Annotated in this window: 46 protein-coding genes (2 of these 46 running past the window's edge); 25 read left to right on the forward strand and 21 right to left on the reverse strand. The window is 75.9% G+C overall.

The annotated features are described in order from the left end of the window. The 4 genes from ACFVVL_RS26200 to ACFVVL_RS26215 form a co-directional block, all read left to right on the forward strand. A protein-coding gene (locus tag ACFVVL_RS26200) for an acyltransferase domain-containing protein (RefSeq protein WP_387679248.1) crosses the window boundary here: on the forward strand, nucleotides 1–661 show its 3' portion. The gene continues 365 nt to the left of window position 1, outside the view; only the last 661 of its 1,026 coding nucleotides appear in the window; the start codon falls outside the window, past its left edge; it ends in the stop codon at nucleotides 659–661. A gap of 209 nt (nucleotides 662–870) precedes the next feature. Next, nucleotides 871–1,761, forward strand: a complete 891-nt coding sequence (locus ACFVVL_RS26205; RefSeq protein WP_387679251.1) for an oxaloacetate decarboxylase — start codon at nucleotides 871–873, stop codon at nucleotides 1,759–1,761. Continuing rightward, on the forward strand, nucleotides 1,758–2,129 hold the full coding sequence (locus ACFVVL_RS26210; RefSeq protein ID WP_387679254.1) for a hypothetical protein: 372 nt from the start codon (nucleotides 1,758–1,760) through the stop codon (nucleotides 2,127–2,129). The genes ACFVVL_RS26205 and ACFVVL_RS26210 overlap by 4 nt, the downstream gene beginning before the upstream one ends. Next, a complete protein-coding gene (locus ACFVVL_RS26215) occupies nucleotides 2,126–3,175 on the forward strand; it encodes a bile acid:sodium symporter family protein (protein ID WP_387679256.1) in 1,050 nt (349 codons plus the stop codon). The genes ACFVVL_RS26210 and ACFVVL_RS26215 overlap by 4 nt, the downstream gene beginning before the upstream one ends. 210 nt (nucleotides 3,176–3,385) lie before the next feature. Here ACFVVL_RS26215 and ACFVVL_RS26220 read toward each other — a convergent pair whose 3' ends face one another. Then, the gene (locus tag ACFVVL_RS26220; RefSeq protein WP_387679259.1) at nucleotides 3,386–5,353 is read right to left on the reverse strand and encodes a glycerophosphodiester phosphodiesterase family protein; all 1,968 of its coding nucleotides are present in this window, start codon (nucleotides 5,351–5,353) and stop codon (nucleotides 3,386–3,388) included. A gap of 446 nt (nucleotides 5,354–5,799) precedes the next feature. On the opposite strand from ACFVVL_RS26220, the gene ACFVVL_RS26225 reads away from it, so the two are divergent. From ACFVVL_RS26225 to ACFVVL_RS26235, 3 genes are all read left to right on the forward strand, one after another. Continuing rightward, nucleotides 5,800–9,852, forward strand: a complete 4,053-nt coding sequence (locus tag ACFVVL_RS26225) for a helix-turn-helix domain-containing protein (protein ID WP_387679262.1) — start codon at nucleotides 5,800–5,802, stop codon at nucleotides 9,850–9,852. A gap of 344 nt (nucleotides 9,853–10,196) precedes the next feature. Then, nucleotides 10,197–10,610: a hypothetical protein gene (locus ACFVVL_RS26230; RefSeq protein WP_387679265.1), complete on the forward strand. Its 414-nt coding sequence runs from the start codon at nucleotides 10,197–10,199 to the stop codon at nucleotides 10,608–10,610. A 161-nt stretch (nucleotides 10,611–10,771) separates the two neighbouring features. Further along, entirely contained in the window at nucleotides 10,772–11,671 is a 900-nt protein-coding gene (locus ACFVVL_RS26235) for an NlpC/P60 family protein (protein ID WP_380292616.1), read from the forward strand. A 96-nt stretch (nucleotides 11,672–11,767) separates the two neighbouring features. Here the strand turns inward: ACFVVL_RS26235 and ACFVVL_RS26240 are convergent, their stop codons facing one another. The 5 genes from ACFVVL_RS26240 to ACFVVL_RS26260 all read right to left on the reverse strand — a co-directional run bounded on the left by ACFVVL_RS26240 (nucleotide 11,768) and on the right by ACFVVL_RS26260 (nucleotide 16,468). Beyond that, entirely contained in the window at nucleotides 11,768–12,469 is a 702-nt protein-coding gene (locus ACFVVL_RS26240; protein WP_380292618.1) for a type 1 glutamine amidotransferase domain-containing protein, read from the reverse strand. Between the two features lie 644 nt (nucleotides 12,470–13,113). Beyond that, nucleotides 13,114–14,058 (reverse strand): SAM-dependent methyltransferase, encoded by a 945-nt coding sequence (locus ACFVVL_RS26245; RefSeq protein ID WP_387679268.1) that lies wholly within the window; start codon nucleotides 14,056–14,058, stop codon nucleotides 13,114–13,116. Beyond that, nucleotides 14,055–14,681 (reverse strand): cysteine hydrolase family protein, encoded by a 627-nt coding sequence (locus ACFVVL_RS26250; RefSeq protein WP_387679271.1) that lies wholly within the window; start codon nucleotides 14,679–14,681, stop codon nucleotides 14,055–14,057. The genes ACFVVL_RS26245 and ACFVVL_RS26250 overlap by 4 nt, the downstream gene beginning before the upstream one ends. After that, the gene (locus ACFVVL_RS26255; RefSeq protein ID WP_387679274.1) at nucleotides 14,678–15,874 is read right to left on the reverse strand and encodes an isocitrate/isopropylmalate family dehydrogenase; all 1,197 of its coding nucleotides are present in this window, start codon (nucleotides 15,872–15,874) and stop codon (nucleotides 14,678–14,680) included. The genes ACFVVL_RS26250 and ACFVVL_RS26255 overlap by 4 nt, the downstream gene beginning before the upstream one ends. A gap of 60 nt (nucleotides 15,875–15,934) precedes the next feature. Further along, entirely contained in the window at nucleotides 15,935–16,468 is a 534-nt protein-coding gene (locus ACFVVL_RS26260) for an EF-hand domain-containing protein (protein WP_380298095.1), read from the reverse strand. Between the two features lie 589 nt (nucleotides 16,469–17,057). On the opposite strand from ACFVVL_RS26260, the gene ACFVVL_RS26265 reads away from it, so the two are divergent. Continuing rightward, the gene (locus ACFVVL_RS26265) at nucleotides 17,058–17,858 is read left to right on the forward strand and encodes a DUF4389 domain-containing protein (RefSeq protein WP_387679277.1); all 801 of its coding nucleotides are present in this window, start codon (nucleotides 17,058–17,060) and stop codon (nucleotides 17,856–17,858) included. A gap of 136 nt (nucleotides 17,859–17,994) precedes the next feature. On the opposite strand, the gene ACFVVL_RS26270 is transcribed toward ACFVVL_RS26265, so the two are convergent. Both ACFVVL_RS26270 and ACFVVL_RS26275 read right to left on the reverse strand, forming a co-directional pair. Continuing rightward, nucleotides 17,995–19,812, reverse strand: a complete 1,818-nt coding sequence (locus ACFVVL_RS26270) for a S8 family serine peptidase (protein ID WP_387679280.1) — start codon at nucleotides 19,810–19,812, stop codon at nucleotides 17,995–17,997. 196 nt (nucleotides 19,813–20,008) lie between these two features. After that, nucleotides 20,009–20,383, reverse strand: a complete 375-nt coding sequence (locus ACFVVL_RS26275; protein WP_387679283.1) for a DoxX family protein — start codon at nucleotides 20,381–20,383, stop codon at nucleotides 20,009–20,011. 92 nt (nucleotides 20,384–20,475) lie between these two features. Between ACFVVL_RS26275 and ACFVVL_RS26280 the strand changes: the two genes are divergently transcribed. Then, a complete protein-coding gene (locus ACFVVL_RS26280; RefSeq protein ID WP_380298638.1) occupies nucleotides 20,476–20,964 on the forward strand; it encodes a MarR family winged helix-turn-helix transcriptional regulator in 489 nt (162 codons plus the stop codon). Between the two features lie 121 nt (nucleotides 20,965–21,085). On the opposite strand, the gene ACFVVL_RS26285 is transcribed toward ACFVVL_RS26280, so the two are convergent. Beyond that, a complete protein-coding gene (locus ACFVVL_RS26285) occupies nucleotides 21,086–21,841 on the reverse strand; it encodes a thioesterase II family protein (RefSeq protein WP_380422867.1) in 756 nt (251 codons plus the stop codon). A 78-nt stretch (nucleotides 21,842–21,919) separates the two neighbouring features. Beyond that, a complete protein-coding gene (locus ACFVVL_RS26290; protein ID WP_387679288.1) occupies nucleotides 21,920–22,597 on the reverse strand; it encodes an AAA family ATPase in 678 nt (225 codons plus the stop codon). Nucleotides 22,598–22,964: 367 nt separating this feature from the next. Here ACFVVL_RS26290 and ACFVVL_RS26295 point away from each other — a divergent pair, with 367 nt between their 5' ends. From ACFVVL_RS26295 to ACFVVL_RS26310, 4 genes are all read left to right on the forward strand, one after another. Then, entirely contained in the window at nucleotides 22,965–23,150 is a 186-nt protein-coding gene (locus ACFVVL_RS26295; protein ID WP_387679291.1) for a hypothetical protein, read from the forward strand. Between the two features lie 199 nt (nucleotides 23,151–23,349). Continuing rightward, nucleotides 23,350–24,165: an aldolase gene (locus ACFVVL_RS26300; protein ID WP_387679293.1), complete on the forward strand. Its 816-nt coding sequence runs from the start codon at nucleotides 23,350–23,352 to the stop codon at nucleotides 24,163–24,165. A 1-nt stretch (nucleotide 24,166) separates the two neighbouring features. Beyond that, nucleotides 24,167–25,057 carry a dihydrodipicolinate synthase family protein gene (locus ACFVVL_RS26305; RefSeq protein ID WP_387679296.1) on the forward strand — a complete coding sequence of 297 codons (891 nt, stop codon included), beginning with the start codon at nucleotides 24,167–24,169 and terminating at the stop codon, nucleotides 25,055–25,057. A 129-nt stretch (nucleotides 25,058–25,186) separates the two neighbouring features. After that, nucleotides 25,187–26,098 (forward strand): squalene/phytoene synthase family protein, encoded by a 912-nt coding sequence (locus ACFVVL_RS26310; RefSeq protein ID WP_387679299.1) that lies wholly within the window; start codon nucleotides 25,187–25,189, stop codon nucleotides 26,096–26,098. A 45-nt stretch (nucleotides 26,099–26,143) separates the two neighbouring features. Here the strand turns inward: ACFVVL_RS26310 and ACFVVL_RS26315 are convergent, their stop codons facing one another. The 4 genes from ACFVVL_RS26315 to ACFVVL_RS26330 form a co-directional block, all read right to left on the reverse strand. Then, nucleotides 26,144–26,719 (reverse strand): helix-turn-helix domain-containing protein, encoded by a 576-nt coding sequence (locus tag ACFVVL_RS26315; RefSeq protein WP_387679302.1) that lies wholly within the window; start codon nucleotides 26,717–26,719, stop codon nucleotides 26,144–26,146. A 73-nt stretch (nucleotides 26,720–26,792) separates the two neighbouring features. Beyond that, nucleotides 26,793–27,785, reverse strand: a complete 993-nt coding sequence (locus tag ACFVVL_RS26320; RefSeq protein ID WP_380292520.1) for an ABC transporter ATP-binding protein — start codon at nucleotides 27,783–27,785, stop codon at nucleotides 26,793–26,795. Between the two features lie 85 nt (nucleotides 27,786–27,870). After that, nucleotides 27,871–30,720 carry a hypothetical protein gene (locus ACFVVL_RS26325; protein WP_387679306.1) on the reverse strand — a complete coding sequence of 950 codons (2,850 nt, stop codon included), beginning with the start codon at nucleotides 30,718–30,720 and terminating at the stop codon, nucleotides 27,871–27,873. After that, nucleotides 30,717–34,025 carry an FtsX-like permease family protein gene (locus tag ACFVVL_RS26330; protein WP_387679309.1) on the reverse strand — a complete coding sequence of 1,103 codons (3,309 nt, stop codon included), beginning with the start codon at nucleotides 34,023–34,025 and terminating at the stop codon, nucleotides 30,717–30,719. The genes ACFVVL_RS26325 and ACFVVL_RS26330 overlap by 4 nt, the downstream gene beginning before the upstream one ends. Nucleotides 34,026–34,354: 329 nt before the next feature. On the opposite strand from ACFVVL_RS26330, the gene ACFVVL_RS26335 reads away from it, so the two are divergent. Continuing rightward, nucleotides 34,355–35,074 (forward strand): ABC transporter ATP-binding protein, encoded by a 720-nt coding sequence (locus tag ACFVVL_RS26335; protein WP_380292526.1) that lies wholly within the window; start codon nucleotides 34,355–34,357, stop codon nucleotides 35,072–35,074. A gap of 39 nt (nucleotides 35,075–35,113) precedes the next feature. On the opposite strand, the gene ACFVVL_RS26340 is transcribed toward ACFVVL_RS26335, so the two are convergent. Together ACFVVL_RS26340 and ACFVVL_RS26345 are read right to left on the reverse strand one after the other, a co-directional pair. Next, on the reverse strand, nucleotides 35,114–35,596 hold the full coding sequence (locus ACFVVL_RS26340; protein ID WP_387679313.1) for a VOC family protein: 483 nt from the start codon (nucleotides 35,594–35,596) through the stop codon (nucleotides 35,114–35,116). Continuing rightward, nucleotides 35,593–36,831 carry an MFS transporter gene (locus ACFVVL_RS26345; protein WP_380292530.1) on the reverse strand — a complete coding sequence of 413 codons (1,239 nt, stop codon included), beginning with the start codon at nucleotides 36,829–36,831 and terminating at the stop codon, nucleotides 35,593–35,595. The genes ACFVVL_RS26340 and ACFVVL_RS26345 overlap by 4 nt, the downstream gene beginning before the upstream one ends. Before the next feature lie 170 nt (nucleotides 36,832–37,001). On the opposite strand from ACFVVL_RS26345, the gene ACFVVL_RS26350 reads away from it, so the two are divergent. From ACFVVL_RS26350 to ACFVVL_RS26370, 5 genes are read left to right on the forward strand one after another with little or no spacing between them, the layout of a single operon-like run. Continuing rightward, a complete protein-coding gene (locus ACFVVL_RS26350; RefSeq protein WP_387679317.1) occupies nucleotides 37,002–38,978 on the forward strand; it encodes an NAD-dependent epimerase/dehydratase family protein in 1,977 nt (658 codons plus the stop codon). After that, entirely contained in the window at nucleotides 38,975–39,760 is a 786-nt protein-coding gene (locus tag ACFVVL_RS26355) for a protein phosphatase 2C domain-containing protein (protein ID WP_387679319.1), read from the forward strand. The genes ACFVVL_RS26350 and ACFVVL_RS26355 overlap by 4 nt, the downstream gene beginning before the upstream one ends. Beyond that, the gene (locus ACFVVL_RS26360) at nucleotides 39,757–40,917 is read left to right on the forward strand and encodes a Gfo/Idh/MocA family protein (protein WP_387679322.1); all 1,161 of its coding nucleotides are present in this window, start codon (nucleotides 39,757–39,759) and stop codon (nucleotides 40,915–40,917) included. The genes ACFVVL_RS26355 and ACFVVL_RS26360 overlap by 4 nt, the downstream gene beginning before the upstream one ends. Next, nucleotides 40,914–42,317 (forward strand): UDP-glucose dehydrogenase family protein, encoded by a 1,404-nt coding sequence (locus tag ACFVVL_RS26365; protein ID WP_380292538.1) that lies wholly within the window; start codon nucleotides 40,914–40,916, stop codon nucleotides 42,315–42,317. The genes ACFVVL_RS26360 and ACFVVL_RS26365 overlap by 4 nt, the downstream gene beginning before the upstream one ends. Continuing rightward, nucleotides 42,317–43,246 carry an NAD-dependent epimerase/dehydratase family protein gene (locus ACFVVL_RS26370; RefSeq protein WP_387679326.1) on the forward strand — a complete coding sequence of 310 codons (930 nt, stop codon included), beginning with the start codon at nucleotides 42,317–42,319 and terminating at the stop codon, nucleotides 43,244–43,246. Before ACFVVL_RS26365 ends, ACFVVL_RS26370 begins: the two co-directional genes overlap by 1 nt. On the opposite strand, the gene ACFVVL_RS26375 is transcribed toward ACFVVL_RS26370, so the two are convergent. The 4 genes from ACFVVL_RS26375 to ACFVVL_RS26390 all read right to left on the reverse strand — a co-directional run bounded on the left by ACFVVL_RS26375 (nucleotide 43,171) and on the right by ACFVVL_RS26390 (nucleotide 47,349). Next, entirely contained in the window at nucleotides 43,171–43,881 is a 711-nt protein-coding gene (locus ACFVVL_RS26375) for a response regulator transcription factor (RefSeq protein ID WP_380292542.1), read from the reverse strand. The two genes, ACFVVL_RS26370 and ACFVVL_RS26375, sit on opposite strands and share 76 nt — an antisense overlap. Continuing rightward, entirely contained in the window at nucleotides 43,878–44,567 is a 690-nt protein-coding gene (locus tag ACFVVL_RS26380) for a copper homeostasis protein CutC (protein ID WP_380292544.1), read from the reverse strand. Before ACFVVL_RS26380 ends, ACFVVL_RS26375 begins: the two co-directional genes overlap by 4 nt. A 106-nt stretch (nucleotides 44,568–44,673) precedes the next feature. After that, nucleotides 44,674–45,630 carry a DUF5996 family protein gene (locus tag ACFVVL_RS26385; protein ID WP_387679331.1) on the reverse strand — a complete coding sequence of 319 codons (957 nt, stop codon included), beginning with the start codon at nucleotides 45,628–45,630 and terminating at the stop codon, nucleotides 44,674–44,676. Between the two features lie 63 nt (nucleotides 45,631–45,693). Next, entirely contained in the window at nucleotides 45,694–47,349 is a 1,656-nt protein-coding gene (locus ACFVVL_RS26390; RefSeq protein WP_387679334.1) for an FAD-binding oxidoreductase, read from the reverse strand. A gap of 288 nt (nucleotides 47,350–47,637) precedes the next feature. Here ACFVVL_RS26390 and ACFVVL_RS26395 point away from each other — a divergent pair, with 288 nt between their 5' ends. From ACFVVL_RS26395 to ACFVVL_RS26420, 6 genes are all read left to right on the forward strand, one after another. After that, complete coding sequence (locus ACFVVL_RS26395) at nucleotides 47,638–47,841, forward strand: hypothetical protein (RefSeq protein ID WP_380292550.1); 204 nt, start codon at nucleotides 47,638–47,640, stop codon at nucleotides 47,839–47,841. A gap of 143 nt (nucleotides 47,842–47,984) precedes the next feature. Beyond that, complete coding sequence (locus ACFVVL_RS26400; RefSeq protein ID WP_380292552.1) at nucleotides 47,985–48,506, forward strand: MarR family winged helix-turn-helix transcriptional regulator; 522 nt, start codon at nucleotides 47,985–47,987, stop codon at nucleotides 48,504–48,506. Between the two features lie 122 nt (nucleotides 48,507–48,628). Continuing rightward, nucleotides 48,629–49,111, forward strand: a complete 483-nt coding sequence (locus tag ACFVVL_RS26405) for a hypothetical protein (RefSeq protein ID WP_380292554.1) — start codon at nucleotides 48,629–48,631, stop codon at nucleotides 49,109–49,111. 86 nt (nucleotides 49,112–49,197) lie between these two features. After that, entirely contained in the window at nucleotides 49,198–50,076 is an 879-nt protein-coding gene (locus tag ACFVVL_RS26410; RefSeq protein WP_387679338.1) for an NmrA family NAD(P)-binding protein, read from the forward strand. 370 nt (nucleotides 50,077–50,446) lie between these two features. After that, complete coding sequence (locus ACFVVL_RS26415; protein ID WP_387679340.1) at nucleotides 50,447–54,403, forward strand: Pls/PosA family non-ribosomal peptide synthetase; 3,957 nt, start codon at nucleotides 50,447–50,449, stop codon at nucleotides 54,401–54,403. Nucleotides 54,404–54,510: 107 nt separating this feature from the next. Beyond that, nucleotides 54,511–55,854: a M1 family metallopeptidase gene (locus ACFVVL_RS26420; RefSeq protein ID WP_387679343.1), complete on the forward strand. Its 1,344-nt coding sequence runs from the start codon at nucleotides 54,511–54,513 to the stop codon at nucleotides 55,852–55,854. Between the two features lie 69 nt (nucleotides 55,855–55,923). On the opposite strand, the gene ACFVVL_RS26425 is transcribed toward ACFVVL_RS26420, so the two are convergent. Then, nucleotides 55,924–56,340: the 3' end of a YhgE/Pip domain-containing protein gene (locus ACFVVL_RS26425; RefSeq protein ID WP_387679345.1), read on the reverse strand. 897 nt of this gene lie beyond the right edge of the window; only the last 417 of its 1,314 coding nucleotides appear in the window; its start codon lies beyond the right edge, outside the window; it ends in the stop codon at nucleotides 55,924–55,926.

Genomic DNA, 56,340 nt, shown 5'->3' on the forward strand with positions numbered 1-56,340 from the left:
CTTCGTCGCGCTGGCCCCGTACAGCCGGGCCCACCACCGCGCGCTGGGCGTCCCGCCGGAGGTGACCCGGTCGACGCTGGCCGACCTCGGCCGGCAGCTCGCGGTGAGCAGGTGGCGCGGGCGCACCGGGCTGGGCAATCCGCGCTGGCTGACGCTGCACTTCCGGGGCGAGCTGTTCCAGTTGGGCCGGCTGCAGTTCCAGCGTCGGCCGCCGGCCGGGGCGGACGGCGCGGCGACGGGGGCGGCGGAGGCGGAGGCCGGCGGGCGGAGCCTCCAGTTGCACATCCCGGACCACTGCGGCCCGCTCTCCCCCGGGGCGTGCGACCGTGCGCTGGACCGGGCCCGGGCGTTCTTCCCCCGGCACTTCCCCGGCGAGGCGTACCGCAGCGTCTGCGTCTTCTCCTGGCTGCTCGACCCACAGCTCGCCGACCACCTGCCGGCGGAGTCCAACATCATGCGCTTCCAACGGCGGTTCGCCCCGCTGGTGCGGCCGGACCGGCCGCGGGAGCCCGAGGACACCAATCCGCTGCGGTACGTCTTCGGCGACGTCGAGCGGCCCTTGGAGTCGCTTCCCCGGGACACCGCCCTCCAGCGCGCCCTGGTCGACCACCTGCGGGCGGGCGGCCACTGGTACGTGTGCGGCGGCCGGCTCGCGCTCTGACGGCTCCCCGACCCCGATGGAATTCCTCGGATTGATCTGAATCATCGGATTCATCTGACCGCATTCACTCCACCGAGGGAACTTCCTTTAAAGATTTGCCCACGGAACTTTAAAGAGCGCATAGTGATGGCGTCTCAGTTGGCCCTAGGAATGGCCAACTTATGGCAAAGGACCGTGCGCGTCCCGCACGGGCCCTGGCAGAGGAGGAGATGGCGTTGCGTCACGGGAACCTTCACGACGGCTACGGGCAGCGGCTGCGCGAGCGGATCGCCGCCCCGGGGGCGACCCCGCTCATCGGTGTCTACGACATGTACTCCGCCTCCATCGCGGCCGCGCACTACGACGGCATGTTCGTCTCCGGCTTCGGCTTCGCGGCTTCCTACTACGGCCTGCCCGACATCGGCTTCATCGCCTGGCCGGACATGGTCGCCTTCGTCGAGCGGCTGCGCGGCGCCTTCCCCCGGCACCACCTGCTGGTCGACATCGACGACGGCTACGTCGACCCCGAGGTGGCCTGCCACGTGGTGCGGCGGCTGGAGCGGATCGGCGCCTCGGGCATCATCCTCGAAGACCAGAAGCGGCCCCGCCGCTGCGGCCATGCCGACGGCAAGCAGGTCCTCCCCCTCGACGAGTACCTGGAGAAGCTGGACCAGGTCCTCGCCGCCCGCACCGACCTCGTCGTGGTCGCCCGGACGGACGCCACCGAGGAGGCCGACATCCTGCGCCGGGCCGAGGCCCTCGCCGCGACCGACGCGGACGTGGTGCTGGTCGACGGCGTGCGCAGCGAGGAGTGGATCCGCCGGATCCGCCGCGTGGTGGGCGACAAGCCCCTGTTGTTCAACCAGATCGCCGGCGGCAAGTCGCCCCGGCTGTCGCTCTCCGAGCTGGGCGCGCTCGGCGTGGACGTCGCCATCTACAGCACGCCCTGCCTCTTCGCGGCGCACCAAGCGATGGACGAGGCGCTCGCCGGGCTCAAGGTGGCGGACGGCCGGCTGCCGGCCTCCGCCGGGGAGCGGCAGGGCATCGGTGTGCGGGAGTCCACCGAGCTGCTGGAGCGCAACATCCCGCGCCCGCAGTCCCGCGAGGAGGTGGGCGTGTGACGCACCGGGCGTTCGGCGTGGCGCCGTGGGCCGTCCGGCAGCGGCTGGGCCCGGGCGGCCGCCGGATCGCGGCGGCCGGGCTGGCCGGAGCCTGGGCCGTGCTCGGCTGCGCCGGCGCGACGGAGGCGTCCGCGGCGGCGTCCGCGGTGGCGTCTCCGGTGGCTGCGGCCGGCGCCGCCGGACGCAGCCTGGTCACGGTGATCGACAACTCCCAGGCGGATTCGATCATCGAGGTCGACCGGACGGCCGACCTGCAGATCGGGCGCGGCGCGGCCGGAAGCGACCACGACGGCTCCACCGCCCTGGTGACCGGTCTGCTGGGCGCCGCACCGGCGGTCCCCGAGGTGGAGGAAGGCGGCGGGGAATGACCACGGCCCGGGCGCGGGGCCGTCCGCCGGGTGGCGGCGGGCAGGGGCGGCCGTGGTGGCGCGCGCTCGACCCCTATGTGGCGGCGCTGGCCGGGACGGTGGCGCTGGCCTCGCTGCTGCCCGTCACCGGACGGGCGGCGCGCGGCGCGGAGCCGGCCTGCGACCTCGCGGTGGGGTTGCTGTTCTTCCTGTACGGGGCCCGGCTCTCCACCCGAGAGACGCTCGCCGGGCTGCGTCACCTGCGGCTGCACGGACTCGTCCTGGCCTCCACCTTCGTCCTGTTCCCGGTGCTCGGGGTGGCCGTGACGGCGCTGCTGCCCGATGCGCTCACCGGGCAGCTGCGGACGGGCGTGCTGTTCCTCTGTCTGGTGCCGTCCACGGTGCAGTCGTCGGTGGCGCTCACCGGTGCCGCACGGGGGAACGTGCCGGCCGCGATCTGCGCCGGCACCTACTCCGGTCTGGTGGGCCTGGTGCTGACGCCGCTGCTGGCGGCCTGGTTGCTGGGGGCCCGCGCGGCGCTGTCGGCCGACGGTCTGCTGCGGATCCTCGCCCAGCTGCTCGCGCCGTTCGTGGTCGGCCAGCTGCTGCGGCCGTGGATCGGCGGCTTCCTGGGCCGGCACCGGCGGGTGCTCGCGCCGGTCGACCGGGGCTCGATCCTGCTGGTCGTCTACACCGCGTTCAGCGGGGCGGTGGCGCAGGGCATCTGGTCCACCGTGACGCCGTCCGCCCTGCTGGGGCTGGGGGCGGTCCTGCTGGGGCTGCTCGCGGCCACCGTGCTCGCGGTCCGGCTCGGAGCGCGGCTGCTGGGCCTCGACCGGGGCTCGGGGATCGCGGCGGTGCTCTGCGGTTCGCAGAAGAGCCTGGCCGGCGGGCTGCCGATGGCCACCGTCCTCTTCGGACCGCAGGCCGGGCTGCTGGTGCTGCCACTGATGATGTACCACCAGCTCCAGCTGGTCGCGGGGGCCCTGCTCGCCGGCCGCTGGGCCGGGGCGGCGGCCCCCGAGGGGGTGGCCCCACCGGCGCGTGCCTCGCCCGGAGCCGCCTGACGTGGATCCGGGAGAGGCACGCGGGCAGGGCGGGCAAGGCGGCCAGGGTGACCGGGGCTTCCGGGGCGGCTGCGGGAGCGGCCCCGGAACGGCGGGGACCTCGTACCGCGGTGGGCGGCACGAGGTCCCCGGGAGCGGCGCCGGGTGCGGGGTCGGTTCCGCAGGGGTCGGTTCCGCAGGGGTCGGTTCCGCAGGGGTCGGTTCCGCGGGTCAGCTGCGCGGGGCGGCGTCCAGGACGCGGGCGTCCTCGGCGATCAGCCGGGCGCGCTCGGCGGGGATGCTGCGGCCGGCCTGGTTGTCGGCCCAGCGGGCGAGCGGCTGGTACTGGCCCTGGCCGAGCATCACCGTCAGGGTGGCGACGGCGTTGCGGTCGGCGCCCGAGGTGAGCACCAGCGAGGCCAGGCCGGTCGGGGTGGCCGCGACGGTGAACTCGGCGGTCGTCTCGGCACGGCCGCCGGGGCCGGTGGCCTCGGCGCGCAGGGTGTGCTTGCCGAGCGCCAGCGTGGTGGTGTCGAGGGGCGAGCCGGCCGGCAGCTCCTTGCCGTCCAGGGTCAGCCGGACGCTGTCGGCGCCGACGGCCTGCACGGCGGTCACCGGCTGCTGGGCGCGGTCCAGGGTCGCGCCGGAGGCCGGCGAGGTGATCGCCACGGTCGGCGCGGCCGGCGGGGTGGTGACGGTACCGCCCTGGAGCCACGCGGAGTTCCAGCCGGCCAGCTCGGCCGGGCGGTTGGTGATGATGCCGTCGACGCCGGCGGCCTCCAGGGCCTTCCAGCGGGTGGCCGAGTCGACGGTCCAGACGTTGACCGCGACCCCGGCCGCGTGCAGGTCCTTCACCACGCCGAGGCGGCTCGCGAGGGCGCCGTCGGAGGGGTTGTAGGCGGACAGGCCGAGCTCCTTGGAGAGGGCGACCGGGTCGGCGTCGAGGTCGCCGCGCAGCAGACCCAGCGGCAGCTCCGGGGCCAGCTCACGGGTGTGGCGCAGGGCGTCGACCTCGAAGCTCTGCACGAAGACCCGGCCGGTCATGCCGTGGTCGCGGATCTCCTTGACGATCCGGGCGACCTCGTCGCGGCTGTGCTTGCCCTTGATCTCCAGCAGCAGGTTGCCGCCGCGGGTGCGCAGGTCCTCCAGCTGGGCGGCCAGGCTCGGCACCCGGGCGCCCGCATAGGTCGGGCCGAACCAGGAGCCCGCGTCGAGCGCGTCCAGCTGGGCGGCCGTCAGGTCGCGAATGCGGCCCTTGCCGTTGGTGGTGCGGTCGACGGTGTCGTCGTGCAGCACGTAGGGGATGCCGTCCTTGCTGGGCTGGACGTCGTTCTCGATCCACTCGGCGCCGCCGCGACGGGCGATCTCGTCGGAGTCCAGGGTGTTCTCCGGGGCGGCGGAGGAGGCGCCGCGGTGGGCGAACACGGTGAGCGGCGAGCCGGCGGGGCGCAGCCAGCCGCCGGGGGCGAGCGCGGTCACCTTGAGGTCGTCGAAGGAGACCTTCGAGCCGTTCACCACCAGGGCCTGGCCGCCGTCGGCGCTGCGGGCGACCTGGGTGGTGCGCATCACCTCCTTGCCGTCGAAGATCCAGCGGGCGGTGGTGCCGTGCACCTCCACGGCGATCCGCACGTCACGGCCGGTGCCGGCGGCGGTCGGCGCGGAGCCGGTGTTGGTGACGTTCCAGCTGTTGGCGGGGGTGCGCTGGGCGAACTCCAGGCCGTTGGCGGCGGTGGTGCCGGAGCGCACGGTGGCGATGGACCACGGGGTGGCGCCGCTCGCGGGGATGTCCAGGCCGAAGGCGGTCCAGCGGGCGGCGTCCTGGACGCTCTCGAAGCGGGCCGTGGCCTCGATGCGGAAGTCGTCGAGGTGACGGCCGAAGGTGATCCGGCTCTGCTGACCGGAGTTGGCGGAGGTGCCGACCAGGCGGCCGTTCTCGACCTTCCAGTCGCCCTCCACGGCGCTCCAGCCGGCGGGCAGGGCGCCACCGGTGAAGTGCTCGTCGACGACGACCTCGCCGGCGGCCGGAGCGGCGGGCGCCGCGGCAGCGGCGGCGGGCGCGGCCTCGGCGGGGGCGGCCGGCTCGGCAGAGGCGGCGCTCGGAGCGGTCAGCGCGACGGTGGTGAGGCTCAGTGCGGAGGCGACGGCGGCGGCCAGCAGACCGGTGCGACGGGCCCGGTGGGGGCGGTGACTCTGTGTCATGGGCGGCACGCTAGGGACGGCGACCGAACCGGAAGCCACCACTCCGAAAACCGTTCGTGACCATTGCGCGTGCGGTTCGTGGCGATGGCGGATTCCTTGCGGTGAATGGCCGGTTCGCTTCCGCACGGTGCGCCGGACGGGACCACCGGGAGGCGGGCGCCCGGACCACCCGGCGGACCGGCGGCGTTGCGCTCCGTGCAACACGGCGGACGCCGGCCCGCGCCGACTCGCCCCGATGCGCGCCGAACGCCCGCGCCGGGGGCCGGCCCGCGGCCACCCGCCCCCGGCGGCGGCACGCGCTCCGCCGGACGGCGGATGGCCCCCCGGACGCGACGGGCCGTCAATGGGGAGTCGTACGAGCCGCAGCAATTCCTGCCTTCCGGCCGACTGCCGGGCGTCCGGGGGCGAGGATGAGCGGAGCGCGTCAACCTGAACGGGGGGACAGGATGGGGCAGCACACCGGCCAGGAGCCGCCGGGGACACAGGAGTTCGGGACGGAGCTGCGGCGTCTGCGGCAGGAGCGCGGGCTCTCGCTCACGGCGCTGTCACGGCTGGTCCACTACAGCAAGGGATACCTCAGCAAGATCGAGAACGGCGGCAAGCCCGCCACCGCCGACCTCGCGCAGCGCTGCGACGACGTGCTGCGGGCGGACGGGGCGCTGCTGCGGCTGCTCGAACCGGCGGACAGCGACGACCCCGGCACCGCCGAGGACGACGGCGGCCCCTGCCCGTACCCGGGCTCCGAGGCCTTCGGACCGCACCAGGCCCGCTGGTTCGCGGGCCGCGACGGCACGGCCGCCGCCCTGCTGGAACGGCTCGCCGAACGGGCCGGGCACGGTCCGCTGGCGCTGGTCGGAGCGTCCGGGACGGGAAAGTCCTCGCTGCTGATGGCCGGGCTGGTCCCCGCCCTGCGCGCCGGAGCCCTGCGCCCCGACGACGGACCGCCGTGGCGGGTGGTGGTGTGCACCCCGACGGCGCACCCGATCGCGGCCCTGCGCACCGCACTGCGCACCGCCCCGCCCCCCACCGGCCCGCACGGGGCGGCGGGGGGACCGCCCGCGGAAGGCGGACTGGCCCTGATCGTGGACCAGTTCGAGGAGACCTTCACCCGCTGCACCGACGCACGGGAGCGGCGCGCGTTCGTCCGAGTGCTCCACGCCCTCGCCACCGCGCGGCCGGCCGCCCTGGTGGTGCTCGGCCTGCGGGCGGACTTCGGTGAACGCTGCCTCACCCAGCCCGGACTCGCCCCGGTGACCGGTCACGGGCTGTTCCCCCTCGGTGCGATGACCGCCGCCGAGGTGCGCGAGTGCATCACCCGCCCGGCCGCCGAGGCCGGACTGCGAGTCGAACCGGGCCTGGTCGAGCTCCTGCTGCGCGACCTCGGCACCGACGAGGGCACCGGCGGCGGAACCGACCGCGACATCGACCTCGACGCCGGCCTCGACACCGGCCTCGACACCGGCCTCGACACCGCCGAGGCTCCCATCGGCGCCCCCGGCACCCTCCCGCCGCTCCCCCTGCTCTCGCAGGCCCTGCTGGCCACCTGGCGGAAGCGCACCGGCCGCACCCTGACGGTCGACGGCTACCTGCGCACCGGCGGCATCCGGGGCGCGATCACGGCCAACGCCGAGCGGGTCTACACCGGGCTCGCCCCCGGGGACCGCGAACGGGCCCGGCTCCTGCTGCTGCGCCTGGTGCAGGTCGGCCCGGAGGGCGCCGGCTCCCGGCGGCCGGTCCCCCACGAGGAACTCCCGGACCCGCGCCGGGAGACCCCGGTGGCCTCCGGCGGGCCCGGTGCCGACAGGGTCCTCGACGCCTTCGTCCGGGCCCGGGTGCTGACCGTGGACCGCGACGGCGTCGCCATCGCCCACGACGCCCTGCTGCGGGCCTGGCCGCGGCTGCGCGGCTGGGTGCACGACGACCGCGCCGGTCTGCTGATCCACCGCCGGCTCGCCGAGGCCGCCGCCGACTGGGAGCGGGAACGGCGCGACCCGGCCGCCCTCTACCGCGGGAGCCGGCTCGCCACCGCCCGGCAGTGGGCCCGGGACCCGGTGCGCCGGGCCGGTCTGACGGGCTCGCAGGACGCCTTCCTGCGGGCCGGCCTGGAGCACGAGGAGCGGCGCCGGCGCGAGGCCCGCAGGCGAGCCCGCCGCGAACGCGGTCTGCTCGCCGCCGTGGCCGGACTGCTCGTGGTCGCGCTCACCGCCGCGGTGCTCGCCCGGCAGCAGCGGACCGCCGCGCTGGAGCAGGGCCGGGCGGCGGCCTCCCGTGCGATGGCCGTCGAGTCCGCCCGGCTCGCCGCGGGCCGCCCCGAGGCCTCGATGCTCCTCGCCGACCGGGCGTTCGCCCTCGCCCCGACCGCCGAGGCCCGCGGCGCCCTGCTCAGCACCCAGGCACAGCCCTTCGCCGGGCGGCTGACCGGCCACACCGGCCCGGTGAACAGCTGCGCCATCGACCCCGACGCCCGGCTGCTGGCGACGGCGAGCACGGACGGCACGGTCCGGCTGTGGAGCCTGCCGGACCGCCGGCCGGTCGCCACCCTGACCGGCCACAACAGCCCGGTGCGCGCGGTGGCCTTCAGCCCGGACGGGCGGCTGCTCGCCTCGGCGGGCTCGGACGGCACGGTCCGGCTCTGGGACGTCGCGCAGCGCCGCTCGCCGGTCGTGCTGCGCGGCCATGTCGGACCGGTCCGCGCGGTCGCCTTCGGGGCGGACGGCCGCACGGTGGTCTCCGGCGGCGCCGACGGGACGGTCCGGGTCTGGTCGGCCGTCGGGTGGGACGCGCCGCCCGCCACCGACCGGGGCGGGGCCGACGACCCGCGGACGGACCGCGCGACGGACCGCACGACGGACCGGACGGCGGACTCGAAGGCGGACTCGAAGGCGGACCGGACGACCGGCCGCCCGGCGGACCGGACGGCGTTCCGCGCGGGCAGCCGCCCGTCCCGGGCCGACCCCACCGCGGCCCCGAGCTCCTCCGGCCCCGGCCTCGCGCCGGAGGAGCCGCCGGCCGAGCGCCGGCTCCTGGTGACCCTCGACGGCCACGACGGCGAGGTGCTGGCCGTCGCCACCGGGCCGGACGGACGGACCGCCGCCTCCGCCGGCGCGGACCACACCGTACGGCTGTGGGACACCGCCACCGGCACCGCCACGGCGACCCTCACCGGCCACCGCGGCCAGGTCCTCGGCCTCGCCCTCAGCCCGGACGGACGGACCCTCGCCTCGGCGGGCGCCGACCGCACGGTGCGGCTCTGGGACCTCGCGACCCGCAGCGGGACCGGCACGCTCACCGGCCACGACGACGACGTCAACGCGCTCGCCTTCGCGGAGGACGGCGCCACCCTGGCCACGGCCGGCGGGGACGGCACGGTGCGGCTCTGGGACGTCGCCGGGCGCCGGGTGACGGCCACCCTCGGCGGCCACACCGACTACGTCCAGGGCGTCGCCGCCGGGCGGGACGGCACCCTGCTGGCGACCGCCGGGTTCGACCGCTCCGCCGTGCTCTGGGACCTGGGCGCCGCGACGCTGACCCCCCATCCGTACGCGGAGATCTGGCGCGCGGTCTTCAGCCCGGACGGCCGCACCGTCGCCACCGCGGGCGCCGACGGCGCCGTCCGGCTGTGGGACGTCGCGACCCGCGGCGAGACGGCCGCCCTCACCGGCCACGGGAGCCAGGTCCTCGGCGTGGCGTTCAGCCCGGACGGCCGACTGCTCGCCACCGCCGGCGCCGACGCCACGGTCCGCCTCTGGGACCTCGCCACCCTGAGCGAGCGGGCCAGGTTCACCGGGCACCAGGGCTCGGTGTTCGCCGTGGCGTTCAGCCCGGACGGTCAGCTGCTCGCCTCCGCGGGCGAGGACCGCACGGCCCGGCTCTGGAACGTCGACCGGCTCGGGCCGGAAGGCGTCCTGATCGGCCACCAGGACTTCGTCAACAGCGTCGCCTTCGCCCCCGACGGCCGCACCCTGGCCACCGGCAGCGACGACCTGACCGTGCGGCTGTGGGACGTCGCCGACCGGCGGCCGACCGCCACCCTGGCCGGGCACACCGGGGCGGTGCGCACGGTCGCCTTCTCCCCCGACGGCCGCACGCTCGCCAGCGGCGGCAACGACGCCACCGTCCGCACCTGGGACACCGCGGGCCGGCGCGCGCCGGCCGTGCTCACCGGGCACACCGGGGCGGTGCGCACGGTCGCCTTCTCCCCCGACGGCCGCGCCCTGGCCGGTGCCGGCAACGACGGCACGATCCGCCTCTGGGACGCCGCCCGGGGCACGCCCACCGCCACGCTCACCGGCCACGGCAACGCCGTCTGGTCCGTCGCGTTCAGCCCCGACGGGCGGACGCTGGCCGGCGGCGGCAGCGACGGCACGGTGCGGCTGTGGCGCCCGGACCCCGCGGAGCGCTCGGCGGCGATCTGCGCGCTGCTCGGCCCGGTGGACCGCGACCGCTGGGCGCAGCTGCTGCCGGGGCAACCGTTCCGGAAGGGGTGCAGCGCGGGCTGACCACCGGAGGTCGCGGCAGCTCGACCGCGGTTTCCCGGGGGGTTTCCCGTTTCCCCCCGCAACGGGCGACGGCGGTCCGCTGGACGCCGTCCGGACGTCCTTGCGACGCTCGGAACCGTCGCCCCGGGGCCCGGCTCCGGCGACCCGCCCGACCGATCGGGGCCCGGCCGCACCCCGGTCACTCCCCGGTGGACCACCCGCCCGGGACGCCCTCCCCGCGTTCCCGGCCCCTGCCCGGTGGCTCCCCCGTCCACGGCCACGCCCGGCCCCGCCGGAGCGCCGCGCCGCACCACACCCACACCCACACCCACACCCACACCGCAGCGAGAGGAAACCGAACCACCATGAACCTCCGCAGGAAGCTCGCCACGCTCGGCATCACCCTGGCGGCCGCCACCGGCGCCGCCGTCCTCCCGGCCGTCCCGGCCCACGCGGCCGCCGACTGTTGGGACGCCGGCTGGACGTACACCGGGACCGTCGGCGGCACCGTCAGCGGCAGCTGGCGGGTCCACTCCTGCAACAACGTCCCCAACACCAGCGTGCGTTCGCAGCCCTCCAGCGCCTACCCGGTCACCGGCACCATGAGCAGCAACCCCAGCTGGTTCGTCTGCAAGACCGACGAGGGCGGCTACAACGGCGGCGGCCCGCACCCCTACCGCTGGCTGTGGACGCAGTCCGACACCGGCGCCTGGGGCTGGATGGCCGACTCCGCGATCTACAGCGAGACCAACCCGGTCCCGGACTGCATCACCGGCTGAACCGGCGGAACCGGCCGACCACCGGCCGACCACCGGAGCACCGGAGCACCGGACCACCGGAGCACCACCGAACTGCCGACCGAGTCATCGTCAGGGCCGCCGGCCGGAAGCGCCGGCCGGCGGTCCCGGCCCGTCGTGAACGGTACGAGAAGAGGACTTCCGTGCGAGCGAAGCACCACAGCACCGCCCTGGCCGGCGTGTTACTCGCCCTGCTGGCCGGGTTCCTGACCACCGCCGCGCTGCCCACCCCGGCCACCGCCAGCACTGCCGCCACGACCGCCGCCGCCTGCGCGGCCCAGGGCACCCCGTTCTCGGCCGCCGCCGGACGGGCCATCACCGCCTCCTGCACCCAGGTCGCCGCCGGCACCTGGTACACCTGGGGCGGCGGCCACGGCCCCACCCCCGGCGCCACCTACGGCTCCGTGGACCCGAGCGACCCCGAGCGGTCCAAGAACGACCCGTACCGGATCGGCTTCGACTGCTCGGGCTTCGTCCGGTGGGCGTGGTCCCAGGCCGTCGGGTACGACGCCGTCGGGCAGAAGGACGCCGCCGAGATCTTCGACCTGCCCGGCCAGCGGCTCGGCACCGACACCGGCGCGCTGCGCCCCGGCGACCTCGTCTTCTGGGGCCGCTCCTGGGTCCACCACGTGGCCCTCTACCTCGGCGCCGGCAAGATCGTCGAGGCCCGGGAGTCCGACACCCACCTCATGGTGTCCGACTTCTCCAGCCACACCGCGTCCGACTACGCCGGGGCGCTGCGCTTCTCCCCCTCCGACCAGGGCCAGCCGCCCACCACCGAGCACCAGACCTGGAGTTCGGGGGTGAACATCCGGCCGACCCCGGCCACCTCCGGCACCCCGGTGGCCGTCCTGCCGGGCCCGACCACGGTCCGGATCCAGTGCCAGGCGCACGGCGAGAGCGTGACCGCCGAGGGCTACACCAATGACGCCTGGTCCTACCTGCCGGACTACCACGGCTGGATCAGCAACATCTACGTCCAGGGGCCGGCCTGGCTCCCCGGCGTCCCCGAGTGCGCCCTCCGTCCCGCACCCACCGGCTGACCGGGGGGCGTCGACAGCCGCCGGGGCCCGCACACCGGGCCTCGGCGGCGCTGCCGCGCCCGGGGGCACCTCCTCGGGGGCCGGCCCCGGCTCGCCTCAGGCCGACAGCCGCTTGAGCAGTTCGGCGGCGAGCGGCGCGGCGGAGGCCGGGTTCTGGCCGGTGACCAGGTTGCGGTCGACGACCACGTTCGGGGCCCAGGCCTCGCCGGCCTGCACCTCGACACCGGCCTCCACGAGGCGGTCCTCCAGCAGCCAGGCGGCCTTGTCGGCGAGGCCCGCCTGGGTCTCCTCCTCGTTGGTGAACGCCGCGACCCGGTAGCCCGCGAAGGCGTTGGCGCCGTCCGCCCCGACCGCGGCCAGCAGCGCGGCCGGCCCGTGGCAGACGACGCCGAGCGGCTTGCCGGACTCCAGCGCGCGGACCAGCAGGCGGCCGGAGTCGGCGTCGACGGCCAGGTCCTCCATCGGGCCGTGGCCGCCGGGGTAGAAGACCGCGTCGTAGTCGTCCAGCCGGACGTCCGCCAGCACGACGGGGCTCTTCAGCTCCTCGGCGTCGGCCAGCACCTCGGCGACCCGCCGCGCGCCCTCCTCCCCGCCGTTGAAGTCCGGGGCGAGGCTACCGGCGTCGACGGTCGGCACCACGCCGCCCGGGGTGGCGACGGTCACGGTGTGACCGGCGGCCTTGAACGCCTCGTACGGCGCGGCGGCCTCCTCGGCCCAGAAGCCGGTCGGATGCCGGGTGCCGTCGGCGAGCGTCCAGTGGTCGGCGCCGGTCATCACGAAAAGGATCTTCTTCGACATGGTGGGTCTCCGGGGTGTCGGCTCGCCGGATCGACGTGCTCATGCCCCGACCGTAGGCCCGCCCGGCGGTCCGCACCAATCGGCGAGCCGGTGCCCGGCACCGGCCTGCGGACGGCTGCGCACCGGCTCTCCGGCCGCCGGACGGGCGGGCGCGCCGGCCGACCCCGCGCCCGCTCCCGCGCACCCGGCCGGGTCGGCCCGGTTCCCCGGCACCGTGCTGTTCGGCGTGCCCGCCCCGTTCGACCAGGTCGCCGCCGAGGGCGTCCGGTCGCGGGTGCCACCGGGCCGACCGGTCCGCTGCCGGCGGCGCCGCACCCGGGGCGGAACGGCCTCGTGGCCGCCGCAGGGCTGCGGCGGAGCGTCCGGCACCGCACGGGCAGCCGGGCAGGACCGTCCGGCCGGCCCCGGCCGTCACCACGGCCCGGAGGTCCGGGCCGCGTTCCGGACCCGGAGGCGGCGGCCGGCCACCCGGGGGCAGTGGCGGCGGGCGACGAGCCGGCCCTCGCCGGAGGCCGCGGCCGGCGCCCGCTCCAGGGGGCTGCTCCACCGGCCGCAGGGCCCGCCGGCGGCCCCGGCCTGCCCGGTGCGGCGCCCGGCGGCCGGCGTCCGCGCGTCCGCGGCGAGGCCCCGGTGACGCGCGGGGGTCACTGCGGCGTCCCGGCCCGACGGCGGGGGCCGGGGAGCGGGCCGCGCGAGGCGAAGGTCCAGCGGTTGGCGGCGAGCGCGTCGTCGGGCTCGGGCCGGGGGCCGCGTCCGTAGTGCCGGGTGAAGTCGAACGGGGTGTGGGTGACGGTGGCCCAGCCCAGGGCGGCCAGGTCGGCGGCGGTGTCGGGCCGGGGCTCGTCGTCGAACAGGGCGAGCAGGTCGATGCCGAGCCGGTCGCGGGCCGCGAGGTACACGGGGTTGCGGCGCACGGCGGCGGGCTCCAGACCCAGCTTCACCTCGTAGGCCAGACTGCTCCCGGCCGCGCTCAGCCGGTCCACGGTGGCGATCAGGCACCGCTCCGCCGCGGCGGGCAGGTAGAGCAGCAGTCCCTCGGCGAGCCAGGCGGTCGGCGCGCCCGGGCGGAACCCGGCGGCGGTCAGCGCCGCGGCCCAGTCCAGCCGCAGGTCGCAGGCCACCGGCACCCGCCGTGCCACGGGCCGGGCGCCGACCCCGTCCAGGACCTTCTGCTTGAACGCCAGCATCCGGGCCCGGTCGAGCTCGAAGACGGTCGTGCCGGGCGGCCAGTCCAGCCGGTGGGCCCGGGTGTCCAGCCCGGCGCCGAGCAGCACCACCTGACGGGCGCCGAGCTGGGCGGCGTGCAGCAGGTGGTCGTCCAGGGTCCTGGTGCGCAGCGCGAAGTAGCCGCCGAGCCGGCCCCACAGCGGGTCGTCCGCGACGTCCGCGTCCCCGGGAACGTCCCCGGGGCGGACCGGCCAGTGGGCGCAGGCGCGGGCGGCGCGGAGGAAGTGCTCGGCGAACGGGTCCCTGGCCAGGGCGTCGGGGCGGCGGCTCTCGATCGCCCGGGCGGCGGCGACCAGCAGGGCGGTCCGTCCGACCCCCTCGTCGACACCGGTGGTGACGGGAGCGGCCGCGGCGGGGGTCATGGAGACTCCAGGTGGTCGGGATCGGGAAGCCGTGTCCAGACGGCGGGTCGGTCGTGGGTGGTGACGCGGGCACCGTAGACGCGGCCCATGAAGCGCAGGACCTCCTCGTCCGGGTAGTGCAGGGCGGCGGTGCAGTCGCGCAGCACCGTCACGTGGAAGCCCTTCTGGAAGGCGGTGCGCGCGGTGCTGTCCACGCAGACGTCGGTGAAGACGCCCGCGAAGACCAGGTGCCCGATCCCGTGCTCGGCGAGGTGCGGGCCGAAGCCCTCGCCGAGGAAGGCGTCGAAGCAGGCGTACTTGGTGAACACCGCCTCCCCGGGCTCGGGCGCCACGCCGTGGAACTCGGCGCCCCAGCTGCCGTCGAGGCACTTGGGGCGTTTGCCGAGGACGGCGTCCCGGTGGCGCCAGGCGGCGCCCTGGTGCTCGGGGTCGCCGAGGAAGCGGACGAAGACCACTTCGGTCCCGTGCGCCCGGGCCGTCTCGACCGCCCGGGCGGAGGTGGCGGCGACGGTGGTGAGCCGCTCCGGGTCCCCGGGGTAGCGGGCGGCGGCGACGGGGCCGGCGCAGAAGTCGTTCTGCAGGTCGACCACGACCAGCGCCGTGCGGTCCGTCCCGGCGTTCACGGCCGGTCCGCGAGGGTGCCGACCGGGACCGTGCCGACGGGCAGCGCATCGGCGGGAAGCGCGTCGGCGGGAAGCGCGTCGCCCGCAGCCCGCGGGCCCACGACCGGCAGGGGGCCGGCGACCGGCGGCGGGCCGGCGGGCGGCCGCGCCGTCAGGCCGTCGAGCACGGCGTCGACCACGTCGGTGGTGGAGTGCCGCCCCCCGAGGTCGGGCGTCCGCACGCCGCTGCGGCCCGCCGCGGCCAGGGCCGCTTCGACGGCGGCCACCGCCCCCGGAACGCCCGCGTGCCGCTCGGCGATCGCCGCGGCGGCGCGCAGGGTGGCGACGGGGTTGACGGTGTCCTTGCCCGTGAGGTCGTCGGCGGAGCCGTGCACGGTCTGGTACTCGACCAGTTCCGCCAGCTCCGGGTGGAGGTGGACGTTCTCCGTGCAGCGGTTCTCCTGCCGCTCGCCGCCGAAGCGGTCGAGCAGGACGACGTGCATGATGTCGGCCCACTCGTTGCCCGCGACGATGACCGTGCGGTCGCCCGGACCGTGCGCTATCAGGTTGCGGTTGACCGTGTCGGGCTGGAACAGCCGCACCTCGACGCCGAGGCCCCGCGCGATCTCGTCCACCCAGTCGTCCAGGGCGCCGTCCAGCAGGTGGTACTTGTAGGCCATCACCACCCGGGCGGGCCCGCCGTCGGGCCACTGCCGCCGGGCGCGCCGGACGGCGAAGTCGAGCACCTTGCGGGTGATCTCCCGGCTGAACTCCATGGTCCGGGTGACCACCCCCGGGCTGTGCCGGTTCTCCCCGGTGTAGAACCCCTGGGCCTCGTCCCGGACCAGCAGCAGCGAGGCGTCCCCGGCGGTGATCGGCTCGACCTTCACGGCCTGCAGCCGTTGGCGGACCAGGTAGAGCGACTGGGCGTTGACGGCCGTCCGGAAGACGGCCGTCGTGCCGAGCCGGGCCCGTTCGCGACAGAAGCGTTCGTAGTGCCGGGCGTCCTCCTCGGTCAGCCGGCGGATCCGCGCGGTGTCGCCCACCTCCTGCCGCAGCGAGACGTAGGAGTGGTAGGTCCGCGGGGACCTGACGATCTCGACCCCGGCACCGGAGCCGCACACGGCCGCTATCCGGTGCAGGGCCCGTTCGAAGACGGCCGCGAGCTCCACGCCCGTTCCCCGGCCCACCGCGAGTCCGACTGCTGGTTTCACACTGCTCCTCGGCTGGTCGTCGACTGGTCCGGTACGGGCGGGGCGCCGCGGCCGGACGGATCAGGTGGTCGGGTCGCCCACCAGTTGGTCCCCCGGGATCCCCGCCTTGTCCGGGGCGTAGTAGTCCCGGATGCCCTCCGCCCAGGTGGCGACCGGGATCCGGTCGTCCGCGGTCGGCTCGAAGGCGTCGAAGAGGGCGTCGATGTTGGCGTGACCGAAGCCGATCGCGGTCATCAGCGCGATGAACAGCGGGCGTTCGACCAGGCCGTCGCCGTCCGGGTCGCCGAGCGCGGCCAGGGCGTCGGCGAACTGTCCGATCGTCGCGCCGAAGCGCTCGGGGGACAGCACGAACTCGCGGAACTCCTCCCGGGTGACCACGCCGTCCCCGTTGGTGTCCAGCTCCGTCTCCAGGGTCACCCAGTAACGCCGGAAGGCGGTGCGGATGGCGTCCTTGGCGGCCTCGTCCGCGTCGACCGCGGCCTCGACCACGCGCTTGGACATCAGGTCGAAGTCCCCGATGTCGATCACACCGTTGCCATTGGCGTCGAACAGGCCGAAGACGAGCTCGATCCGCTGGGTGGCCTCGGTCCGCATGTGCCGCTCCTTCTTTCCGTACGTCGGGGCCGCTGGGTGCCCGATCGGTCTCCCACTATCGGCGAGCGGTGGCGGCCCGTCCGCCCAGCCGCCGTCTGCTTCACCTGATGGAGTGAAGTTCACCGACCGGCAGGGCAGTTGGCGTGACGCCGGGCCGGCGGGCGGGCCGGTGACCAGGTCGGTGACCGGGCCGGCCGCCGGGTGGGTACGCCCGGGACATGACAGCCGACCGGGGCGGGGGCCCGGTCGGACTGGGAGCGATGCTGCCGTAGCGGCCGGCTCCCCCGGGCATTCGAGCGGAATCGTCCGAACCTGATCACGGGTGTCCATGACGCCACCGTTGAGCAACGGGCTGCTTGTCGGGTCGGATGCCGAAATGACCGCAGCGGACCGCCCGCGGACAGCCCCTCCGAACGCCCCGGCCGCTTCCCCCGGACGCTTTCCCCCGACCGTCTCCCAGGGCCGTCTCCCAGGGCCGCCCCCCGGACGGAGCAGCGCACCGTGCGGGCACCGGAGCGGGGCTGGGATCTTCGGAGCACGTGCGGCTTCACCGCGCCGTCCGCCCGGTGCCGAGACCTGGAGGCCCCCGATGTGGCAGGCTCCCCCCGCAGCCGCCCCGTATCCGCAGGAGTGGCTGCCCACGCTCGACCTGCCGGCCCCCGGACCGCAGCACCGGCTCACCGTGCTGCTGCGGGTCCTGTTGCTGATCCCGCAGTTCGTGGTGGTGTGGGTGCTGTCGGTGGTGGCCTTCCTCGTCACGGTCGTCGGCTGGTTCGCCGCGCTGGTCCTGGGCCGCCTGCCCGGCTTCGCGGCCGACTACCTCTCGGCGTACGTGCCGTACGAGACCCGGGTCTCCTGCTACCTCCTGCTGACCCACGACCGCTATCCGCCGTTCGCCTTCCGCACCCCCGGCCATCCGGTGCGCGTGGAGCTGCGGCCGGGCGAACTGAACCGCCTCGCCGTGCTGTTCCGGCTGGTCCTGGTGATCCCGGCGGCCGTCGTCCAGGGGCTGCTGTTCGCCGGCTGGTGGGTGGTCGGCTGGATCAGCTGGCTGGTGGTGCTGGTCCTCGGCCGGATGCCGCAGCCGCTGTTCGAGGCGACGGCGGCGGTGCTGCGCTACCGCATGCGGTACCTGGCCTACCTGCTGATGCTGACCTCGGCCTATCCGAAGCGGCTGTTCGGCGACGAGCCCGGCTCCGAGCCGGGCGGGCCGGTGTCGGCGACCCGCCCGCTGGTCCTCGGCGGCCCGGGCCGGGCGCTGCTGGTGGCCTTCCTGCTGCTCGGCCTGCTGTCCGGGGCGAGCGGCTCGATCACCGCGGAGGTCACCTCGGACGACGACGAGGTCCGGCAGGTCACCGGGCCGCTGCTGCGGGCCCCCCGGACCGGCTGACCGCCGGGGCCCGGGGCCACCGGCGTCCCGCCGCCCCGGTCCTCGGTACCGGACCGGGACGGCAGGGAGCCCGTCAGCGAGTTCTGCGGGTTCTGCAGGTTCAGCAGGTTCTGCGGGTCCAGCGGGTCCAGCGGGTTCAGAAGGTGAGGTTCCAGGCGTCGATCGTGCCGGTGTCGCCGGTGGCGCCGTCCTTCACCCGCAGCTTCCAGGTGCCGTCCGCCGCGCTCGCGGAGGCGTTCACCAGGTAGGTCTTGGCGACGTTGTCGGCGCTGTCGCCGTTCGCGAAGTCCTCCAGGAGGTACACGGTGCCGTTCGGGGCGACCAGGGAGAGGACCAGGTCACCGCGGTAGGTGTGCTTGATGTCCACGCCGACCTTCAGGGCGGTGGGGGCGCTGCCGCCGACGCCGGTGACGACGAGCGGGCTGTCCACCGTGGCGTTGTCGGTGATCGCCACGTCGGTCAGGGTCTCGAAGTACTTGCCGGCCGGCGGGGTGGTGCCGCTGACGGCCTTGAGCGCGTCGACCTGGCCCTCGCCGAAGAAGGCGTTGGCGGCGGTGGTGCCGGTGCAGCGGCTGTCGGACGCGGGGCAGGCCACGTCGTTGGCCTGGACGGCCAGCCGGGCGCGCAGGTCGGCCGGGGTGAAGGACGGGTTGGCGCTCGCGAGCAGCGCCGCGACGCCGGTGACGTGCGGGGAGGCCATCGAGGTGCCGCTCTTGGTGCCGTACTTGCCGCCGGGCAGCGTGGAGTACACGCCGGTGGCACCGTCCCCGCCGGGCGCGGCGACGTCGATGACGCCCCGGCCGTAGTTGGAGTAGGAGGCCTTGGCGGTGCCGCTGGCCATCGCGGAGACGGTCACCACGCCCGGCAGCTCGGTCGGGATGTCCAGGCAGGCGTTGGTGATGGTCCGGGTGACCGGGGTCGAGTCGTTGGGGCTGGCGCCGTCGGTGGTCTTGTTGGCGAGGTCGTAGTTGGAGTTGCCGGCCGCGGCGACCTGCAGCGAACCCTTGCCCTCGGCGTACTCCTGGGCGCGGCGGACGCCCTCGATGATGGCCGCCTGGTCCAGGTTGTCCGGGCAGTTGAACTGCCAGGGATCGGTGTAGTAGCTGTTGTTGGTCACCTTGAAGCCGTGGTCGCCGGCCCAGACGAAGCCGCAGACGGTGTTCTCGGCGTAGAAGAGCGTGCTGGTCGGCTCGGCGATCCGGACCGAGGCGATCCGCACGCCCGGGGCCACCCCGACGACGCCCTTGCCGTTCTTCGCCGCGGCGATGGTGCCGGCCACGTGGGTGCCGTGGGTGTCGACGTCGCGCCAGGCGCCGGTGCGGGTGTCGGGCCTGCCGTACGCGCAGGAGACCGAGTCGGCGGCGTCGAAGTTGGGCGCGAGGTCCTGGTGCTGGTCGTCGACGCCGGTGTCCAGCACGCCGACCTTGACGGTGGCCGAGCCGGTGGAGACGGCCCAGGCCTGGTCGGCCTTGATCTGGGTCATGTCCCAGCGGTTGGTCTCGGTGAGGGTGGCGGCCGACTGGGCGGGGTTGGCGGGCAGCGCCGGGTTGTAGGCGTCGGCCGGGACGTCCGAGGTCCGGGTGGCGCCGACCTGCTGGACGCCGGGCACCGCCCGCACGGCGGCGGCGAAGCCGGTGGCGGTGGCGTGGGCGACGACGACGCCGATCGCGTCGTAACTCGCGAAGACCGTCCCGCCGTTGGCGGTGACCGCGGCTTTGGCGGCGGCGACGTCGGCGGGGGCGCTGATCACCAGGTAGGCGCGGGTCCCGGCGGCCCAGCCGGCGGCGGCCCGGGGGGCGGTCGCCGCGGCCGGGGCCTGCGGGGCAGGTGCGGCGACGGGGACCGCGCCGGCCGGGGCGGCGGGCGCCGCGGTGGCCAGGGTCGCCGGAGCGGCCAGGGCCGCGGCGGCGAGGAGGGCGAGCGCGGCGGCGGGGCGGCCGGCCCGACGGGACATCGGACGGGATATCAGGGGTGACACGTGCGTCCTCCGATCGACCCGTGTTCGAGGGGATCACACGGGATTTGAACGCAACATGCCAGAACGGTGCGCGCTTGGGGAAGGCTTTACGCGCGACTCGTCGTCACAAGCGTGTCAACTTCTGATTTCCCGCGACCGATATCGCTCGCTGTCGACCGCCCCCGACCGTCCGTTAGAACGCGTACGGCCCGAAACGCCCCCAGGCCACGACCGCCGCCAGGACGAGCAGGAGCACGTTGACCACGACGCTGCGGCCCTCGCCGCGCCGGCCGTGCACGACGGCGGCGCCGGCCATGACGATCCCCAGGCCGGTCGCCGCGACCGGGACCAGCGCGGGCGCGACGTCGACGGCGGCCGGCAGCACGAGGCCGATGCCACCCAGGATCTCCAGCAGGCCGATCGCCTTGATCGCGGCGGGCGGGTAGGTCACCGCCCAGGTCCCGGTGGCCTCGATGACCTTCTCCTTGGACTGGAGCAGCTTGGGCGTGCCGGCCGCGAGGAACAGGGCGGCGAGGAGGCCGGCGAGGACCCAGAGAAAGACGTTCATGTCACTCCGAAGACTTGAGTTGAAGCTTCAAGCAAGCTACTCCCGAACTACTTGAAGCGTCAAGTGAATCTTCGGGTTCTAGAGTGGGCGCCATGGACAGGGACGAACCGCGCTGGCTCAGCGCATCCGAACTGGAGGCCTGGAAGGCGTTCAGCGCGATGATCATCAAACTGCCGGCCGCCTTGGACGCCCAGCTGAGGGCGGACGCGGGCCTGAACCAGTTCGAGTACCTCGTCCTGGCCGGCCTCTCCGACGCCCCGGACCGCACCCTGCGGATGAGCGACCTCGCCGTCCTCGCCAACGGCTCGCTCTCGCGGCTCTCCCACGTGGTCACCCGGCTCGAAGGGCAGGGCTACGTCCGCCGCGAGCGCTGCCAGGGCGACGGCCGCGCCACCAACGCCGTCCTCACCGAGGACGGGTTGCGCAAGCTCGTGAGCAGCGCGCCCGGCCACGTGGAGCAGGTGAGGTCACTGGTGGTGGACCCGCTGGACGCCGAGCAGCTCGAACAGCTGCGCAGGATATGCCTCCAGGTCCTTCAGGCCATGGACCCCGGCCTGTCCTGGCCCCCGTCGGGGTGCTGACCCCCGCCAGGGTGCCGATCCCGTCAGGACACCGGCCCCCGGCCGCGGCGGCCCCCCGGCGCCGCCGCACGCACGGCGGCCCCGGTGCCCGCGGGCACCGGGGCCGCCACGGGCCGTGCGCTCAGCTCCGCAGGTGGGAGGTCACGACCTCCAGGACGGCCCGCCGCTGGTGCGTCAGGTAGAAGTGCCCGCCCGGGAAGACGTGGACGTCGAAGTCCCCGGTGGTGTGCACGGCCCAGTCGCGCGTCTGCTCGACCGTCACCCTCGGGTCGGCGTCCCCGGTCAGCGCGGTGACCGGCACCGCGACGCTCTCCTCCCGCCCGGCGACGTACGTCTCGATGGCCGTGTAGTCGCCGCGCAGCGAGGGCAGGATCAGCGCCCGCAGTTCCGGATCGGCCAGCAGCCGGGCGTCGGTGCCCCCGAGCCGGGCCAGCTCGGCGAGCAGCCCCTCGTCCGGCAGCAGGTGCACCGCGGAGTCGCGGGGCTCGGACGGCGCCCGGCTGCCCGAGACGCACAGCCGCACCGGGCCGCTCACGCCGTCGCGCTCGAAGCGGCGCGCCACCTCGAAGGCGACCGCCGCGCCCATGCTGTGCCCGAACAGGACCAGCGGCCGGTCCGCCCAGGGCCGCAGCGCGACGTAGACGCGGTCGGCGAGCTCGGGCAGCGAGTCGAGGGCCGGCTCCTCGATCCGGTCCAGCCGGCCGGGGTACTGCACGGCGAGCACGTCGGCGTACGGCGAGAGCTCGGCCGACCAGTCGCGGAAGAACCCGGCCGAGCCGCCCGCGTGCGGGAACATCACGACCCGCGCGGGCGCGGAGTCGAAGGGGTGGAATCGGCGGAACCAGAGGCTGTCGGTGACGGCGGTGCGGCCGAACATGCGGGTACTCTCCCTCGCGGCTGACGGGTCAACAGGATCATCTCCGGGCACAGTCTCCCCGTCCGACCCGCGTCCGCGTCAACCGTCCGCCGCGTCGGCGTGCGCGCCGGGGCCGGGTCCGGGGCCGGGTCCGACACCGGGGCCGGGACCGGCGCCGAAGCGGGCCTCGGCCGCCCGCGCGCGGGAGGCGCCGTCCAGCAGCAGGACCGACACCGCCTCGGGCACGGGCGTCGCGTCGGCGTGGCGCGCGTGCGCGGTGAGCGCGGCGAGCAGCCGTCCGAGGCCCCGGCGGTGCCGGGCGAAGGCCCGTCGCGACGCCCAGCGGCCGCGCGCCCGCTGGCCGGCCAGCGCGGCGGCCTCGCCGACGTCGAGCAGGACGAGATGCAGTTCCCTGCCCTGCCGGGCGGCCTCGCGGGCGAGCCAGCGGCGCATCCAGGCCCGGCTGCCGCAGTCGTGCACCAGCAGCGGACCGCCCCGGCGCACCGAGCGGCGCAGCAGCCGGACGTGTTCCAGCCGGGCCCAGGGCCGGTAGACCGCGTAGGGCAGCCGGTCCGGCATGACGGCGGCACAGGCCTCGTGCACCGCCCGCGGGTCGACGGTCACGGCCTGCGGGGCGCGGGCGGACCAGCGGTGCAGCAGAGTGCTCTTCCCGCTGCCGGGCAGTCCGGAGACCACCACGACCGCGTCGTCCGGATAGCGCACGGTGAACGGGGCACCGGCTTCGCCGCGCAGGTCCACCAGGCCCTGCGGCTCCATCCCCGCCCCCGCCGTCCGGCCCGCTCCGGGCGGGACCGCCCCCGGCCCATCCGCGATGGCCGACCTTTCCATGCTGTTCTCTCATCCCGTCCGTGTCCGACCCGGAACGATAACAATCCACGCCGTCCGGCCCGCGCCCGGTTCCCCGGCTCCCGGCGCCGCGGCGGAGCCCGACGGGCGCCCCCGGCGGCGCCCGGGGCGCACGGAGCGCTCCGGTGCACGCCACCGGTGCTTCGGCCGCCCGCGCACACGACCGTCCGTGCAGCGGCCCCCGGCCGGAACCGCCCGGGAACACTCGACCCGGCGGGCCGGTCTGCCGATATCACCGGCGACACTTCCTCGCGCCGTCCCTCTGGAGGCATCTTCCGTGACCTGGCTCCGTGTCCTGACCGCCCTGGGCATCCTCGCCACCGCGGCGAGCGCCCTGCTCGTCTTCGCCCTCTGCACGGCCCCGGGCCACGGCGAGCGCGCCACCGGCGACGCCCCCGGTGGCGATCTGCGCTCGGACGCCGAGCGCTCCGGCCTCATCAGCCCGACCGGTGGCGACAACTGACGGGTCATCACCTCACTCTCCGGGCACCGGGGCGTCCGGCCGGAGGGTTCTCCGTCGACATCAGGACACAATGTGTCCTATGGTGAACAACGTGTTCTCCGGCCGGTCCCCCGGCCGCAGGACACCGGCGTGCCATCCGCCCCGCCCTGCCCGGGCCGCACGGCACGCCGCCCCCGCCCGGACGAAGGAGGACCCCGGCATGGCCGACACCATGACCACCGCCAAGGCGGACCTGGTCGACCTCGCACACCGCAGGATGCGCACCGCCATCCCCGACAACGGCTGGACCGTCCGCCAGAAGCTCGCCCTCACCTGCCGGATCCTGTTCGACGCCGGCCACGACTCCGGCCTGGCCGGCCAGATCACCGCCCGCGCCGAACGCCCCGGCACCTACTACACCCAGCGGCTCGGACTCGGCTTCGACGAGATCACCGAGGACAACCTGCTGCTGGTCGACGAGGACCTGGAGGTCCTGGAGGGCGACGGCATGGCGAACCCCGCCAACCGCTTCCACAGCTGGGTCTACCGGGCCCGCCCCGACGTCGCCTGCATCATCCACACCCACCCGCCGCACGTCTCGGCGCTGTCGATGCTGGAGACGCCCCTGGTCGTCTCGCACATGGACCTCACCCCGCTCCACGACGACTGCGCCTTCCTGGAGACCTGGCCCGGCATCCCCGTCGGCAACGAGGAGGGCGAGCTGATCTCCGCCACGCTCGGCGACAAGCGCGCGCTCCTGCTCGCCCACCACGGCATGCTGGTGGCCGCCGGCGGCGTCGAGGAGTCCTGCACCCTCGCCGTGCTCTTCGAGCGGGCCGCCCGGCTCCAGCTGCTCGCCTCGGCGGCCGGCCGGATCCAGGAGATATCCGAGGCCCTCGCCCGGGAGGCCCACGACTGGACCTCCACCGCCAAGCGCAGCCAGGCCAACTTCGCCTACTACGCCCGCCGCGCGCTGCGGGCCGGTCACGGCGACGCGCTCGGCACCGCCGGCACCCGTACCGAGGGAGGTGCCTGAGATGGCCGGACCCGTGCTGGAGGGGATCATCGCCTACCCGGTGACCCCGTTCGCCCCCGGCGCCGAGGGCGGCGTCGACACCGCCGCCCTCACCGCCCTCGTCGACCGGCTGATCGAGGCCGGCTGCCACGCCGTCGCCCCGCTCGGCTCCACCGGCGAGAGCGCCTACCTCGACGACCGGGAGTGGTACACCACCGCCGAGACCTCGCTCGCCGCCGTCGCCGGCCGGGTGCCCGCCATGGTCGGCGTCGCCGACCTCACCACCCGCAACGCCGTACGGCGCGCCCGGTTCGCCGAACGGGCGGGCGCGGACGCGGTGATGGTGCTGCCGCAGTCGTACTGGAAGCTCGACGAGCGCGAGGTCGTCCGGCACTTCACCGAGGTCGCCGACGCCGTCTCCGTCCCGGTGATGGTCTACAACAACCCGGCCACCAGCGGCATCGACCTCTCCCCCGAGCTGATGGTCTCACTGGTCCGGCAGGTGGAGAACATCACCATGGTCAAGGAGAGCAGCGGCGATGTGCAGCGGATGCACCGGCTCGCCCAACTCACCGACGGCGAACTGCCGTTCTACAACGGCAGCAACCCGCTGGCGCTGGAGGCCTTCGCGGCCGGCGCGGCCGGCTGGTGCACCGCGGCGCCCTGCCTGATCCCGGGCCCGGTGCTGGAACTCCACCGCGCCGTGCGCGCCGGGGACCTCGACACCGCCCGCGAGGTCTTCTACCGCCAGCTGCCCGTCCTGGAGTTCATCCTCCGCGGCGGCCTGCCCACCACTGTCAAGGCCGGCCTGGCCCTGCTCGGCCTCGACGTCGGCACCCCGCGCCCCCCGCTGCTCCCGCTCGACGAGCCCGGCACCGTCCGCCTCGCCGAGCTGCTCGCCGCCACGGCCTGAGCCACCGGCGCGCAGCGCCACCCGGCCGCAGCCGCCCGGGCACCGAATAGGTGTCCGGGCGGTGCGCTGGCTAGGCTCGGGCCTTGGGAGCCCTTCGGGGCGGCAGCGGCGGGAGGAACGGTGGGCCGGGTGGGCAGGTGGGAGCGGGCGCTGGACGCGGCGGGGGTCCGGGAGCCCGGATTGCGGGCGGAGTACGGGCGTCAGCGCGAGCAGGTGACCCGCTACCGGCGGGAGGTCGCGACGGCGGCCGGACTGCTGCTGCCCGAGCGGATGGTCCCGCACGTGATCACCGCGGCCGCGTTCATGCACCGCACCGACACCCTGCTCGACAGCGGTCCGGTCGCGGGGCGGCGGGAGGCGGCCGCCCGCTGGCGGCGGGAGGTCACCGACGGCCTCGCCGCCGGGCGCTCCGAGGACCCCGGGCTGCGTCCGCTGCTGAACAGCGCGGCCGCCCACCCCGTGCTGCGCGACCGGGCCCTGGAGTACCTCGCGGCGGCCGACGCCGACCTCGACTTCGCCGGGTTCGGCACCGAGGAGGACTACCAGCGCTACGTGGACGGCTACTCGCTGCCGGGCTTCATGGTCGTCGCCGCGCTGCTCGGCCCGCCCGGCGACCAGAGCGCCTACCGGGCCGCCTGCCGCACCTTCATCGACGGCAGCCAGCGGCTCGACTTCGTCAACGACCTCGCCGAGGACCTCGCGGACGGCCGGCTGACCATCCCCGTCCGGTGGCTGGAGCGGCACGGCGTCACCCGGGCCGAGCTGGAGCGGGCCGACGACCGGCCCGCCGTGCGGGCCCTGCTCGGCGAACTGCTCGACACGGCGGACCGCACGCTGGCCGAGGGCCGGGCCGTGGTGGCGCTGGTCCCGGAGGCCCACCGCCCGATGGTGCGCTGCGTCGTCGAGGTGGAGACGCTCACCAGCGCCGCCGCGCGCGCCGACCTCGGTGCGCTGCTCCGCCGTTCCGCGAGCCCGGCCAAACCGGCCGCACTGCGCCTGCTCGCCCGCGAGTACCTGCGGGCCCGGCCCTTCCGGCGCTGAGAACGGGCGGCGGACGGACGGCGGACGGGCGGCGCAGGAGCGGGGTCAGGGCAGCGTCGGGACGCGGTCGCCGGGGCCGGCCGGGTCGTCGTGGATCACCACGAGGATCTCGGCCGGCGCCGCGCCGGTGGATCGGCAGCGGTGCGGCAGGGCGGCGTTGAAGTAGACGCTGTCGCCCGGCGCGAGGACGACCGTCCGCTCCGGGAACTCCAGCTCCGCAGTGCCCTCGTGGACGAAGAGGAACTCCTCGCCCGCGTGGGACTTGAACGGTGCGTCCCCCGGTTCCAGGGGCGGGTGCATCATGAAGGGCACCATCTGCTTGCCGGCCAGCCCGGTCGCGATGCCCTCGTAGCGCACGGAACCCCCACCGCTCCCCCCGGCCATCGGGGTCCGCTCGCCGGCCCGCACCACGGTGACCAGTTCGGGCTCGACCTCGTCCGAGAAGAGCCGGCCGACGTCCACGTTCAGCGCGTGCGCGAGCTTGAGCGCGGTGGAGATCGACGGGTCGCTCAGGCCGCGCTCCACCTTGGAGAGGTAGCTCTTGGTGACGCCGACCCGCGCCGCCAGCGCCTCCAGGCTGAGCCGGTTCTGCTTCCTCAGCACCCTCACCCGGCTGCTCATGGGCCGCCCCTCACCACCTGTCGCCACCGCGGAACGTTCCGGTCCAGTATCCCAGCACCGCGACGCCCGTCCGTCAGTGCCCGTCGTGGTCGTCCGGGCGCACCGCGATGTGGTCGGGGGCGAGTTCGACGGCGACCCGGTGCTCCATGCCGAGCGCCTCCAGGAACTTGGCCGGGAGCTGGACGCGGCCGGTGCGGTCCAGCATCACGTACTCGGTCTCGTTGACCGACTCCTCGCCGTGCTCGTCGGTGGTGGTGCGGCGCAGCACCTCGCTGCTGGTGCGGCCGTCGCGGATGGCGACGGTGCGGCGGACCTCGCCGGCCACCATCGGGTCGTGGGTGACGATGACCACGGTGGCGCCGAGTTCGCGGTTGACGGTGCGGAAGGCCTCGAAGATGCTCGCCCCGGTGTCCGAGTCCAGCTCGCCGGTGGGCTCGTCGGCGAGCAGCACCGGCGGGTTGTTGGCCATCGCGACGGCGATGGCGACGCGCTGCTGCTGGCCGCCGGACATCTCGCTCGGCCGGCGGCGGGCGAGGTCGCCGATCTCCAGGGCCTCCAGCAGTTCGGCGACCCTGGCGGCCTGCTGACGCGCGCCGCCGTGGGTGCGACGGCCGCGCAGCTGCATCGGCAGGGCGATGTTCTCGGCGGCGGTGAGGAAGGGCAGCAGGTTGCGGGCGGTCTGCTGCCAGATGAAGCCGACCACCTCGCGGCGGTAGCGCAGCCGCTCGCGCGGGGACATCTCCAGCAGGTCGCAGCCGGCGACGGTGGCGGTGCCGGCGGTCGGCACGTCCAGCCCGGCGAGGATGGTCAGCAGGGTGGACTTCCCGCTGCCGGAGGCGCCGACCAGGGCGACCAGGTCGCCCTGGCGGATGGTCAGTTCGAGGCCCTGCAGGGCCTGCACCTCGACGCCCTGGGCGCTGAAGATGCGCACCAGCCGGTCGCAGACGATGGCGGCGTCCGCGTCGTGGGCGGCCCGGGGACCGGCCGCGGCGGCGCGCGCCCGTTCCTGGAGTTCCTGGAAGGTGGGGGCCTGGGCGGTCCGCTGGTCCTGGGCGCTGCCGTTCACCGCGGCTCTCCTCTCGTCGGCGCTGGGGTGCTGGGGTCGGGGTCGGTCGGGCGCGGGCGTGTCGTCGCCGGGGGGCCTTGGGGTCTCATCGCTGGTCCCCCGCGCGCAGTTCGGTGGTGATCTGGCGCCGGCCCGCGATGAACGCCTCGGCGACGATGCCGGCCGAGACGAGCGCGGCGAGGCCGAGGGTGGGCAGCGCGACCGCCGCGACGTCGACCGGCAGGCCGCGCGCGATGTCCGCGCCGACCAGGATCGACAGGTCGAAGGACGGGCCGAGCAGGGCGACCGCGGCGAGGGCGACGAGGCCGCCGCCGACGGCCGCGACCAGGGTCTGCGGCAGCGTCTCGACCAGGATGAGGGTCAGGCCCTGGCGGGGGCGCAGGCCCATGGTGCGCAGCCGGGCGAGCAGGGCGGTGCGCTCGGGAGCGGCCCTGACCAGGGTGAGCAGGACGGCGAGCAGGGCGAGCGACCCGGCGCCGAGGACGGCGGTCCAGAACAGCCGGGCGGCGGAGCGCTGGAGGGGGTCGTCGCCGAGGTCGGCGGTGACGGACGCGCTGGTGCGCACGGTGTACCCGGCCGGCAGGTCGCCCGGGCCGGAGGCGCCGGCGGCGGCGGCCGCGCTGCGTTCGGTGCCGGAGGCGATCTTCTCGCGCACCAGGTTCCGCAGCCCGCTCTCGTCGACGGAGCCGGTGGCCAGCCAGAGGTTGGCGCGGTCGAGTTCGGGGGCGAGGGCGACGGCCGGGCCGGCCGGCAGGACGACGAACAGCCGGCCGTCGCCCTGGAGGGCGGGGGTGCCGTCGACGGTGCCCGCGGTGCCGACGAGCAGTTCGCCGCCGTTCGGCAGCCGCAGCCGGTGGGTGGCCTCCGGGCCCAGTTGCGCGGCGAGCGCCGTGGAGATCAGCGCGGGCACCGGCGCGTCCGGCCCGCCGGTGCCGCCCGACAGCGCGGCCGGGTCGAAGGCGCCGCGCCCGAGCGAGCGGGAGATCTCCGCGTAGGCCGCCGGGTCGGCGACCACGGCGAAGACCCGGACCGCGCCGGTGCCGCCGAGCACGAACACCTCGGTGTCGGCCCAGATCCGGGCGGAGGCCCGCACGCCGGGCAGACGGCCGGCCGCGTCGGCGAACTCCGGTGACACGGTGACGCCGATCGGGACGACCACGGAGGCGTCGCCGCCGACGCTCAGCCGGGCGGCGGCGGTGCGCGCCGTGTCGACGGCGCCGAGGATGGTGGCGCCGAAGCCGGCGGTGGTGACGGCGAGCAGCAGCGCGAGCAGCGGCAGCACCGAGGGGCGCTGCCCGGCGCCGGAGCCGCGGGCGGCGCGGGCCAGGCCGAGGAAGCCGATGGCGCCGGGGCGCCGGGCGGTGGCGCGGGCGAGCGCGCCGAGCAGCAGCGGCTGGAGGCGGGCGAGCAGCAGTCCGCCGGTGAGGGCGAGCAGCAGGGGCGCCGCGACCAGCAGCGGGTCGGCGCCCGCCCCCTCGGGGGCCACGCCGCGCCGTCCGACCTCGGCCACGGCGGCGACCGTCAGGCCCAGGACGGCGAGTTCGCCGACCAGGCGCCGCCGGGCGCCGCCGGGCCGGGGCCGGGACCAGAGCCGGGCGGCCCGCAGCGGGAGCGCGAGCAGGGAGAACAGGGCGACGGCCGTGGCGGCGAGCACCGCGCCGCCCCAGCGCGGGGTGGGCAGCAGCAGGAGCGCGAGCGCGGTGGCCAGGAGCGCGGCGGGCAGCACGGTGACGGCGCCCTCGGAGAGCAGGCGCCGGACGACCCCGGTGCGGGAGCCGCCGCGGGCCTGGAGCAGGCGCAGTTCCGCGATCCGGCGGTCGCCGGCGAGCGCGGCGGCCAGGCAGAGCACGACCACGCCGACGCCGGCCAGCCCGGCCGGGCCGATCGAGGAGAGCGGCGCGGCGGCCTCCTGCCGGGCGACGGCCTGGCGGAGCAGCGGGGGCAGCGGCGAGCTGATCCGCAGGCCGACCCGGTCGGTGGCGTTCGCCAGCGCGTTGGCGGTGTGCCCGGTGAGGTAGGAGGCGAGCTCCCGCTCGGTCGCGGCCATCCGGTCGGCGCGCAGGCCGTCGACGTCGACGGGCAGCCGCCAGAAGTCCTGGGCGCCGGTGTGCCAGGTCCTGATCTGCGGGAGGGCGGAGGCGTCGACGAGGCCGGCGCTGTGCCAGTAGGCGGCGGGCCGCTTGCCGCTGGTGAAGTTGAGGCAGGCCCGGTTGGGGCAGGGCAGCTCGCTCCAGTAGGGGTCGTTCTGGTCGGTGACCTCGACGATGCCGACCACCTTGGCCAGGGGCGCGGTGTCGTCGGGTGAGGCCGAGGCGGTCTTCAGGATGTCGCCGAGGTGGAAGCCGACCGTCTCGGCGACGTTGCGGCTGACCGCGATCGGGACGGGCTCGTTGGGCGTGGGGGTGCCGGGCCAGCTGCCCTCGGCGAGGGTCACGTGGTCGCGCAGGCCCTGCACGTAGAGCAGGTCCAGGTCGGGGTCGGCCTCGTCGGGCCGGGCCAGGCCGGGATTGGTGAGGGTGCGCGGCTTGCCGCTGCGGGCTCCGTAGACCGGGCCGCCGGGGCCCACGCCGAGGATGCCGGTCCGCGCGACGAGCCGGGCGGCGTCCTCGTCGAGGCGCTGGGCGTTGTCGGGCCGGCCGCCGGCGGGGTCGTTCGGGTTCGAGGCGTCGCCGCCGAGGTCGGCGGTGGCGAGGATGCTGGTGGCCGCCGGTCCCCGGTCGCGCAGGAAGTCGCGCAGGCCCTGGTCGGCGGTGCGGTCCAGGAGCCGGGGGAAGGCGGCCGCCAGGAAGACGGTGCCGAACGCGAGCACGGCGGTGAGCAGGGCGGCGAGCGGGGCCGCGCGCAGCCGGGTGCGCACCCAGGCCGCGGGGCGGTGGGCGGCCCCCGGGCCGGTGTCCGCGGACCGGGGGGTCGCGGTGTCGGCCGGGCTGGTCACATCTCCTCCAGGTGCCGCAGGCGCTGGGCCACGTCGCGCCGGCGGCGACCGCCGAGCAGGGCCGAGAGCAGGGGGACGGCGGCGATCGCGGCGGCCAGCAGCACGGCGGTGCCGAGCGGCAGGTCGACGACGGCCTCCGGGACGGGGCGGCGGGCCGCCGGGGTGAGCACGACGAGCGGCACGATCAGCCGGACGATCAGGGCGCCGAGGGCGAGGCCGACGATGCTGCCGAGGCCGACCAGGGCGGCCTGTTCGGCGGCGGCGGCGCGCACCAGGCGGCGCCTGGGGGTGCCGAGGGCCAGCAGCAGTGCGGAGTCCCGGGCGCGTTCGCCCGCGGCGGCGGCCGAGGCGGCGCCGAAGCCGATCGCGGCGAGCGCGGTGGTGACGACGGCGATGGCGGCGAGCGCGTTCTGCGGGGCCGCGCTGAGCGGGTCGCCGAGCAGGTCGGCGGCGACCTCGTCGCGGAGCTGGAGGCCGGGGGTGTTGGGAACGGCGCGCAGGGCGGCGGCCGCCCGGGCGGGGGTGGGGTCGTCCGGTCCGGTGGCGGGCAGCCACCACTCGGTGGGGACGGGGGTCTCGCGTCCGGTGGCGGCGAGCGCCCGCCCGACGGTGCCGAGGTCGACCAGCAGGGCGTTGTCGCCGACGACGGGCAGCGACGCGGCCTCGCCGGTGATCCGCACCTGCACGGTGGCGAGGCCGAACGGCACCCGCACGGTGGATCCGACGTCGGAGCCGGTGGCGGTCAGGTAGCCGCGGGTGGCGACGCCGGTGATCTCGGTCTGCGGCCGGACGCCGGCCGGGGTGATGACGACACGCCGGTTGCCGGTGCTGTGGGGGCCGGCGGCGAAGCTCACGCTCAGCAGCCGCCGGTCGTCGGAGGGGTCGGCGAGGACGTTCACCCGGGTGTCGCGCGCGGTGCCGTCGCCGGCGCCGGCCCAGGCGAGGCCTGCGGGGACGGTGACCGGCGCCGCGGGGGCGGTCACGCTGTCGGCGGCGGCGAGCCGGCGCACGGTCAGCGTGCCGCCGTCGGAGCCGTCGAAGGCGAGGTTCACGCCGACGACGGTCAGCGGCGCCGACACCGAGCTGAGCCCGCCGTCGGTGAGCGCGGCGAGGTCGGCGGTGGCGCGGCCCTCGCCGGAGGCGGGGATGCCCTTGAGCGGGACGACGAAGGAGACGTCGTAGCGGTCGCGCAGCAGCAGCCAGGCCTCGGGGGGCTTGACCGACGACGCGAACGCGTCGCCGGGGTCCGCCGGTGCGTGGTCGGGCGTGAAGGTGACCTCGGCCTCGATGCGCTGCGGGCGGCCGGGCAGCGTGACCCCGGTCGCGGCGCCGGCGGGCGTGTTCTCGGTGAGCGGGGTGAACAGCCGCTTCGGGTCCTGTCCGTCGAGCAGGTCGGGCCGGACCGGGACGCGCTCGGCGAAGGCCGCCGCGTTCACGGCGAGGATCTGGCCGTGGCTGTTGTCGGGCAGCGACTGCTCCTGGCGGCTGACGGGGATGAGCCGGTCGCCGCCGGGCAGTTCGGCGAACCGGCTGCCCTGGCCGAGCGGGGCGGTGTGGGCGCCGTGGATGCGCAGGCCGCCCGCGGTGGCGAAGGAGGCCTGGTCCTGCTGGGAGGTGTTCCAGGTGGCGTGCTGGCCGAGCGCGAGGACGCCGGTGGACACGCCGAGCACCAGCAGCAGGACCGGTCCGCTGGCCCGGCCGGGGCGCCGGGAGAGCTGCCAGCCGACCAGCGCGGGCCCGAGGCCGCGGCCGCGGGCGGCCACCCGGGCGCCCAGGCGGGCGGCGAGCGGCAGCAGGCGCAGCGCCAGCAGGGTGCCGGCGCCCAGGGCCAGGGTGGGGGTGGCGATCAGGACCGGGTCGAGGCCGAGGCGGCCGTCCGCGTCGGGCGACAACCCTCCGCTGTACTGGGAGAGTTGCTGGTAGGCGAGGACGGCCAGGGCGAGCAGGGCGAGGTCGGCGCCGGAGCGGGCGGCGCCGGCGGCCAGGGCCTGGCGGCTGCCGGCCCGGCGCAGCACGGCGGCACCGGCGCCGCGCAGCAGGGCGGGCACGGCGGCGAGCAGGACGCAGCCGAGGGCGCAGGCGATCGCGACCGGCCACAGGGTCCAGCGCAGCGAGGTGTCCAGCGGGACGTGGCGCAGCGGGCCGAAGCCGCCGAGGACGCGCAGCAGCGGCGGGGTGAGCAGTGGGGCGAGCAGGGCGGCGGGCAGCGCGAGCAGCAGGGCCTCGGTGGCGCTGAAGCCGCCGAGCCGCAGGCCGGAGGCGCCGCGGGCGGCGAGCAGGGCGTTCTCGGCCTGCTGGCGGCCGGCGATGAGGTGGACGACCAGCAGCAGGGCGGCGGAGGCCAGCACGATCAGCTGGAGGGCGCCGATGAGCAGGGTGGAGCGGGCGACCATGGCGCTGGAGTCCAGCTCGCGCAGCAGGTCGGGGAGTTCGGTGCGGGCGACCAGTCCGGCGTTCTTGTCCAGCGCGTCGCGGGCCGGGGTGATCCGGTCGCGCAGGGCGTCCACGGCGCCGGCGCCGACGCCGGTGAAGTCGGCGTCGAGCAGCCAGCTGCGGCCGTTCTGCGGGATGCCGGCGGCGGTGAAGGCGGTGTCGTCGACGAGCAGCGGGCCGTAGGTGGTGAAGCCGCCGACCAGGATCTCGCGGCCCTGGACCGGGTCGAGGCGCCAGTAGAGGTCGGTGGGGTCGGTGGCGCCGTAGACGCCGGTGATCCGGACGGCGAGCGGCGCGCCGCCGTAGCGGTCGGTGAGCCGGACCTCGGCGGGCAGGGCCTCGGCGGCGAGGCCGAGGCGGGTGAGCACGGACTGCGGGACGGCCGCTTCGACCGGGCCGGACGCGCCGCTCGCGGCGGCGGGCCAGGTGCCGGCGAGCAGCCGGACGTACCGGCGGTCGAGGGCGGCGAGGAGGGTGAGGTCGTCGTCCCTGGGGGCGACGGCCTGCGGGCTGCCCTGCGGGTTGCCCGTCGGGGCACTCCCGGCGCCTCCCGCCGCGGCGGGCAGGCCGTAGGAGCGGCTGCGGGACAGGCCGCGGGTCTCGGCCGGCAGGTCGCCGAAGAGGGTGCGGGCGTAGTCGCCCACCGCCGCGTCGTCCTTGGTCCGCCGGTCCAGCCCGTGCTCGGAGTTGACCACCACGGTGGTCCTCGGATGGCCGCGGCCCTGGAGGGCCTGGCGCTGTCCGACCTCGCCGACGGTGCGCTGGAAGGCGACCAGCGCGGTGAGCACCGCCGTCGTGATCAGTACGGTGAGCAGGGCGGCGGCGGCCAGGGGCAGTCGCCCGCGCAGTCGGCGCACGACGAAGCCGAGCATCCCGTTCCTCCCCCGGTCCTCAATGGTGTCCGCGCCGCGCCGCCCGGACCGGGCGCACGTCTCCCACTGCGCGGATGGGCGCCCGCAGGGGCGCCGTCAGGTGATCACCGGCGCTTGATCACCGGATAGCGGACGATGCTGTCAGATCCGGCCAGCGAAAGGAAGGGACTTGCGCGAAGGATATAAGTAATGAGCAAATGCTCCGAACCGGAGCCGGAACACCCCTGACGGCACGTCAGCCGGACCGGCATTTCGAAGGCATGAACATTTCAATGAAAACCGGCCGCCCCGTCGGCGGGACGGCCGGCACACCCAGGGGGGACGCCGCAATGACGCAGCAACCGGCCGGCACCGTGACCGCTCCCATGGTGGCCGTCACCGATGTCCACCGCAGTTTCGGGACCGGCGAGCGGGCCGTGCACGCCCTGCGCGGCGTCTCCTTCGCGATCGGCCGCGGGGAACTCACCGCGCTCAAGGGCCGCTCCGGCTCCGGCAAGACCACCCTGCTCAACCTGGTCGGCGGCCTGGACAGCCCGACCGGCGGCACCATCACCCTGGACGGCACCGACCTCGGCGGGCTCGACGAGGAGGGCCGGCTCGCGCTGCGCCGGGACCGCCTGGGCTTCGTCTTCCAGTCCTTCGGCCTGCTCCCGGTGCTCACCGCCGCCGAGAACGTCGGCGTCCCGATGCGGCTGCGCAAGGTGCCCGCCGCCCAGCGCGAGGAGCGCGCCCGCACGCTGCTGGCGCTGGTGGGGCTGGCCGACCACGCCAACCAGCGGCCCGGCGAGCTGTCCGGCGGCCAGCAGCAGCGGGTCGCGATCGCCCGGGCGCTGGCCAACGAGCCCGATCTGATCATCGCCGACGAGCCGACCGGCCAGCTGGACTCCGAGACCGGCCGCTCGATCATGGAGCTGCTGCGCGCGGTGGTGCGCAGCGAGGGCGTCACCGTGCTGGTCGCCACGCACGACCCGAACCTGATGGAGCTGGCCGACCGGGTGGTCGAGCTGCGCGACGGGCGGATCGTCGAGGAGAGCGCCGTCGCCGGCTGACGGTCGACGGCGGGGCCGGGCCGGCCGGCCGGCCGGCCGTCAGCCGGTCACGGGCAGCGCGTAGAGCTCCAGCTGCAGGCCCCAGGGCGCGGTGAAGTAGACCCAGCGGGTGCCCGCGACGGGATGGCCCGCCCCGATGGTCTGCGGCTCGCCGAGGACGCGGACGCCCCGCGCGCGCAGGAACGCGGCGGCGGCGTCCACGTCGGCGACCCGCAGGGCCAGGTGGTGGCCGCCCCAGTCGCTGTTGGCGGGCGGCACCCGGCGCTGCCCGGGCGCCCGGTACTCGAACAGCTCCAGCTCCAGGCCGTCCGGCAGGCGCACCACCGCCACGTCGGCACTGGCGCGCGGGTGGACGCCGAGGTGACGGTGCATCCAGTCGCCGTCCCGGTCCTCCACCGGCCCGGCGCGGTAGAGCTCCTCGCCGCCGATCAGCGCGGTGAAGAACCCGACCGCCTCGTCGAGGTCCGGCACGGTGCAGGCGAGGTGGTGGACCCCGAGGAGTCCCGGCAGGGCGGTGGTCACGGCTGCAGCTCCGGGGTGACGGCGGGGGCGGACGGGACGGGGGCGGGCGTCCTCAGGGCGCGGTGGATCAGCGCGGCCAGGACGGCGGCCAGCACCAGCAGCAGCGGCACCAGCAGGTACCCGACCTGCGGGCTGATCCGGTCGGAGAGCGCGGCGAGCAGCATCGGGGCCGCGCCGAAGGCCGTCCCGGAGGCGTAGCCCATCCGGCTGGAGGCGGCGTCGACGCCGTTGGTGGCGGTGGACAGCACCAGCACGATCGCCATCGGGAACTGCAGCGCCATCCCGAGCCCGCAGAGCACCAGCCCGGTGACCGCGACGGCGGGCACCGTCGAGGCCCAGAACAGCGCGAAGCCGACGGCCGAGACGCCGAGCGAGCCGATCAGCACGACCGGCGCGGCGAAGCGCAGCGTGAAGCGGGCGCCGAACAGCCGCCCGACGAAGATGCCGACCACCAGCGCCGAGCCGGCCGCCGTCGCCCCGGCGGCGCTCACCCCGGCGTGTCCGCGCAGGTAGTCGGACTGCCACTGGGTGAGGCACATCTCCACTCCGGCGACCGCGACGATCACGCCGAGCGCGGCCAGGAACAGCGGCAGGCTGCCGCCCGGCGCCGCCCGTTCCTCGGCGGCCGGCACGTCGTCGGCCGGCACGTCGTCGGCCGGTGCGGCCGAGGGCGCCGGCGCCTCCGGCAGCGGGGCGCGCAGGAACCGGCCGAGCAGGATGACCGCCAGCACCAGCACCGCCGTGAGCGCGATGCCCGGGCGCCAGCCGACGCCCGCGTCGACCAGGACGGCGATGACGAGCGGCGCCAGCAGCCCCATGCCGGACATCGCGGCGTTGGCCTCGCTGATCGCGGCCGGCCCGGCCGCGCCGTGGTGGTCGCTGAGCGAGGGCCAGATCGCGGTCAGCGTCAGGCAGCCGAAGAACGCCGTCAGGAGCGTCGCGCCGAGGGTCTGCGCCGTGCCGTGGGCGAAGGCCAGGGCGAGCGAGCCGACGGCCACGCTGCCGATCGCCCCCCAGAGCGTGCGGCCGCGTCCGAACCGGGCGACCAGCCGGGGGAAGAGCGGCGCGCAGAGCAGCATCGCCACCGAGAAGGCGGTGCCGTGCAGGCTCGCGACGAACCGGCTGGTGTGCTGCTCGTCGCGCAGCAGCGGCACCAACGGGCCGAATCCGTAGAGGAAGTACCCGTACGCGGCGATCTGCGCGTAGAGCAGCCATGTGGTGGCGTCCCTGGTCATTCGAGGCATTGGCCGAAGCTAACCGGCGCCGGCCCGGGGTGTCTGTACGCGCCTGTGGTACCCGTCCGGGTACCACAGCCGACCGCCGCTTCGGCCGTGCCGCCGTCCGCGTCCGCCGTGCCAGCATCGCCCTCCTGACCGAGCGGCAGGACCACGGGAGGGAACCCGGGATGGACGCGGTACACCTGAGCGGAGCGGTGATGACGCACCCGCGCCGCGCCGAGCTGGCACGGGAGTTGATCGAGCGGTGTCGGCCGGAGGAACTGGACCTGGTGCTCGACCCCGAGCCGGACGGCCCGCCGACCGGTCTGCGCACCGCCGTCCGGGCCTGGTCCTCGGTGCCCGCCGGCGCCACCCACCACCTGGTCCTCCAGGACGACGCCGTGCTCACCCCCGGCTTCTTCGACCACGTCCGGGCGGCGGCCCGCGCGGTGCCCGACGCGGCGCTCGCCTTCTACACGCACTGGCAGTCCCGCAACGCCGCCGCCGTGCGGCTGGCCGTGCTCTCCGGGCACCGCTGGGCGCCCGCCACCGACGAGTACACCCCGACGGTGGTGCTGCTGCTGCCCGCGCCGGTCGCGGACGGCTTCGCCGAGTACGCCGGGCGGCACGGCGCCACCTGGGCGGACGACGTGGTGATGAGCCGCTACCTGCGCGCCGCCGGTGTGCCCGTCCTGCTGGCCGCGCCCAACCTCGCCGACCACGCCGACGTGCCCAGCATGCACGCCAACGGCGGCCACGGGCCGCGCCGGGCGGCCTGCTTCGCCCCGCTGCCGCCCGGCACCTCCTGGGAGCTCTCCGACGGGGCGGCGCGGCTGGACGCCGTGCCGTTCTTCAAGCACGGCCGCGCCCAGGTCGCCACCCGGCGGGCGGACGGCCGCTGGACCGGGGTCGAGGCCCACCGCTATCTGCGCCGGATCGGCCTGGACCCCGGCGACGCCCTCGCGCGGCTGGACGAACGGCTCGACGGCGCCGGGCCGCGGACCGCCGTCCTGCCGGGCGCGATCGGGCGGCCCGCCCTGGAGGCGCACTGGCAGACCGCGCTGCTGACGGGCGTGGTCACCGCCACCCGCGCCCGCGCGGCCGCCGGACCGGACGGCGAGCTCGCCGAGCGGGCGCTCGGCACGCTCGGCGCCGGCGGCCTGTGCACCCGCTTCGGCGACGACACCCTGGACCGGCTGCGCCCCGGTCTGCTGGAGCTGGCCCGGGCCGGGTACGCCGAGGGCCTGGCGGCCGGGGCCCGGTTCACCCCCGCCCCGGGCGGCGGCGGTCCGGCCCGTCCGGTCCGCGCGCGCCGGGTGGTGGTCACCGGCCGGGGCGGCCCGGACGCGACGGAGCTGGCGGGCGCCCTGGCCGGGGCGCTGGCCGACGGCGACTGGGAGGTCACCCTGTGGGGCGCCGCCGACGCCCACCACCCCGGGGTGGAGGCGGCCGGGCCCGGTACCGCGCCGACCGGCGCCACCGCCCTGGTCCAGGTGCTGGACGGCGACCCCGCCGCGGCGGCCGAGCACGCCGAGCAGGCCCTGCGCGCCGGCCGGGCGGCGGCCGCAGCGGGTGTCGGCCGGGCCGTCCTGGTCGCGGGCGAGGCCCACACGGCCGCCCTCGGCCCGGACACCGGCGCCGCCACCGTGCTGCGGACCGGGCTGGTCTACGGCCCCGGCGTGCAGAACGGGTCGGTGCTGGAGCAGGCGGTGCGCCGCTCCCTGCTGGCGCGGCCGATCCGGGTGGCCGGGCACCGGGGGCGGCGGTGGCGGCCGGTCTTCGTCGACGACCTCGCCGAGGCCGTCGACCGCGCCCTGCGGCTGCCCCCGGCCGGCCGGCCGCTGGACGTCTGCGGCGGCGAGGCGCTGGGCGCCGTCCAGCTCGCCGAGGCGGCCTCGGCGGCGGTCCGGCCGGTGCCGGTCGAACCGCTGGACGCGGCGGAGGCGGCAGAGCCGGCGCCGCCCGAGGACCCCGTCCGCTCCCCCGAGGCGGCCGCGACGGAGCTCGGCTGGCGGCCGCGCACCGCCCTCGCGGACGGACTGCGGGCCTGGTCCCAGTGGCTGGCGTACGAGGCCGGACCGCGCCCCGGCGCGGCCGGGTCCGCCGAACCCGCCGAGTCCGCCGGGGCGGCCGAGCCGGCCGGGACCGCCGGGGGCGCCCGGTGACCCCGATCCCGCTGTCCACCGAGGCCGCCAGCATCGCCACCCCCGGCGGCGCCAACGAGGACCTGGTGCTCACCGGCCCGCTCTTCGCACTCGTCCTCGACGGCGCGACGGCCGAACCCGGCGCCAGCACCGGCTGCGGCCACGACGTCCGCTGGCTGGTCGCCGAGGTCGGCCTCCGGCTCACCGGCGCCCTGCTGCACGACCCCGACGGCCGCCGGCCGCTGCGCGAACTGCTCCACGACGCGCTGTCCGACCTCGCCACCGAGCACGGCCGCACCTGCGACCTGGACAACCCGTGCAGCCCCACCGCGACCCTCGCCCTGCTGCGGCTGGCCGGGGACACCGTCCAGCACCTGGTGCTCGGCGACTCCACGGTGGCGCTGCGGGACCGCTCCGGCGCCGTCCGGGTCGTCACCGACGACCGGCTGGAGCGCCTGATCCACCTGCCCTGGGCCGAACTGCGCCGCCACCGCAACCAGCCCGGCGGCTTCTGGGTGGCCGGCCCCAGGCCCGAGGCCGCCCGGCACGCGCTGGCCGGCAGCGCCCCCGCCGCCGGGCTGGCCACCGCCGCGCTGCTGACCGACGGCGCCGCCCGGCTGGCCGAGCGCTACGACTGCGCCTGGCCCGAACTCCTCGACCTGCTGGAGCGGGAGGGCCCGGTGCAACTCGTGGAACGCGTCCGCGCCGCCGAACTGCGCACCGCGCCCGGCCGCTACCCCGGCAAGCACCAGGACGACGCCACCGCCGTGCTCTGCCGCTTCGAGACCCCCGAGGGGCGGTGACCGCCGTGCGCTACGACGGGCCCGCCGAGCCGTTCGGGATCGCCTTCGTCGGCTGCGGCTACGTCGCCGACCTGTACGCCGCGACCCTGCCCGACCACCCCTTCCTGCGCCTGGTCGGCGTCCACGACCGCGACCCGGCCCGGGCCGCCGCCTTCACCGCCCACCACGGCGTGCCCGCCTACCGGACGGCGGCCGACCTGCTCGCCGACCCCGCCGTGCGGGCCGTGGTCAACCTGACCAACCCCGCCAGCCACTACGAGGTGACCAGGGCCGCCCTGCTGGCCGGCAAACACGTCTACGTCGAGAAACCGCTCGCCCCCGACCTCGACCGGGCCCGCGAACTGGCCGCGCTCGCCGCCGAACGCGGCCTGCAGCTCGCCTCGGCCCCCTGCGGGCTGCTCGGCGACGCCGCCCAGACCGCCTGGCGGGCGCTGCGCGAGGGCCGGATCGGCACGCCCCGGCTGGTCTACGCCGAACTCGACGACGGCCCGATCCTGCGGATGCCGTTCCGGGAGTGGATCAGCCCCTCGGGCGCGCCCTGGCCCTACCTGGACGAGTTCGAGACCGGCTGCACCCTCGAACACGCCGGGTACTGGCTCACCTGGCTGACCGCCTTCTTCGGCCCGGTCCGGGAGGTGGCCGCGTTCTCCGCCCGGGTCGCCCCCAATCCGCACGTGCCGCCCGGCACCGCGCTCGCACCGGACTTCTCGCTGGCCTGCCTCGGCTTCGAGGGGGGCGTCACCGCCCGGCTGACCACCAGCATCCACGCGCCCAAGGACTACTCGCTGCGGGTCGTCGGCGACGAGGGCCTGCTCACCGTCGCCGACTCCTGGGACTACGACTCGCCGGTCACCGTCACCCGCCGGCCCGACGGCCCGGCCGAACCCTGCCCGCCCGTCCCCGGCCCCCGACGGCGCCACCGCTACCCGGGCACCCACTCCATGGACTTCGCCCGGGGCGTCGCCGAACTCGCCGTCGCCGCGGGCGGATCACGGCCCTCGCGGCTCCCGCTGGACCACGCCCTGCACGTCCTCGAACTCACCCTGGCGATCGCCGAGGCCGGGCCCGGCAGCGTGACCCGGCCCACCACCACCTTCGCGCCCGTGGCGCCGCTGCCGTGGGGCCTCGGGCCCGCGGAGAGAGGAGAAGAGCGATGAGAACAGAAGTGCCCTCACCTCCCGGCCCCGGGGCACCGCCCCGGCTGTCGGTCGTCGGCACCGGCTACCTCGGCACCACCTACGCGGCCTGCTACGCCGAACTCGGCCACCGGGTCACCGGCCTGGACACCGACCCGGTGAAGATCGCCGCACTGGCCGCGGGCGAGGTGCCGTTCCACGAACCCGGCCTGGCCGAGCTGGTCCGGCGCGGCCTGGACTCCGGCCGGCTGGCCTTCACCACCGATCCGGCGCGGGCCGCCGCCGGGGCCGAGGCGCACCTCATCTGCGTCGGCACCCCGCAGCGCGCGGACGGGGCGGGCGCCGACCTCGGCCAGGTCGCCGCCGCCGTCCGCGCGCTCGCCCCGCACCTGCACGGGCGCACCCTGGTCGTCGGCAAGTCGACCGTCCCGGTGGGCACCGCCGAGTGGGTCGAGCGGCTGCTGCGCAAGCACGCGCCCGACGACGCGGACCCCGAGGTCGCCTGGTGCCCGGAGTTCCTCCAGGAGGGGCGCGCCGTCGAGGACGTGCTGCGCCCGGACCGGATCGTGGTCGGCGCCCGCGGGAGCTGGGCGCGCGAGACGCTGGCCCGGGTGCACCGGGGCGTGTACCGGCTGGCCGAGCGCGAGGGGCGCGACGTGCCCACCGTGGAGACCGACTTCGCCACCGCCGAGCTGGTGAAGTCCGCGGCCAACGCCTTCCTCGCCACCAAGATCTCGTTCATCAACGCGATGGCCGAGCTCTGCGAGGCCACCGGGGCCGATGTCGCCGGCCTGGCCGAGGCGCTCGGCCACGACGACCGGATCGGCCCGCGCTTCCTGCGGGCCGGGGTGGGCTTCGGCGGCGGCTGCCTGCCCAAGGACATCCGCGCCCTGCAGGCCCGCGCCCACCAGCTCGGCGCCGGTGCGGCGGTGCGCTTCCTGCACGAGGTGGAGCTGATCAACCAGCGCCGCCGCGAACGCGTCCTGCAGCTGGCCGGGGAGCTCCTGGACTGCGTGGCGGGACCGAGCGGGCCCGAGCTGTCCGGCACCCGGATCGCCGTCCTGGGCGCGGCCTTCAAGCCGGACTCCGACGACGTCCGGGACGCCCCGGCGCTGGCCGTCGCCCGGCTGCTGCACGGCGCCGGCGCCCGGGTACGGGTGTACGACCCGCTCGGGCGGGACAACGCGCGCCGCACCCACCCCGAACTCGGCTACGCCGACGGGCTGGAGCAGGCCTGCACCGGGGCCGACCTGGTCTGCGTGCTGACCGAGTGGCAGGAGTTCCGTGACGCCGATCCGGCCGCCCTGGCCCGCGTGGTGAACGGACGCATCGTCATCGACGGCCGCAACTGCCTGGACCGGTACGCCTGGAACGCGGCCGGCTGGACGTACCGGGGCCTCGGCTGGAAGGAGGCGCCCTGATGGCCGGGAAGCTGATCCTGGTGACCGGCGGGGCCGGCTTCGTCGGCGGCCGGCTGATCCGCCGGCTGGTGGACGCGGAGCCCGCTGCGGAGATCGTCTCGGTGGACAACTACTTCACCGGCACGCCGGCCCGCCACGTCGACCACCCCCGGGTGCGCTACCTCCACGGCAACACCGCCGACCTCGGCACGCTCTGGCCCGAACGGGGGCTGCGCCCGCCCGCCGTCGTCTACCACCTGGGCGAGTACTCGCGGATCCCGCAGTCCTTCGAGGAGCCGGAGCGGGTCTGGGAGTTCAACCTGCTCGGCACCCGGGAGGTGGTCCGGTTCTGCCGGCTGAGCGGCGCCCGGCTGGTCTACGCGGGCTCCAGCTCGAAGTTCGGCAACGGGGGCCGCGACGAGCACCTCAACCCGTACGCCTGGACCAAGGCGAAGAACATCGAGTACATCCGCAACACGGCGGACTGGTTCGGCCTGGACCACGTGATCACGTACTTCTACAACGTGTACGGCCCCGGCCAGATCACCTCCGGCTCGTACGCCACCGTGATCGGCATCTTCGAGCAGCAGTACCGGGCCGGGCTGCCGCTGACCGTGGTCGAACCGGGCACCCAGAGCCGCGACTTCACCCACGTCGACGACATCGTCGAAGGCCTGCTGCTGTGCGCGGAGCGCGGCTCCGGGGACGGCTACCTGCTCGGCCGGGGCGAGGAGTACCCACTGATCGAGGTGGCCCGGATGTTCGGCGGCGAGATCGCGATGGTGCCGGCCCGCCGGGGTGAGCGCACCAGCGGCCGCGCGGACAACTCGCGCTCCCGGGAGCTCGGTTGGGAGCCGAAGATCTCACTTCCGGACTACATCGCGGACTTCGTCACGGCCTTCGGGCCGGCCTCGGCCGCCTGGTCTCCGACCGGGCTCACGATGCCGTAGCGCAGGGCGATCGCCACCGCCAGGGTCCGGTTGGGGCAGTTGAGCTTGGCCAGGACCATGGTCACGTGGCGCTTGGCGCCGTGCACCGAGATGCCGAGGCGGGCGGCGATCTCCTTGTTGCTCAGCCCCTCCACCAGCAGGGCGAGGGTCTGCCGCTCCCGCCCGGTCAGCGCGCCGCCGGCCACCCCCGGCCGGCCGCCGCCCGGGCGGGGCGCGGGGCGTCCGCGGGCCGGGGACCACGCGGGCCGCAGCACCAGGCGGCGCAGCGAGTCCGCGAGCAGCGCGGTGGTCACCTGCTCCAGGGGCAGGAAGCCGTCCACCCCGGCGGCCTCCCAGGGCTCGGGGCAGCGCGCGGCGGCGGCGTCCAGCAGCACCAGCAGCCGGCCGTCCCCGCGCGGGGCGGCCAGCAGCGCCCGCATCCAGGGCGGCGCCTGCGCGACGCACACCAGCGCCACCACGTCGGACTCCCACAGCTCGGCGGCCGTCCCGATCCGGTCCGGCGCCCTGGTCACCGCCTCGGCCACCAGGGGCAGGGCGGCGAGCATCCCGGCGATGCCGTGCCGGTGCAGCTCGCTCTCCGCGACGACGGTCACCGAGAGGCCGTCCGGTGCGGCCGGCCCGCCCGGGCCGTTCACGACCCGTCCGCCAGCAGCTCCCGCCAGTGCCGCACGGCCGACTCGTCGACCGGGCGCTCCCAGCTGCCCTCCGGGCGCACCCGGGTGCCGACGTGGAAGGCGTCGACGCCGCCGGCCCGCAGCGGCGCGACGTGCCGTTCGCGCAGCACCCCGCCGGCGATCAGCCGCGGGCCGGTGCCCGCGCGGGCGGCCCGCTCGGCGAGCAGGGTCGCCGTGCCCTCCTCGACGCCCTGCCGCCCGCCGGAGCTGAGCACCGCGTCGAGCCCGGGCAGGGCGCCGATCGCCGCCCAGGCCGCCGCGCGGTCGGCGGCGAAGTCGACGGCCTTGTGGAAGGTCCAGGCCCGCCCGTCCAGCACCTCCAGCACGGCCTCGACGGCGGCCAGGTCCACCGCACCGTCCGGCCCGAGGAAGCCCAGGACGAACTCCTCGGCCCCGGCCCGCAGCAGTTCCCGGGCCCGTTCCCGCAGCGCCCGCGGATCCCCGGCGGCGAAGCCGTCCGCTTCCCGCAGCATCACCCGCACCGGGAGGTCCACCGCCGCCCGCACCGCCCGCAGCGTCTCCACCGGCGGGGTGAGCCCCCATCTCCCCATGTCACTCACCAGTTCGATCCGGTCCGCACCCCCGCGCGCAGCCGCCCGGGCGTCCAGCTCGTCCAATGCGATCACTTCGAGCAGTGGTCTAGACATGCTTAGAGCATGACACAACCTCCCCACCGGGCCGGAGCGTTCGCACACACCGCCCCCACCGCCAACCGCCCCACCGGACCCAGCCGCCGGGCTTCCGGGCGGCGCCTCAGGCCGGGTCGGGCGACTCCCGCCGGGCGGCCACCGGGTCGGTGACGCCCCCGGGCGAGGCCTCGCCGGTGGTGTTCCAGCCGGCGAGGCGGGCCGCGGGCCGGTAGACCGACTCGTAGAAGTCGAGGACGGCGGCCCGCGGGTCCTCGCCGTCGCGCACCTCGTCGTAGTCCAGCACGGCCAGGTGGCTGCCGCCGCGCTCGACCCAGCGGGCGGCGGCGGGCCGCAGCGCCCCGTCCGCGAGGCCGGCCGGTTCGGGCGCCGCGTAGGAGTAGAAGGCCGGCCCGGGGAAGTCGTCGTCGCCGAACCAGAAGCCGGAGCTGATGACCTCGCGGGAGTAGGCCTCGCGGGTCACCGGGTCGACCGTCGCCGGCTGTTCGACCGCACGGCCGGAGAACCGCGTGACGGCGATGTCGAAGGTGTGCCAGAAGTGGTGCACCGGGCTGGTCTTCCCGCAGAAGCGGGCGGCGAACTCCTCCAGCACCAGGCCGACCTGGCCGAGCACCTGCCAGTAGCGGTTGACCCAGAACGGGTCGTAGGCGGCGTGCTCGGTGTCCTCGGTGAACGGCCGCCCGGCGTCGGGCAGGTCGAACGGGAACGGGTGCGGGAGGGACACCGGCACCCCGACGGCGTCGAGGGCCTCCAGCGTCCGGCGGTAGAACGACGCCACGGACTGCCCGGCGAGCGGGAACGAGGCGCTCCGGCCGTCGGACGAGCAGACCACCAGCCGGTGGGCGACGAAGTCGAAGTCGACGCAGAAGGACCCGCCCCCGTCGCCCACCGCCATCGGACGGGTGGTGATACCGCGCCCGGTGAGGTAGTAGGGGACGTTCCACCAGTGGTTGCGCCGCACGCTGTACGCCAGCCGGACCTTCCCGACGACCTGCGCGAAGCGGTGCACCGTCGCCTTGGAGTCCTGCCACCGGGCCAGCGGAATCGGGGGGAACAGCTCCATGCGCCCCACGCTAGGCCCGCCCGCCCGCTCCCGCATCCGCGCACCCGCCGCCGGCTGCGCGGATCACGACGGCAGGGTGATCGACTGGGCGTGGTGGAAGACGTTGCCGTCGTCCCAGAGCTTCTTGGCGTGCTGCAGGCGGGGGTAGTTCTCCTTGTAGTAGAGGCGCTGGTAGGGGGGCTGCCGGTCGACGGTGGTGCCGAGGTCGGTGTCGGGGTAGTTGACGTAGGCGCCGTCGGTGTCGGTGCCGGTCTCGGGGATGCCGCCGGTGGTCCGGTAGGTGTCCCGGTAGAGACCGCGGAGGTAGCTCAGGTGGGCGGCGTCCTGGGCGGGGTCGGTCCAGTAGGTCTGGTACTGGAGCTTCATCACGGAGTCGCGCTGCGCGGCGGCGGTCTCGGCGGGGCCGCGCTCGTTCACCCGGCAGCCGTAGGAGTCGATCTGGACCAGGGTCTGGGTGAGGTCGACGCCCTCGACGTCCTTGGTGAGCCAGTTCCACCAGGTGTCGATCTGGGCGGGGGTGAAGGCCGTGCGGTGGTAGGCGGACTTGTACTTGCCGCGCTGGTTGGCGCCGGAGCCGTTGACCGTCATGGTCGCCTGGAACCAGGGCAGCCGGCGCCGCCTGTCGGGGAAGGGCAGGAACAGCAGGCCGGCGCCGGAGGTCTGGACGGTGGCCCGGGTGCGCATGCCGGACTCCACGGCGGCGAGGAAGGCGTCCAGCGGCGCCGGGTCCTCCTCGTCCCACTGGCTGAACAGGACGACGTTCCCGTTGGAGTGGTGGGTGAGGTGGAGGATGGAGAACAGCGCCCGGTAGACCTGCTCGGCCGGCGCGCTGTGCCCGGCGAAGAAGGCTCCGAAGTTGGTGAGCAGGGTGCGGAAGTCCTCGGGGTGCTCGCGCAGCTCCGCCCACCTCCAGGCAACGCTGCTGAGCCAGACCCGGGGCGGCGGCTCCGGCAGGCCGTGGGCGAAGTGGTAGCGCAGCACGACGCCGAAGTTGCCGCCGCCTCCCCCGGTGTGGGCCCAGAACAGTTCGCGCTCGGGCGAGCCCTCCGGGTCCGCCCGGTTCGCCCGGGTCACCTCCACCCGGCCGCCGCGGACGGTGACCACGTCGACCTGGACCAGGTGGTCGACGGTCAGCCCGTGCCGGCGGGAGAGCAGTCCGTACCCGCCGCCGCAGATGTGGCCGCCCGCGCCGACCGAGTAGCAGGAGCCGGCCGGGAGCGTCACGCCGTAGCGGCGGAACAGGCCGGTGCAGACGTCCCAGTTGGTGGCCCCGCCCTCGACCGCGTAGGTCGCGGCGCCGAACTTGTCGGTCGCGGCCCGCACCCCGCGCAGGGTGCTGAGGTCGAGGATGACCCCCCGGTCGTTGTCGACGAACCCCTCGTAGCAGTGGCCGCCGCCGCGCACCGTCGGCCGCAGCCCGCGGTCGAGCGCCGAGCGCAGTGCGGTGACCGCGTCGGCCTCGCCGCCCACCAGCCGGATGTACGCCGGGCGGCTCCGCCAGCGCTGGTTGAAGCCCTGGCTGAGCGTCTCGTAGCGGGGGTCCGAGGGGAGGACGGTCGTCCCCCCGGGGCGTTCGGCCGGCTCGGCCGTGGCCGGACCGGCACCACCGGCGGCACCGGCACCACCGGCGGCGGCCAGCCCCAGGGAGGCGGCGGAAACCCCGGCAGCGGCCCTTCCGGTGCTGCCGAGAAAACCGCGGCGGGAGAATGCGTGGCGCATCGCCGGGACCTTCCTTCCCCATTCCGAGAGGCAGGCGGCGGACGCTAGCACGCAGCCGGGGAGGCCGGCGGTCCGGCACGGAGGGACCTGAAAGTCCGTAGGCGAATTCACCCGCCCGCACCACCGGGTCCAACGCCGGCACCCGGGCCGGAGTTCCGATGCGTAGTCCGACCGGTCCGATGCGATCACCCCCCGCCGCTGCATCCGGCCGGACCGCACCGGACGCCGGTTTTCGGCCACCCGCGGCCGGGGACCGGCTACCGCAGAGCACTCAACCGGGAGGAAGCCATGGCCTATCAGTACACGGTCGTCACTCCGCACGGTGATGTCCACCTCGACACCGACCGCCACCACAGCACGTTCGACACCATCGAGGACTTCCTGGAGCACCACAAGCAGACCGTCGCCGCCGCCGTCAGCATCGGCACCCTGGCCGCCCACGGCCTGGGCCTCTACCTGGAGCACTTCCGGGGCGGCGCCCGGCTCCGCTGACCCCCGACCGGCCCTACCGGCCCGACCGGCCCGACCGGCCATGAGCGCCGCAGCCCCGCTCCGACACGAGGAGCGGGGCTGCGGCCCGACGGCTCCGGGCGGGCGACTTGACGACGCATCTGATTAGCCGCCATATTACTTCCATGGTTCAGCAGCCCGAGGCCGGCAACGGCGCACCCACGCTCGACCAGGCCCGCCGCCAGCTCTCCCGGTACGGCCTGTCGGCCGATCCACAGGCGATCCTGGTCGCGGCACGGCTGATGGCCGCCGGGTCCCGGCTCGGCCAGGCCGGCGAGGCGCACTTCGCGCGCTTCGGCCTGTCCACCGGCCGCTACCGGCTGCTGGCCGAGCTGGAGGACCACGGCGGCGAGAAGCCGCCGTCGCAGCTGGCGGCCGCGCTCGGGGTCTCCCGGGCGACCGTGACCGGGCTGGTCGACGGGCTGGAACGGGACGGCCTGGTCGCCCGGCGCCCGTCCGCCGAGGACGGGCGCGGCAATGTCGTGGTGCTGACCACGCGCGGAGCGCAGCGGCTGCGCGACATGGCGCCCGAGCACTTCGAGCGGATGCAGGCGATGGTCGGCGGCCTGTCGGTCGAGGAGCGCACGCTCTTCCTCGACCTGCTGGCCCGCCTGGTGGAGGGCATGTCCGCCCTCACCGACGACTGACGACCGGGGACCGGACCGGCGGATCGGCCGACGAAGGGCACATCGAGTCCTTCGGCGCCCCGCGCCCCAATAGTTAGCCACCTCACCACTTATAGTTAGCCAACTAATCACCTGGAGCCTCCATGCCCGCCACCTCACCCACCGAGGAGCGGCAGCCCGCCGCTCCCGCCACCGCCGCACCACCGCCCTTCGTCCTCTGGCGCGAGGTGCTGGTCTCCTACGCGGCGCCCGCCGTCATGGCCGGGATCGGCGGTATCGCCACCGGACAGCCGGAGCTCAGGCTCGCGGCCGTCACCACCATCGCCGGCACCTCGGCCCTGGTCGCCGCCCTGGTCGGCGCCCGGCACCGCCGGCGCCCGGCCGGCTCCTGGGCGGAACGCGGGCCGCGCCCGCTTGTCACGGCCCTGTTCGGCCTGGGTGCCGCCGCCCTCGCCCTGGCCCTCGGCACCGCCGGCGCGCAGTTGCTGCCCCGGATCCCGGCCCTGGCCGACAGCCCGTGGCCGGGGCGGCTCCGCTTCGACCTGCCGGTCTCCGCCGCCATCGCCGCGACCGCGGTCACCTGGCGCTGGCGCGGCACCCGCCCGCGCCGCCGCCGGGCCCGCTGACCCGGCCCCACGGCACGGCCCCGCGGCACGGCCCCTCCACGCACCCCGAGCACCCTCCCGAGATCCCGAGAAGAGAGAGATCCCGCATGATCACCATCATGGGCGCGTCCGGCGCCACCGGCGGCGCCACGCTGCGCAGCCTCACCGCCCAGGGCGTCCCGGTCCGCGCGCTGAGCCGCGACCCCGGCCGGCTGCTGGCCGGTCTCGACGCCCGCACCACCCCGCTCGTCGAAGCGGTCGCCGCCGACGCCGAGGACCCGGACTCCCTGCGCACCGCCCTGCGGGGCACCCGGCAGCTCTTCCTGACCATGGCCAACGGCCCGCGCCAGGTCGCGTACGAGCTGCTCACCGCCGACCTCGCCGCGGCGGCCGGGGTGGAGCACGTCGTGAAGGTCTCCGCCCCGGCCGCCGAGCCGCACTCCCCGGTCGCGGTCTCCCGCGGGCACCACCTGGTCGAGGAGCGGCTGCGCGCCCACGGCCTCCCCACCACCGTGCTGCGGCCGTACGCGTTCATGCAGAAGCTGCTGCTGCTCGCCCCCGGCATCGCGGCGGCCGGGCTGATCCACGGCGCGATGGGCACGGCCCGGTGCAACTACGTCGACTGCCGGGACATCGGCGACGTCGCGGCCGCCGTGCTCACCCGTCCGGAGGCAACCGGCGGCAGCCTGGCGCTCACCGGCGGCCGGGCGTACAGCCACCCGGAGCTCGCCGGGCTGCTCACCGCCCTGCTCGGCCGGCCGGTGAGCTACGTGGACCTCCCGCCCGAGGAGCTGCGCGCCCACCTGGTCGCCCGGGCCGGGATGCCGGACTGGCTGGCCGCCCACGTGGTGGAGATCCAGCGGCTGGCCGTCGAGCGCCCGGAGGCACCGGACGACGCCGCCACCCGGCTCACCGGACGGCCCCCGCGCACCCTGGAGGCCTTCCTCCAGGAGCACGCCGACCGGTTCCGCCACCCCTTCCACTGACCCCGGCACCCCCTCGGACCGGCCCGCCGCTCCCCCGGGCGGCGGGCCCTTCACCCCGAGGGAGCACTATCCGATGTGGCATGGATCACGGTCGGAAAATCGACCTGACGATCCGTCAAAACGACTGATGGGTCGTCACATCCAATCCACAGGGCCTCAGTTATGGGCTGATGATCCGTCAGATTCGGCCACTACCGGGCCAGTTGGGCGGAGTGTCGACCGGTCCGGCGTTCACCACCCGGGGCTACCATCGGTCGGGTTGTCCGCTCCGGCCCCGGAGTGGGGTCACCCGGACAGGCGAGTGCTCCCACCGCCCCCAAGGGTCGGACATCGATCGGGACGGGGCGAGGACAAGGAGCACACGGCCGCCATGACAGCCGCACCCAGCCGGGAACCGGGCCCGGACGCCGCCGCCGGGCCGACCCCTGCCACCGGGCAGGACGCCGCCGCGCAGACCGCCCCCGGGCAGGACGAGAAGCAGGCCCGCTACCCGGGCCGCCCCGCCGCCGCCCCGCGCACCCTGGTCGACGTCCTCGACGCGACCGCCCGGCAGCACCCCGCCGAGCCCGCCCTCGACGACGGCCGCACCGTGCTCAGCTACCGGGCCCTGGCCGCCGAGGTCGAGCAGCTGCGCCGCCGCCTCGCCGCCGCCGGCATCGGCCGCGGCGACCGGGTCGGCGTCCGGGTGCCCTCCGGCACCAACGACCTCTACGTCTCCGTGCTCGCGGTGCTCGCCGCCGGCGCCGCCTACGTCCCGGTGGACGCCGAGGACCCGGACGAGCGCGCCCAGCTGGTCTTCGAGGAGGCCGCCGTCGCCGCCGTCCTCGGCGCCGAGCGCGCCCTCACCCCGGTCGGACCGGCCCGCGCGCCGCTCGCCGACCAGACGGCCGCCGCGCAGCGCCCGACCCCGGCGGACGACGCCTGGATCATCTTCACCTCCGGCTCCACCGGCCGCCCCAAGGGCGTCGCCGTCACCCACCGCAACGCCGCCGCCTTCGTCGACGCCGAGGCCGCGCTCTTCCTCCAGGACGAGCCGATCGGCCCCGGCGACCGGGTGATGGCCGGCCTGTCCGTCGCCTTCGACGCCTCCTGCGAGGAGATGTGGCTGGCCTGGCGGCACGGCGCCTGCCTGGTGCCCGTCCCCCGCTCCCAGGTGCGCTCCGGCGCCGACCTCGGCCCCTGGCTGGCCGAGCAGGAGATCACCGTGGTCTCCACCGTGCCGACGCTGGCCGCGCTCTGGCCGGCCGAGGCGCTCAACGAGGTCCGGCTGCTGATCTTCGGCGGCGAGGCCTGCCCGCCCGAGCTGGTCCAGCGCGTGGTCACCGAGGGCCGCGAGGTGTGGAACACCTACGGCCCCACCGAGGCCACCGTGGTCGCCTGCGGGGCGCTGCTGACCGGCGAGGGCCCGGTGCGGATCGGCCTGCCGCTGGACGGCTGGGACCTCGTCGTCGTCGACGAGGCCGGCGAGCCGGTCGCCCCCGGCGGCACCGGCCAGCTGGTGATCGGCGGCGTCGGTCTGGCCCGCTACCTGGACCCGGAGAAGGACGCCGAGAAGTACGCACCGCTGCCTTCGATGGGCTGGGAGCGCGCCTACCGCAGCGGCGACCTCGTCCAGGCCGACCCGGAGGGCCTGCTCTTCCTGGGCCGCGCCGACGAGCAGATCAAGCTCGGCGGCCGGCGGATCGAGCTCGGCGAGGTCGACGCGGCGCTCCAGGCCCTGCCCGGCGTCGCCGGCGCGGCCGCCGCCGTGCGCACCGCGCGCGGCGGCAACCAGCTGCTGGTGGGCTACCTGGTGACCGGCGAGGGCTGGGACCGCGAGCAGGCGGTGCAGCGGCTGCGCGCCGAGCTGCCGGCCGCGCTGGTCCCGCTGCTGGCGCCGGTCGACACCCTGCCCACCCGCACCTCCGGCAAGGTGGACCGCAACGCGCTGCCCTGGCCGCTGCCCGACCTGGAGAGCGCCGGGCCCACCGAGCAGCTCTACGGCACCGAGGCGTGGCTGGCCGAGCAGTGGACGGAGATCCTCGGGGTGCCGGTGAGCGGCCCCCGGGAGGACTTCTTCGCGATCGGCGGCGGCAGCCTGGCCGCCGCCCGGCTGACCACCCTGCTGCGCACCCGCTACCCGAACGCGGCGGTGCTGGACATCTACCAGCAGCCGACGCTGCGCAAGCTCGCCCGCCACCTGGAGCGCACCGCCGCCGACACCGGCGAGGCCCGGACCGTCGCACCGGTGCCGACCCGCGCCAAGCTGCTGCAGCTGCTCCTGCTGGTCCCGCTGTTCACCGTGGTCGGCCTGCGCTGGACGGTGGCCCTGCTGGCGCTCGGCAACCTGTTCTCCCACCTGGACGGCTACGCCTGGGCGCCGACCGCCTCCTGGTGGGCGGTCGGCGCGGGCGCGGCGGTGCTGTTCACCCCCGCGGGCCGGCTGGCGCTGGCGGCCGGCGGCGCCCGGCTGCTGCTGCGCGGCCTGCGCCCGGGCAGCTACCCGCGCGGCGGCGGCGTCCACCTGCGGCTGTGGGCCGCCGAGCGGCTGGCCGAGGTGAGCGGCGCGACCTCGCTGTCCGGCTCCTGGCTGGTGCGCTACGCCCGGGCGCTGGGCGCCAAGGTCGGCGAGGAGGTGGACCTGCACTCGCTGCCGCCGGTGACCGGCATGCTCAAGCTGGGCCGGGGCTGCGCGGTGGAGGCCGAGGTGGACCTCAGCGGCTACTGGCTGGACGGCGACCGGCTGGAGGTCGGGCAGCTCAAGGTCGGTTCGGGCGCCGTGGTCGGCACCCGCTCGACCCTGCTGCCGGGCGCCCGGGTCGGCAAGCGCGCCCAGGTGCTGGCCGGCTCCAGCGTCACCGGGCACGTGCCGACCGGCCAGCGCTGGGGCGGCGCGCCCGCCGTCAAGCTGGGCCGCGCCGAGCGGAGCTGGCCCAAGGAGCGCCCGGTGCGCCGGGCCCGCTGGTCCGCGCTCTACGGGCTGAGCGGTGCGGCGCTGAGCCTGCTGCCGCTGCTGCCCGCGGTGGCCGGCCTCGCGGTGCTCGCCCCGTTCGTCGACCCGGCGGACGGCCTGGGCGGCGCGCTCGGCGGTGCCCTGCTCGGCCTGCTGCCGGCCACCCTGGCGTACGGGGTGGTGTTCGCGGCCCAGCTGGTCGCGGCGGTGCGGCTGCTGTCGGTCGGGCTGGAGCCGGGGGTGCACCCGCTGCACGGCCGGGTCGGCTGGCAGGCCTGGACGGTGATGCAGCTGATGGACCAGGCCCGGGAGATCCTCTTCCCGCTGTACGCGGGTCTGGTGACCCCGCTGTGGCTGCGGGCGCTGGGCATGCGGGTCGGCAAGCACGCGGAGGTCTCCACGGTGCTGGCGCTGCCGAGCCTGACCACGGTCGGCGACGGCGCGTTCCTGGCCGACGACACCCTGATGGCGCCGTACGAGCTGGGCGGCGGCTGGGTGCGGCTCGGTGAGGCGAAGGTCGGCGAGCGGGCGTTCCTCGGCAACTCGGGGATGACCGCGCCGGGCCGTTCGGTGCCCAAGCGCGGCCTGGTGGGCGTGCTGTCGGCGACGCCGGAGAAGGCGAAGAAGGGCGGCTCGTACCTGGGCATGCCGCCGGTGCGGCTGCCGCGCTCGGCCGACCGGGCGGACCAGAGCCTGACGTACGAGCCGCCGGCCCGGCTGCTGTGGGCGCGCGGGCTGGTCGAGGTGGCCCGGCTGCTGCCGGTGCTGGCCTCGGGGGCGCTGGGCGCGCTGACGCTGGCGGCGCTGTCCTGGCTGGCGCGGGCGTGGTCGCCGTCGGCGGCGGCGCTGGTGTCGGGCGTGGTGCTGCTGGCCGCGGGCACGGCGGCGTGCGCGGTGGCGGTGGCCGCGAAGTGGCTGCTGGTCGGCCGGTTCCGGGCGGTGGAGCACCCGCTGTGGAGCGGCTTCGTGTGGCGCAACGAGCTGGCGGACACCTTCGTGGAGGTGCTGGCGGTGCCGTGGCTGGTGGGCGCGGTGCCGGGCACTCCGGTGCTGAACCTGTGGCTGCGGGCGCTCGGCGCGAAGGTCGGGCACGGCGTGTGGTGCGAGAGCTACTGGCTGCCGGAGGCGGACCTGGTGACGCTCGGGGACGGCGTGTCGGTGAACCGCGGCTGCGTGGTGCAGACCCACCTCTTCCACGACCGGATCATGCGGATGGATACTGTCGTCCTGCGCGAGGGCGCCACCCTGGGGCCCGGCGGCATCGTGCTGCCCGGCAGCACGGTGGGCGAGCGCAGCACGCTGGGCCCGGCGTCGCTGGTCATGCGCGCCGAGTCCGTGCCCGCCGACACCCGGTGGCTCGGCAACCCGATCGAGGTGTGGCAGACCACCTCCTGACCGCCGTCCCCCGGGGGGCCGGCCGGGGTCCCCACCCCGTCCGGCCCCCCGGCGTCTCCCGCCCCCGACCCCCGTCCAGTCCCGTGTTTCCAGGAGCGTACGACCCGGTGAACCCCCGCCCGGCGCAGTCCCCGCAGCCCCCGCAGCCCGTCGCCCCGCCGGACCCCTACTTCCCGGCCAGCGGTGATCCGCGCTACCGGGTCCACCGCTACGAGCTGGCCCTCGACTACCGGCCGGGCCCGAACCGGCTGGGCGGTACGGCCCGGCTGAGCGCGGTCGCCGTGACCGCGCTGACGGAGTTCGCCCTGGACCTCGCGGAGTTCCGGATCGGCCGGGTGCTGGTGGACGGCAAGGCCGCCCGCTACACCCACCGGGCGGGCAAGCTGCGGATCCGCCCGCCGAAGGCGCTGACGGCGGGCGCGGCGTTCACCGTCGACGTGCACTACACCGGCAATCCCCGGCCGGTGCGCAGCCCGTGGGGCGGCCTGGGCTGGGAGGAGCTGACCGACGGCGCGCTGGTGGCCAGCCAGCCGGTCGGGGCGCCGTCCTGGTTCCCGTGCAACGACCGCCCGGCGGACAAGGCGACGTACCAGATAGCGGTCACCACGCCGTCCCCGTACACGGTGGTGGTGGGCGGGCGGCTGCTGACCCGCACCACCGGCTCCTCCAGCACGACCTGGGTGTACGAGCAGTCCGCGCCGACCTCGACGTACCTGGTGACGGTCTCGATCGGCCAGTACCGGCCGGTGGTGCTGGCGGAGCATCCGCAGGTGCCGCAGACCGGCTACGTGCCGGAGCGGCTGGCGGGGGCGTTCGCCGCGGACTTCGGGCGGCAGCCGAAGATGATGGCGTACTTCGGGGAGGTGTTCGGCCCGTACCCGTTCGGCGAGTACACGGTGGTGGTCGCCGACGAGGAGCTGGACGTCCCGGTGGAGGCGCAGGGGGTCGCGACCTTCGGCACCAACCACCTGGGCGGCGGCTGGGAGCGGGAGCGGCTGGTCGCCCACGAGCTGGCGCACCAGTGGTTCGGCAACAGCGTCTCGGTCGGCGACTGGAGCCAGATCTGGCTGAACGAGGGGCTGGCGAAGTACGCGGAGTGGCTCTGGTCGGAGCGCTCCGGCGGGCCGACGGCGGGCGCCCGGGCGGCGTACGCGCACCGGCTGCTGGCCGGGCTGCCGCAGGACCTCCGGCTGGCCGACCCGGGCCGCAAGCTGATGTTCGACGACCGGCTGTACCAGCGCGGGGGCCTGGTGGTGCACGCGCTGCGGCTGGCGCTCGGGGACGCCGCGTTCTTCCGGATGATCAAGGACTGGGCGGCGTTCCACCGGCACGGGGTGGTGACCACCGCGGACTTCCGCGCCCATGCGGCCCGGTACGCGCGGGCGCCGCTGGACGAGCTGTTCGAGGCCTGGCTGTGGCGGCCTGAGCTGCCGCCGCTGCCGGCCGGCTGACGTCGCCCGCGGCGCCCGTCGCGGGTGCGCCCGCGACGGGCGCCGTCCCGGGCTCGGACGGGCTCAGGCTCAGACGAGCTCGGGGACGGCGCGGTGCAGGCCCTTGCGGTCGTAGTAGCGGGCCGTCGCGAAGCCGAACAGCAGGGCCGCGACGGTGCCGATGGCGATCCAGGTCCAGGCCCGGGTGAGGCCGGCACCGGCCTGCGCGTCGAAGAAGAGGATGGCCCGCACGCCGTCGGTGAGCTGGCGCATCGGCTCGAACAGCGCGAGGAACCGGTAGAACGACGGCAGGGCGTCCAGCGGGACGGTCGCGCCGGAGGACGGCAGGCCGAGCACGATGAACACGAACATGCTGACCAGCAGGCCGAGGCCGCCGAAGGCCGCGTTGATCGCCTGGACGCCGAGGCCGACCGCGCTGCTGGCGCAGACCGAGAAGATCCACAGCAGCGGCAGGTGGGCGGCGTCCATGTCGAGGATCACCACCCC

The organism is Kitasatospora sp. NPDC058115 (assembly GCF_042884635.1).
Lineage (GTDB): Bacteria > Actinomycetota > Actinomycetes > Streptomycetales > Streptomycetaceae > Kitasatospora.

What these genes read in the sequence shown, in the direction of transcription:
- ACFVVL_RS26380 (WP_380292544.1), bottom strand. Translation starts at nt 44,567, where the DNA reads ATGTCTAGACCACTGCTCGAAGTGATCGCATTGGACGAGCTGGACGCC.
- ACFVVL_RS26215 (WP_387679256.1), top strand. Translation starts at nt 2,126, where the DNA reads ATGACCACGGCCCGGGCGCGGGGCCGTCCGCCGGGTGGCGGCGGGCAG.
- ACFVVL_RS26390 (WP_387679334.1), bottom strand. Translation starts at nt 47,349, where the DNA reads ATGCGCCACGCATTCTCCCGCCGCGGTTTTCTCGGCAGCACCGGAAGG.
- ACFVVL_RS26230 (WP_387679265.1), top strand. Translation starts at nt 10,197, where the DNA reads ATGAACCTCCGCAGGAAGCTCGCCACGCTCGGCATCACCCTGGCGGCC.
- ACFVVL_RS26330 (WP_387679309.1), bottom strand. Translation starts at nt 34,025, where the DNA reads ATGCTCGGCTTCGTCGTGCGCCGACTGCGCGGGCGACTGCCCCTGGCC.
- ACFVVL_RS26260 (WP_380298095.1), bottom strand. Translation starts at nt 16,468, where the DNA reads ATGCGGACCGAGGCCACCCAGCGGATCGAGCTCGTCTTCGGCCTGTTC.
- ACFVVL_RS26280 (WP_380298638.1), top strand. Translation starts at nt 20,476, where the DNA reads ATGGACAGGGACGAACCGCGCTGGCTCAGCGCATCCGAACTGGAGGCC.
- ACFVVL_RS26265 (WP_387679277.1), top strand. Translation starts at nt 17,058, where the DNA reads ATGTGGCAGGCTCCCCCCGCAGCCGCCCCGTATCCGCAGGAGTGGCTG.
- ACFVVL_RS26205 (WP_387679251.1), top strand. Translation starts at nt 871, where the DNA reads ATGGCGTTGCGTCACGGGAACCTTCACGACGGCTACGGGCAGCGGCTG.
- ACFVVL_RS26290 (WP_387679288.1), bottom strand. Translation starts at nt 22,597, where the DNA reads ATGGAGCCGCAGGGCCTGGTGGACCTGCGCGGCGAAGCCGGTGCCCCG.
- ACFVVL_RS26385 (WP_387679331.1), bottom strand. Translation starts at nt 45,630, where the DNA reads ATGGAGCTGTTCCCCCCGATTCCGCTGGCCCGGTGGCAGGACTCCAAG.
- ACFVVL_RS26335 (WP_380292526.1), top strand. Translation starts at nt 34,355, where the DNA reads ATGACGCAGCAACCGGCCGGCACCGTGACCGCTCCCATGGTGGCCGTC.
- ACFVVL_RS26225 (WP_387679262.1), top strand. Translation starts at nt 5,800, where the DNA reads ATGGGGCAGCACACCGGCCAGGAGCCGCCGGGGACACAGGAGTTCGGG.
- ACFVVL_RS26365 (WP_380292538.1), top strand. Translation starts at nt 40,914, where the DNA reads ATGAGAACAGAAGTGCCCTCACCTCCCGGCCCCGGGGCACCGCCCCGG.
- ACFVVL_RS26305 (WP_387679296.1), top strand. Translation starts at nt 24,167, where the DNA reads ATGGCCGGACCCGTGCTGGAGGGGATCATCGCCTACCCGGTGACCCCG.
- ACFVVL_RS26315 (WP_387679302.1), bottom strand. Translation starts at nt 26,719, where the DNA reads ATGAGCAGCCGGGTGAGGGTGCTGAGGAAGCAGAACCGGCTCAGCCTG.
- ACFVVL_RS26240 (WP_380292618.1), bottom strand. Translation starts at nt 12,469, where the DNA reads ATGTCGAAGAAGATCCTTTTCGTGATGACCGGCGCCGACCACTGGACG.
- ACFVVL_RS26275 (WP_387679283.1), bottom strand. Translation starts at nt 20,383, where the DNA reads ATGAACGTCTTTCTCTGGGTCCTCGCCGGCCTCCTCGCCGCCCTGTTC.
- ACFVVL_RS26395 (WP_380292550.1), top strand. Translation starts at nt 47,638, where the DNA reads ATGGCCTATCAGTACACGGTCGTCACTCCGCACGGTGATGTCCACCTC.
- ACFVVL_RS26415 (WP_387679340.1), top strand. Translation starts at nt 50,447, where the DNA reads ATGACAGCCGCACCCAGCCGGGAACCGGGCCCGGACGCCGCCGCCGGG.
- ACFVVL_RS26300 (WP_387679293.1), top strand. Translation starts at nt 23,350, where the DNA reads ATGGCCGACACCATGACCACCGCCAAGGCGGACCTGGTCGACCTCGCA.
- ACFVVL_RS26350 (WP_387679317.1), top strand. Translation starts at nt 37,002, where the DNA reads ATGGACGCGGTACACCTGAGCGGAGCGGTGATGACGCACCCGCGCCGC.
- ACFVVL_RS26270 (WP_387679280.1), bottom strand. Translation starts at nt 19,812, where the DNA reads ATGTCCCGTCGGGCCGGCCGCCCCGCCGCCGCGCTCGCCCTCCTCGCC.
- ACFVVL_RS26285 (WP_380422867.1), bottom strand. Translation starts at nt 21,841, where the DNA reads ATGTTCGGCCGCACCGCCGTCACCGACAGCCTCTGGTTCCGCCGATTC.
- ACFVVL_RS26245 (WP_387679268.1), bottom strand. Translation starts at nt 14,058, where the DNA reads ATGACCCCCGCCGCGGCCGCTCCCGTCACCACCGGTGTCGACGAGGGG.
- ACFVVL_RS26220 (WP_387679259.1), bottom strand. Translation starts at nt 5,353, where the DNA reads ATGACACAGAGTCACCGCCCCCACCGGGCCCGTCGCACCGGTCTGCTG.
- ACFVVL_RS26405 (WP_380292554.1), top strand. Translation starts at nt 48,629, where the DNA reads ATGCCCGCCACCTCACCCACCGAGGAGCGGCAGCCCGCCGCTCCCGCC.
- ACFVVL_RS26345 (WP_380292530.1), bottom strand. Translation starts at nt 36,831, where the DNA reads ATGACCAGGGACGCCACCACATGGCTGCTCTACGCGCAGATCGCCGCG.
- ACFVVL_RS26370 (WP_387679326.1), top strand. Translation starts at nt 42,317, where the DNA reads ATGGCCGGGAAGCTGATCCTGGTGACCGGCGGGGCCGGCTTCGTCGGC.
- ACFVVL_RS26410 (WP_387679338.1), top strand. Translation starts at nt 49,198, where the DNA reads ATGATCACCATCATGGGCGCGTCCGGCGCCACCGGCGGCGCCACGCTG.
- ACFVVL_RS26400 (WP_380292552.1), top strand. Translation starts at nt 47,985, where the DNA reads ATGGTTCAGCAGCCCGAGGCCGGCAACGGCGCACCCACGCTCGACCAG.